Here is a 57,671-nt window from a genome sequence, read left to right on the forward strand (position 1 = left end):
TACCAATGCTAACAGAAAAACACGTCTTGTTACTTTCATGATAATCCTCCTCCTTAAATTTCTAAAGCAACCTATATATAAACTAGATTAGAATCCACGGCTAAAACTAAAATGAAGCTGACCCTCTTTTTGTTCCTCCCCTGCTTCAACTTGAAGAGGATAACCATAATCCAACTTAAACGGCCCAAGAGGCGTCTTAATCCTCAAACCTACCCCGATACCGGTCTTAAACCCACCCTTGGAAAAATCCTCCATCTTCCTCCAGACGTTTCCTGAATCGATAAAGGCAGCTGCCCTAATATGCTTCCATAATGGATAGAGATATTCAATATTACCTACCAACAACGCTTCACCGCCAATAGGATCATCGGTTACAGTATCAATCGGACCAACCTTTCGTTCATTATATCCGCGAATCGTCTCAGAGCCGCCAGCGAAGAAACGCTCATATATCGGTACATCATCGCTATCACCAAAAGGATTGACAATGCCCAATCTTACTTTAAACATAGCTACTGCTTCACGAGGTAAAGGAAAAAACAAACTTGTAGAATGAGAGAACTTGGTGAAATCCTTATCTGCACCTAGTGGTCCGCCAGTAAATTCAAAACTATTCTGTGACCTTAATCCCTTATGAGGCTCGAATATATTGTCACGGCTATCAAAGGTAGCGCTTAGACCCAAGGTGCTCAATTGATTTTTCCCTTCCTCTTTCTTAAAATCGGCTGTAGCGCTATCATCTATATCGGAGATTTCAATCTCCTCTAACTGATAGAATGTATTTATGTACCAATATTCGGATAATTCTTTTCCCAAGCGCAGAACGCCACCTGCCTTATCTTCTTCATAACCAAATCCAACATCAGTTTCACGCTCACGCTTTTCCTTATAAATATCAAAACCAAAAGATACTGGATAATCAAAAAGCCAGGGCTCTGTAAAACTTAAATCAAACATTTCAGTTATGCTACCAACCGAGGCACGCAATTTTAAATCCTGACCCCCGCCGGTAAAGTAAGGAAAATTTTTCCAGTCAAAATTTTTCTGCTCTAGTTCAACAAAGCCAATAAATTGATCAATTGAGCTGTAGCCGCCTCCAAAACTAAAAGCACCCGTGTGCGTTTCCTTTACCTCTACGATCAAATTACTTTTATTATTCTCCTGCGTAGGCTCTATATCAAAATCTATCCCCTCCAGCTCGTCAAAGAATCCGAGATTATAGAGTCGTTCTTTGGAACGGCGTAATTTAGCTCCGTCAAAGCGGTCTCCTGGCCTTAGACGCAATTGGCGACGGATAACAACATCCTTGGTCTTAATATTACCCCTGACTTTAATAAGATTAACATAGTTGATTTCGTGCTCTGTTATCTTAAAATGTATATCAACCTTTTCTGTTTTCTGGTTCAGACTTGATATAGCGCTCACCTTAGCATATATATATCCTCTATCCATATAGAAACTGCGAATATTAAATTCATCAACCTCCAAACCATTTTGACTGAATACAGCATCGGGCCGCATCTCTTTAGAATATTCCTTTATCTCTTCGGAAGAAAAAGACTCGTTACCTTCAATCGTTATCTTACCTACAAAATAACGCTTACCCTCCTGGATTTTTAACACTATTCTGTACCAACCCAGCCGCAAACTTAAAATCTCTTTATCTATCTTAACATCGCTATATCCCTCACTGCGATAAAAGACGCCTAAACGCTGGATATCCTCTTCCAAAGTAGATTCGTCGAGATAGCCCTTTCTGAATAACCACCAAGCCGAAGGCTTTGTCTTAATCAGGCTTATAATCCTTGAATCAGGAAATGCAGAATTACCTTCAACCTCAACTCTCCTGACGCGAGCACTTAGGCCTTCATCGACTTTAATCGTTATAGTGACTTTATTGTTTTTCTCATCCAGAACAGAGTCATAACTTGTCTGGACCAAGGAAAAGCCTTTGCGTGCATAGATTCGCTTTATTTCATCTAAATCCTGTCGTAACCTCTGCTTATCCAAGTAAGTCTCTTCTTTTGTCTTCATGGATTCTTGCAGTATTCGCTTATGAATACGTCGCGTGCCCTTAAAACGGATAGAACCTATAATCGGTTTTTCTAAAACATGGAAGATTACCCTGACCTTGGTATCTACCTCCTCCAGCTCAATACGCACATCATCAAAATAACCCAAGGCGTATAACCTTTTTATATCGTCTCTGGCAACCTTTACTGAATATTCACTGCCAACCTTGGTCTTTATCTTGGAGATAAGCGTAGATAAACTGACTGTCTTATTGCCGATGATGTCGATTTCCTTAATCTGTTTTTTCTCCCATGCCGCGCCATCATCCTGGGCATAGATTGAGAGACCTAAGGAAAACGTAATAACGAATGCGACAACAAGACTTAAAAGTTTAGATGTGGGAAGGGGCAATATCTTCAAATCTAGTATACTCCTTAATAAATGTTAATTTCATTGAACCAACGGGACCATTTCTTTGTTTGGCGATAATAACATCTGCAATACCTTTATTATCCTCTGTAGGATTGTAATACTCTTCCCTTAGAAGCAAGGTAACTAAATCAGCGTCCTGTTCAATAGCGCCTGATTCTCTTAAATCTGACAATTGTGGCCGACGGTCAGTACGCGACTCAACAGCACGCGATAGCTGACTTATGGCTATCAAAGGAATCCTTAATTCACGTGCTAAGGCCTTTAAGGAACGTGAGATCTCAGATATCTCCTGTTGCTTGCTCTCTGCATTAGACGGCCCGCGCATAAGCTGTAAATAATCAACTACAATTAACTGTATATTATGTTGTGATTTTAATCTGCGTGCTTTGGCACGGAGTTCAAAGATAGATAAAGAAGCTGTATCATCAACGAAAATCTTGGCATCAGATAGTTTGCCTGCCGCCTGGGTCAACCTCGGCCAATCGCTTGCAGAAAGAAAACCCGTTCTTACTCTGTGGGCGTCAACGCGGGCATGTGAACAGATCATGCGCTGGGCTAGCTGCTCCTTAGACATTTCAAGGCTAAAAAATGCAACAGGTATCTTTTCTACCAAGCCCAGATGTTCAGTAATGCCCAAGGCAAAAGAGCTTTTACCCATTGAAGGACGTCCCGCAATCACGATAAAATCCGAAGCCTGCAGTCCTGCTGTACGCACATCAAAATCACTGTATCCTGTAGGCAGGCCCGTAACATGCGCCTTGCGCTGATAAAGCCTATCAATCGTTTCAATACTATTCTTAATAACCTCTTTCAGCGGCAGATTTGAAGACTCTATTCGGCTATCGCTTATGTCAAAGATTAACTGCTCGGCATGATCCAAGACTTCATCAACCTTATTTTCTGCCTCATATGCACTACTTATAATGCGTGTGGCATTAGTAATAAGGCTCCGGAGTACGTTCTTTTCTTTTACAATACGCGCATAGTGACTTACGTTAGTTGTGCTAGGGACTGCATTTGTCAATTCTGTAAGATAAGCAGCCCCGCCGATATCTTCAATCACCTTCTGCCTCTTCAGCTCATCCGCAAGTGTGACTAAATCTATTGCATTGCTGTGACTATAAAGATTTACTAAAGAACGAAAAATCTTCCTATGAATCTCTTTGTAAAAATATTCCTCTTTTGTTACTTCCATGCCAGCATGGAGCGCGTCTTCATCAATAATCATTGAACCTAACAGGGCCATCTCTGCCTCTATGTTATTAGGGTTAGTACGTAAGGCTGACACTGTTGGTTCTTTCTGTTTAGTGTTTTGAGCGCGTTTCTTCATTTTTTAACTATCCAAATTTTTATCTTGGCTACAATGTCATATTTTAAACGGACTTCTATTTCATAAATACCCAACTCTTTAATAGCCTGCTCCATTAGTACATTATTCGGCTGGATGTCTATGCCCTCAAGTTTGACTGCCTCTACTATTTCTTCTTTGGAAACGCCTGCATAGAGTTTTTCTTCTTCGTTAGTAGCAACAGGGATAGTAAAGGATTTTCCGCTTAAGCTGCTACAAATCTCTTTATAATGACTCTTATCTTTTTCTCCCGCCAGTTTTTTAGCCTTCTTTTCTTTTTCGATTTTTTCTAAATTAGCCTGCGTTACTCTAAAGGCTAAATTTTTGGGTAAGAGATAATTTCTTGCATAACCAGCTTTAACCTTAACTACATCATAGGCCTTACCTAATTTTGGGATATCATTACGTAATATAATCTCCATTGTCTTAATCCTTTTGCTAAATCTGCTTTTCTAGAATTCTTATAGGGCCCTGCGAAAATCATGAATGTGATTTTATAGGGCCTAGCGTGTATAAGGTAGCAATGCTACAAATCTAGCCCTTTTAATCGCTTGGCTTAAACTTCTTTGGTGTTTTGCGCAATTACCTGTAATGCGGCTTGAGATAATCTTACCGCGCTCATTGATAAACCTCTCGAGAAATTTTATATTTTTATAGTCCATCTCTATGGATTTATCCCGACATAATCTACAGACCTTTTTCCTCAAAAATAAATTTCTCTTCTTGAACTTATTATCAAGCTTCCTTCTCTTAAACAATTATTTCCTCCTTTGATGAGCACATAATTTATTGGCTATTTATGTAGAACTAAAGGTTATATGTGAACCTAAGAAACATCCTCGTCCACTGACCAGGAAGGATCTAGACCATAGTCTGTCTGGACGCTATCTTGCTTAGCTGGTTCTTTTTCTTCAGTCGTCTGGACTGATGCATCTTGTCCCTTGGAAGCTCCTCCTAAAAATTGCACACGTTCAGCCCTAACTTCTAATACATTTCTTTTACTTCCATCCTGCGCCTGCCAAGAACGCGACTGCAATCTTCCTTCCACAAAAATTGGCCTGCCCTTCTGGAGATACTGATTGCATACCTCAGCCTGTTTATTCCAGGTAACAACCGTAACAAAACAGACCTCGTCCTTTTGCTGCCCTTCTTTATCTTTGAATCTGCGATTTGTAGCAATGCGCAAATTGGCTACAGCAGTACCTGAAGGGGTATAGCGCAGTTCAGGATCTCGGGTTAAGTTTCCGATTAAAAACACCTTGTTAAAATTAGCCATGTTATCTCTCCCTCAATGAGGGCACAATTTAGCTTGCGCTTTTGACGCTTACTAAGCCCTGACTCCTTTTGACGATTAATACCCTAATTATTGAATCATTTAATTTAAATTCGCTTCTTAACTGAGTTATCGCCTCTGAAGCTATTTTAAAGTTAACTAAATAAAATAAGGCCTCGCCATATCTTTTTAGGCCACCGCTTGTCAAGGCAGAGCTAATATTAAAGGCAAGCCTCTTCTTTTCAGCCCAAATATCAGAGACCTCTATCTGGCCGCCCTTTTTGTCGATGGCATCCCTTATCTTATCAAACACAACTTTTCTTTCTTCTTCCGATAAATCTGGCCTCATCAAGATCATTGCTTCATAATTATTCATAAATCAATTAACCCCCATTCTTTATCCATTCACAAATTTTTTTTTCTGCATCTTCAATAATTTGAGGAAACTCTCTTTTTTCTCTCGGATTAAATTTAGATAAGACATATTCACTCACATCAGAGCTTGCATCAAGACATCTTCCAATACCAATCTTTAAACGACTAAAATCATTTCTGCCTAAAGCATTTATTATTGAACGCATTCCGCGATGACCCGCATCAGAACCTTTATTTTTAAGTCTAATCTTTCCGAAGGCTAAATCCAAACAATCGCAGATAACAAGTAAATCACCTATTTCGATATCTTTCTCTAGCATAAAAGGAGAAAGGCTTAAGCCGCAAATATTCATAAATCTAAGTGACTTAAAAAGGAGAACTCTCCTACCGCAAATTTGGCCACTTGCGATTCTAGCCCTTGCCTTAACATTGGTCCTAAATCTTATGCTATTATCCTCAGCAAGTGAGTCTATGACTTTAAAACCGATATTATGACGCGTATCCCTGTACTTGGCAGTTGGATTGCCTAAACCAACAATCAATCTCATTCTTTAGTTTTTTCCTTTGGCTTTTCCTTAACTTCCGGCGCTTCTTTTCCCTCCTCTTCGCCTTTCTCCTTCTTCTCCTTTATTACCTCAGGCTCTTGTGCGCCTTCAGCCGCCTCGCCTTCAACCGCCTCCTCAGGTGGCGCTTCCTCTTTAATCGGAGCTGCAACAGATACTACAACCATTTCTGGATCCTGCAAGAAAACAACGCCTGCAGGCAATTTCAAATCCTTAACATGGATATTATCTCCTATGTTAAGCGAGGTCACATCAACCTCTATTTTCTCAGGCATATTCCTGGGTAAACATTTAATCTCCAATTCCCATAATTGATGTTCTAATGCCCCGCTATCCTGTTTAACGCCTATGGGCTCACCTTTAGCTATTATAGGTACTTTTACGGTGATTTCTTCCGTAAGTGAAATCTCATGAAAATCTACATGCAAGATAGTATCCAATACCGGATCATACTGGATATCCTTTATGATAACGTAGTGTTCTTTATGTTTTTTAGCGTCACTTGCCTCATCGCGAATCTTCAAATTCACAATAACGTTTTCAGCAGGATGAGTTCCTATTGCCCTTTGAAAACAAGTTCTGTCAATACTTAAGACATGATTGGCCTTATCTGAATACACCACTGCCGGGATAAGCTTAGCGCGCCTTAAGGCCTTAACCTTAGACTTTCCTTTCTCTTTACGCAAAGATACTTCTAATTGAATCTCCTCCATAAATCCTCCAACGAATGCATTAAATATTTTTAATCATCAAACAAACAACTTACTGACTCTTCTCTGTGGATTCTTTTTATCGCCTCTCCCAGAAGCGGAGCCACAGAAAGAACCTTAATCCGAGAGCCTTCACTTTTATCAAGCAAGGGTATTGTATCAGTAATTACCAATTCCTTTAAAATTGATTTTTCAATGCGGCTTATTGCATCTTCAGATAACACACCGTGCGCCACAGCTGCGTAGATATCGCAAGCCCCTGCCTTTCTTAAGGCAACAGCAGCCTCAATAAGTGAACTTCCGGTAGCAGTCAAATCATCAACGACTATACAATCCTTTCCCTTAACCTCTCCCAATATATTCATAATCTCAATCTGATCAGGAGAAAGGCGCCGTTTATCTACTATAGCCAACTGCGCAGACATCCTCTTGGCGTAGGCACGTGCCATTTTGATACCACCCACATCAGGAGACACAATTACTAAATTCTCTAATTCTAATTTAGAAAAATAATCAACGAAAACATTTATAGCGAACAAATGGTCCAGCGGAATATCAAAAAAGCCTTGAATCTGACCCGCATGTAGATCAATTGTCAGGACTCTATCTGCCCCAGCACTAGTTAGGAGATTAGCTACAAGCTTTGCGGTTATGGGAACACGCGGCTGATCTTTCCTGTCCTGGCGGGCGTAACCATAATAAGGTATAACAGCAGTAATCCTGGCGCTCGATGCTCGTTTGAGTGCATCAATCATAATTAAAAGCTCCATGAGGTTATCATTGGGAGGCGGACAAGTCGGCTGAATAACAAATACGTCTTTACCCCGCACGTTCTCGTTAATCTTAACCCGAATCTCACCTTCACTAAAACTAGTAATCAATGCATCGGCTAATTTCAGCCTTAGATATTTACAGATATCTTCTGCTAATTTACGATTAGCGTTTCCAGTAAATACAGTCAATTTATCCATTTTATCCTCTCTTCTTATTGATAATTCTAGCTGGAACTCCCACTGCTACTTTGCCTTTTGGCACATTTCTCTTTTTTACAAGTACTGAACCCGCACCTGTAACAGCAGTTTTGCCTACCTTTACAGGAGCAATTAAAACTGTATCACAACCAATAAATGCGCCATCTTCGATGTGCGTCTTATGCTTAGTTAAGCCATCAAAATTAGCGGTGACTGAACCTGCGCCAACATTGACTTTTTTTCCAATAGAACAATCACCCAGATAGCCAAAATGCTTTATGATGGTTCCTGAGCCAACACGCGTGCGAGAAAGTTCAACGAAATTTCCCACTGTCACATTGTCATCCAAATGTACATCTTTTCTTAAGCGCGCAAAGGGTCCGATAGAACAATCCTTGCCAATCACTACCTGAGTTTCAATATATGTAAAAGGATAGATAACTGTCTCCGTACCAATCTTCACATTTGCTTCAATATAGGTATTTGCAGGATCCATGATCTTTACGCCCTCTGCCAAAAAGCCACTAACAATTCTCGAGGACATAATTCTCGCAGCCTTGGCAAGATCAGCTGCAGAATTAATACCCAAGATTTCCTCCAGGGTCTGGGCGCTGACTACACCTACTCCTTGAGTAAGTAAGATCCCGATCGCATCCGTCAAATAATATTCATTCTTATTTTTGCGGCGCCTAATCTGACCAAGCGCACGGCCTAGGACGCCTTTCTTAAAACAATATATGCCGCTATTAATTTCTCCTATCTGTTTTTCTTCCTCGCACAAATCTATCTCTTCTGTGATCCTCTCTACCTGACCTGTCTTGTTTCTTATAACCCTGCCGTAACCTGCCGGCGATTCAGAAACAGCGCTTAACAATGTAGCCGCTCTCAGAGAGTGCATATGTGAATCAATTAACCTCTTAATAGTAGCGACTTTAAAAAGCGCAACATCAGCATTAATAACAAATATATCTGAAGCTGCCTTAGCGACTTTAGATAAAGCAGATTTTAAGGCATCTGCTGTACCTAAAGGCTTGAGTTGAATTGCAACCTTTATTCTTTGATTCCTGGCCTCTAATTTGCGCTTTAGGAATAGAAGCTCTTTATTCAAGACAATGACTATTTCTTTAAAATCATTTACCTTCAATAAATTATCAATAACCGTATCCAGTAATGTCCTGCCGCAAAGCGGAATGAGCACCTTGGGTTTTTTGGACTTCATGCGTACGCCTTTACCAGCAGCAAGAACCACGGCACTAATACATCTGTTTTTCTTCATACAAATTTGAGCTTAAATTTTAATGAGCTGACTAACCGCCTCTATTTAACAGGTGGGATTTGTTCAAAGAGACGGGGATAATTTCAGGTCATGCCCAACGAGGTTTCCTAAATTAGGGGCTCTCTCCAATTGCTGGGACGTCTGGACTCGAACCAGAATACCGAGACCCAAATTCTCGTGTCCTACCAATTAGACGACATCCCAATTAATTCGCTATTTTATTAAGCTATCCTTTCGCCAGTATTCCCCTGAACTACTGACGGACCCTTAGACCTTTCAAGTTCGTAGGCATCCAAGACCTTCTTCTGAAGATATTCTCGGAAACTCTGCGTGATAGGATGGGCAATATCCCTGTGTTCTGACTCGGTTCTCGCCTGAGGAGATTGTGCCCTGCTAACGTCAGGTACCTGACCACCGCATTGATTGCAGAATTTAGCGCGAGCCTCATTTCTAAATGAACATTTTGGACACAAATACTTGATCTTCCGGGAAGGCATGGCAATAAACAGGCCGCTGTTACCTTCAATAACTTTGATATTGCGCACAACAAATGCATTATCAAATGTTACAGTAGCATAGGCCTTTAGTTTCTTATCCGGGCTTTCCTTTAAGAATATTCTTGTTTCTGTTATCTCCATAGTTGGTTTCGCCTCCTTCGACTCGCTTCGCTCGCTCAAGGCCTTTTACACAGAAGTATTGAGCGAAATCGAAGCACTCCCTTAATGAATGCCTCACCTCTTACACCAAAGCAAACAGGGCGTAAGAATCGCCTACGTGAACTAGAACGTCCTAACAACAAAAGTGCGCCAATCTCTAAATTTGGCGAGCTTCTTTTTTAGGTCTTCTGCCTCCTTTCTTGAGTGTAGGATACCAAATACACTGGGGCCACTACCAGACATGCCCACATATTTAACACCAAAAGAACGTAACATGCGCTTTATCTTGCTTATCTGGGGCGCAAAAAAGACAGCAGCCTGCTCCAGGCTGTTATGATTAGCCTGCAAATGTATACTCAAATTACTAGATCTAGCCAAGCGGGAAATCAACCTTGCTAGAGAGACCCCTTTATCTCTATTAAGCTTATCCAAAGGGCTTAACATAGTAACATTTTTTGTCTCTTTTGTCAATGTTCGCGTAGGGCTCTTATTTGGAGCTTTTCTACCCTTGGATTCTTCTGATTTTAGCCTATCAAACTGCCTATAGACTTTCTTTGTTGATAAAAAAACATCCGGGACTACTAAAATATGCCAAAGACGCAAATCTGTCTTCAACTGCCGCAGGAGTTGGCCGCGTCCAGTAACTAAACTAAAACTGCTATTTCTCAGGAAAAATCCTACATCTGAACCAATGCAGGCAGCAATACCAGAAAGCTCAATTTTACCTAACTTCAATTTCCACAACTGGTTTAACGCCAAAATTACTGCCGCAGCATCCGAAGAACCACCGCCTAGACCAGCAGCAACAGGTATATTTTTCAAAATAGCAATATTAACACCATCTCTAATTGAAAACCTACACTTTAATAGCTTGGCTGCCTTGTATGCGAGATTACCAGCTCCTCCCGGCACCTTAGGATGAGTGCAGGATACAGTAATCTTGCTATCATCCCTGGGAGTAACTCTTATATTGTCAAAGAGATTAATGCGTTCGAACAAGCTCTGGATATTATGATATCCATCTCGCCGCCTACTTAAGACACGTAAGAGGAGATTCAACTTTGCCGGAGCCTTAATAGATAAAGAACGCATTAGGAATATTTATCTAAAAGCCCTTTGGCAGATTCGACAATTCTTCCAGCAGTCAAGCCGTACTCTTCTAATAATTCTTCTGATTCTCCTGACTGACCAAAACGATTGTCTATGCCAATTCTATTTACATATATTGGTTTGTGCGCTAAAACAACATCATCAATTGCTGAACCCAGGCCTCCATTTATAACGTGTTCTTCACAAACCACTATACCCTTAGTTTCTTTGCAGGCGTTTATAATGACTTCTGAATCCACAGGCCTGATTGTATGCATATTAATAACCCGCGCATCTATGCCTCCTTTGGCAAGCTCCTGACTCGCTAAGAGCGCCTGCTCAACCATAATCCCGCAGGCAATTATTGTTATATCTTTTCCCTGACGCAGGCAATAGGCCTTGCCAATTTTAAATTCAGCCTTAGATTCAATCGTAGGAGTCTTTGCTCTACCCAGGCGTATATACATTGGGCCTGGATTCTTAACAGCAGCAAATATTGCCTGAGTTGTTTCTTGCGCATCAACAGGCACTATTATAGTCATATTATCAGGGATGGCACGCATAAGCGCGATATCTTCAATTGCATGGTGACTGCAGCCATCCGGACCAACGGTTATGCCGCCGTGAGTAGCAACTATCTTAACATCAAAGTTATTAGCACAAATTGAATTGCGCACCTGATCCCAGGCGCGGCCAGAAGCAAAGATCGCAAATGTAGAAGCAAATACAGTTTTGCCGCAACTGGCCAGGCCAGCAGCAGTCGCCATCATATTCTGTTCTGCAACGCCAAAATTAAAAAAGCGCTCCGGGAACTCCTTGGCAAACATTGCTGTTCGCGTCGAGCCAGAAAGATCAGCATCTAAAACAACAATATTAGGATTCTCTTTCCCTAAGGCAACTAAGGCCTTGCCATATGCATCTCTTGCGTAAAGTTTTTCACCCATAACTATTCTAATTCCTTAAGTGCCTTCTTCGTCTCTTCCTCGTTAGGTGCACGACCATGAAAATCTACTACATGCTCCATAAAAGAAACGCCTTTGCCTTTTACTGTCTTGGCAATAATAACTGATGGTTTGCCTTTAATGCTGGCTGCCTCCTCAAATGCCCGCAGGATTTCTCCTATATTGTGGCCATCTATTACTATCGTATGCCAACCAAATGCCTTCCATTTATCTGCCAAAGGCTCAATTTCCATTATCTCTGAAACCTTTCCGTCAATCTGGAATCCATTCTGATCAACAATAGCGCAGAGATTATCGCATTTATAGTGTGCGGCAGCCATTGCTGCTTCCCAGACGTTTCCCTCCTGCATCTCTCCATCGCCTAAAAGCACAAACACACGATAAGACAGTTTATCCAGGCGTGCTGCCAATGACATCCCCAAGCCAACCGACAGACCCTGACCCAAGGAACCACTCGCTACCTCTATTCCCGGCGTTCTCCTGTCAGGATGTCCTTGTAATAACGAACCGAGTTTCCGTAAGCTGCTTAGCTGGGATTTATCAAAATAACCACATTCAGCTAGTGCTGCATAAAGCACTGGACAGGCATGGCCTTTGGATAGATGAAATCTGTCTCTCTCTGGCCAAGCCGGATTAGCAGGATCTATGTTTAAGACATGGAAATACAAGACGCTTAAGATATCAGCACAAGACAAAGAACCTCCGGGATGGCCGCTTTTAGCCAGAGAAAGCATATGGATTATTGATTTGCGCAAATCTTTGGCTTTCTCTTCTAATTTTTTAATTTTATCTTTACTAATCATTATCTATAATTAATTTCTTAAGCTTGTCTTCTATGCCTTTCTTAGTCGCCTCATCAATAGTTTTAAGTTTTATACTTCTCTGCCAAATATCCTGTGCTTTTTCAAACTCTCCCATACCTGAATAAACATCTCCCAGATGGTCGAAGATAACAGGATCCTCGAGAAGCCTGGATGCCTCTTCCAGCAATCCCTGCGCTTTTTCAAATTCTCCCTTCTTAAAATATACCCATCCCAGGCTGTCTATATATGCGGCATTGTCAGGGTGTTGCTCGAGTGCTTTATTGATCAATTCCTCTGCCTCGTTAAGATTCTTACCCATCTGGGCATACACATAACCTAAGGCATTTAAGGCATCGGGATTTTCTGGCTCAAATTCAAGAATGCCTTTAAACTCAGCTATAGCCTTTGTGCGTAAACCTTGCTCATCAAAAATAAGACCAGTAAATAATTTAGCATTAACATCCTTAGGATCAATGTCTAATATAAATTTAAACTGCTCTAAGGCCTTGTCGTATTTTTTCTGTTGAAAGTAAAGCTGCCCAAGATATTGATGTGTTGCTAAATTCTCAGGGTCCTCCTTTGATACCTGTTTTAAGACAATCTCATATTGAATTTCTGCCAGTTGCAATTCACCTAAGGATGAATACACAAAAGCAAGTAAGGTGCGCGCCTGCAGGTTATCCGGGTTAAGCTCCAATGAGCGGTTTAATTCATCGACGGCCTTATTTTCTTGTCCCAGCTTTATGTACTCAACCGCGATTTTTAAATTAGTAGTATCAGAATCTGGATCATAGCGCTTAGACTGTTCAAATTCTGAAAGGGCCTCTTGCGTCTTATTGAGCTGGTCAAAAAGAATGCCCATCATATAATGGGCATATGCTCTAGATTTGTCTTTATCAACATCAAATGGCAGGTTACAAGGAGTAAGCCCTAGAAAAGAAAAAAGAATAACAGCTACAAACAAAAAGCGCAACAGTGACATAAATAAACCCCGTTAGAGACAAATAACACGTAGGTAATTGTCAGGCCCTTTAGAGAACTTTAAAAACGTTAAAGTTTTCCTCTAGCAGGGTAAATCAACCTAAGTAAATTATTGATGCCTATTAACCCCAAGCACGTTTTTTCAAGTGTCTGCGCTTACGCAGCGCCTTTTTTCTCTTGTGAGTACGGATTTTTCTTCTTTTTCTTTTTTTACCGCAAGGCATAAAATCTCCTCAAATTATTATCTGTCTTTAGCCAGAGACAGACATTGATACAAGAATTTATAATATTATCTTATTAAGTGGATATTCGACGATTCCCTCTGCACCAGCGCGCTTCAGCTTAGGGATAATCTTACGAACAATAAATTCTTCAACTATCGTCTCAACAGCCAACCAGCCAGGATTACTGAGATGAGAGACTGTGGGCTTCTTTAAAGCTGGTAAAACAGCCAAGACGCTGTTTAGATTCTTGGCATTAACGTTCATCTTAAGACCAACTTTTCCTTCAGCACTTATTGCCCCTTCAAGAAGCATGGCAAGTTCTAAGATCTTAGCCTTCTTCCATTTATCCTTGAAGCTTTTCGGGTTGGCAATAAGTTTCGTGGTAGATTCACATACTGTAGCAAGTATTTTTAATTTATTTGCCTTTAAGGAAGTTCCGGTTTCAGTAAGTTCCACGATTGCCTCCACCAGTCCTTGCGCTACCTTTGCCTCTGTGGCTCCCCAGCTAAATTCAACATTGGCCTTGACCTTATTTCGCTTTAGGAATTTACGGGTTACATTCACAAGTTCTGTAGCAATCTGTTTACCTTTTAGGTCTTTCACCTTTTTTATAGATGAGCCTTCCGGGACAGCGATGACCCAACGCACAGGACACATCGACTGCTTGGCATAGACTAGTTCCTTAACCCGAATAACCCGCGCATTATTTTCCTGAATCCAATCCTCACCTGTAATACCACAGTCGAGGTCTGTCTCTACATAGCGCGGCATCTCCTGAGCCCGCAGCAAGACTGGTTCGATTTCAACGTCATCGATGCTGGGAGAATAAGAACGCGCACCTACATTAATTTTAAAACCTGCCTTAAGGAACATCCTCAAAGTTGCCTCCTGTAAGCTCCCTTTCGGCAGGCCTAACTTTAGCTTCTTCATCTAATTTTTCCTATTCCATTGTGTTAATAAAACTTATGATTTTATTATACAATCTAAACCTAATTTTGTAAAGAGAAAATGGGCTCATATTCCTAAAGCCCCTCCCTTACATGCCTTAACACATACTCCGCAGATATATTGGCCGACTAAGCCGCTTTTTTGAAAACTTTGAAGTTTCTCAAAACACTTCTGATGAGAAAAATCATCTGTTTTTTCTCCTATTGCATCTACAGGACAGGCCTCTATGCAACTGCGGCATTGGCCGCAATCTTCTTCTATTTTAGGCTTATTAGCCCTCAAGGTCATATCAGTTAATATACTTGTCAATCTAAACTGAGAGCCAAATTCCTTAGTTACCAATAAATTATTCCTGCCAATCCAGCCTAATCCTGCTAGATAGCCGATTTTTTTATGTGATATATGAGCAGTTTGCTTTTGCCAATCAATAATCTGAGAAGCAGCAATGGGCAAGGCCTGAAACCCCTTACTCTGAATAAAATTCGCCAATCTAAAACTTACCTGATCAAGAAAAACATTTGCGCTGCGGTAGTGATGAAAATATATCTTATTAGGGCAATCTCCTATTGTATCCAAAATTGCCTTACTTAAAGATATACCTAAGCATACAGCACGCTTGAATCCATCTGGCAGGTCTTGCGCTAGCTTAATTTCCTGCCTGATACCAGTAATATCTGCAACGCCAAAAAGCCTTACCCCTAACCTTATCGCCTCATCTTTTAGACTATGGTAATTCTTTATCGGGTCTGTAAGCATTTTTTATCAGGTGATTTTGTTTGTTTTTTTAGCCAGATCATCAGAAGTGAAATGCTTGCCGGCGTAACCCCAGAGATACGCAAGGCCTGCGCCATGTTAGAAGGCCTAAAGTAACCTAGCTTCTCTTTTACCTCTCGCGAGAGCCCGGAGATTTTAGAAAAATCCAACCTTGGCGGAATCTTTATTTTTTCTAGATTCCGGAAACGCTTTATCTCTTCTATCTGGCGCTTAACGAATGGTGCATATTTAACTTCGCTGTTTATGCTCTGATAAAGATTATCCTCTATTTTGCCTTCAAAATCAAAATATTTTAGTTTTTGATAGGTAATTTCAGGCCGCCTTAATAATTCTTCTAGGCTTATGGATTTTTTCAAAGGTGTGCTTTTAATATCCTTCAATATAGAATTTATGCGTTTATCAGGCTTGATCTTTGTTTTTCTTAATCTATCCAGTTCTGCTGCGATATTTTTTTTCTTCTCCAGCATAGACTGATAATCGCTTTCATCCACCAGACCTAACTCATAGCCAAACTTGCGCAAGCGTAAATCTGCATTGTCTTCGCGCAAAAGGAGTCGATGTTCCACGCGTGAAGTAAACATCCTGAATGGTTCATCTGTGCCTTTACTTACCAGCTCATCAATTAACACGCCAATATAACTTATAGTCCTGCTTAAAATAAATGGCTGCCTAGCCTTGATCTTTAAACCAGCATTGATTCCAGCTATCAACCCTAAGGCCGCTGCTTCTTCATAACCAGTAGTACCATTAATTTGACCGGCAAGATAAAGATTCTTGAAATTTTTACTCTCCAAGGTTGGGTGTAGTTGAGTCGCGCAAATAACCTCATGCTCTATACCATAACCAGGACGACTGAATTTAGCATCCTCCAATCCTCTAATCGAATGAAACATTTTAATCTGGACCTTTTCTGGCAGGCTGGTAGAAAGCCCGTTAGGATAATACTCCTCCTTATCCAGGCCTTCAGGCTCAAGGAAAATCTGATGTCGTAGGTGGTGCGGAAATTTTACAACCTTATCTTCAATAGAAGGGCAGTAGCGTACTCCGCTGGCCTTAATCTTTCCGGTAAAAAGCGGCGAGAACCTCAAGGCCTTCTTTATAATCTTGTGGGTGTCAGCGTTTGTGTGGGTAATAAAGCAAGGCAGCTGCTTCAAGCTGCTTGGTCTGCCAGCAAAAGAAAAAGGAATAGGATTAGAATCCGGCAGCTGAATCTTACATTTAGAAAAATCAATTGTCTCTTGCCTGATACGTGCACAAGTGCCTGTTTTAAATCTCTTGATCTTAAATTTAAGTTTCTTTAAATTTTCAGATAGTGATACAGAAGCGGTCTCATTCAATCTGCCGCCAGGAAAAGATTTTAATCCGATGTGCATAAGACCATTGAGAAATGTCCCGGGTGTAATAATTACTGCCTTTGCAAATATCGCATCACCTTTTGAGGTTCGCACACCATGAGCCTTTTTATTTTTGATAATGATCTCAGTTACCTCGCAAATATGTAAGGTGATATTTTCTGTCCTGGCTATCAGATTAGTCATGTAGTCTCTATAGAGTCTTCTGTCTATCTGGCATCTGCTAGAACGAACTGCAGGTCCCTTTGACATATTAAGCATTCTGTATCCTATGGAGCAATTATCAGCAGCCTCACCCATTGCTCCGCCTAAGGCATCAACCTCCTTAACCAACTGACCTTTGCCCACACCGCCAATTGCTGGATTGCAACTCATAGCGCCTATCGTATCCTGTCTTAGAGTACAAAGGGCTGTTACACAGCCCATGCGTGCACAAGAAAGACTTGCCTCAATGCCGGCATGACCTGCGCCTACAACTATTACATCGTAATCTCTTCTCATATCAAAATATCTTAAGGTTTGAAACAGGAAAGCGCAAAACGAAAATTAAAAACTTATAATAATGGCGGGTTTATTCCTTTGCCAACTTAACCAAAAGACCCATAAGGTCTTTGCCTAAAAGCGTACCTAAACTCCCCTTGCTGCACGCTTTCTCAGAGAAGCTCAAGGCTCCTTCGGGTTTTATGCCTGAGGCGCTGATTAACAAAGGTACAGGATCAGCAGAATGTGCCTTAATTTTACAAACTGTAGAGTGATCAGCCGTAACGGCAATTAGAACATTAGACAAATCATTTTTCTTTTTCAACAGCTGGCCAAAAAAGAATTTATCAATTGCCTCGATCGATTTCTTTTTCTTCGCATAATCACCGTCATGCGCTGGCTCATCTGGTCCTTTAATGTGAATATACAATCCGTCAAATTCATTGATCCTCTCATATGCAATCTTGGCCCAGATTCCATAGTCAACATCCAAATGCCCAGTCTGGGAAGGCACCTCTACGATATCAATTCCAGTAAGCAGGGCTATACCGCGTTCAACCGGCATTTCCACAAATGAACCAAACTTAACTTTATATTCTTCGCTAACAGGCGGAAATTTAGGAAGTCTATTGCCCGCATCACGGGAAAGAATAACATTTGCTGACAACTTACCGTCTTGGATACGTTTTTTATTAACAAAAGACTTATTCAGAACCTCGTTAGATTTTTTAGTAAATTCATTAATAAGCCTTGCTGCTTCTTGGGCAGAAGATGAATCGCCTGCTTCAGCAACAACCTGCGCCTCTTTTAGGCGCATTTGGAATTTCTCCTTTGCTATACCAAAAAAGCCCTGCTTTTCATAGGCAGGATCTGTATTACTGATGCCAGCGCTTAAATTCCCATTTTTGCTTCTTATTACAAGAACACCCCGATGTCCTATCGTGTTTTTAAATTCAAAAGTGGCGTCGGTTAAATTCACATTAGCGTTAATCTCTTTTGCCAAGGCAGTTGCTTCTTGGGTGGAAAGGTTTCTTCCTACCCTGCGGTCCTTAATAGTTACACCATCATCAGCCACTGTTGCAAAATTCACCCTAAAGGCAATATCCCCATCTTTGACTTCTATGCCTTCGGCAAAGGACTCTAATGGACCCCTGCCTGTATAATACTTATGTGCATCGTAGCCTAATAAACTAATAACTGCAATGTCTGATTCAGGCGCAATGCCTTCACCCACTGTATACATAAGGCCTGTAATTCCAGTTTGGGCCAGTCTATCCATATGCGGAGTAAGTGCTGCCTCAAGCGGAGTCTTATTACCCAGCTCTTTAATCGGCTGATCACCCAAGCCATCTAAAACCACGTAAAGAATCTTTTTCATACAAAAAATTACCTTATATTTTTATCTAGCACTTAGAATATCCGCACGCGTAACATTTAATACAGCCTTCTTCATGCCGCAGGGCGCCGCCACAATCAGGGCATACCCCGACAATATTTGCGCTGCGAAGAACTCTGTTTATGACACGCTCCTCGTTAACTAAGATATCCTCCTTACTTGCTGCCTCATCCTCTACGTCCTCATTTGAGGTATCTAGCAATCTCTTCTCAACCACGCGGGAAATAGCATCAGCGCAAGAGAAAATGCGCACACCTTTCTCCCAAGAAGGAGACGGACATCGTATGCCTCTTAATTGCTCAATAATTGATTTTACGTCTAAATCAGAACGCAAAGACAAAGAAACAAGCCTGCCAATAGCCTCTAATTGACTAGCAGCACAGCCTCCTGCCTTGCCCATCTGAGTAAAGACCTCAAATGGCCTGCCTTTTTCATCGGAATTTATCGTTACATAGAGATTACCGCAACCTGTGGCGACCTTTGTCGTAGTACCGCAGACAACCTCAGGTCTTGCCCTGGGAATAATCTTCTTCTTGAAGGCATCAGTATCTGGTTCGTCTTTGTCTTTAGCTTTATTTATATTTAAGACCTGCTCTTCTCTGCTGCCATCACGATAGATTGTAACACCTTTGCATCCTAGCCTATACGCTAACATATAAACTTCGCTGACATTATCTTCAGTAGCATCATTGGGAAAATTTACTGTTTTGGATACGGCATTATCCGTGTATTTCTGAAATGCAGCCTGCATGCGGATGTGCCAGGTCGGCGAGATATCGTGCGCAGTCACAAAAATCTTGCGCACATCCTGGGGTATCTCCTGAATCTCTGCTATAGAATTTGCCTCAGCGACTTTTTCCATCAACTCCTTAGAATAAAAACCTCTTTCCTTGGCCACCTGCTCGAATATTGAATCAACCTCAACAAGCTTATCCTTATCCATGACATTCCGATAATAAGAAATAGCAAATACAGGTTCTATACCAGAAGAACAAGGCCCGGCAATAATACTAATTGTGCCTGTTGGCGCAATTGTAGTTACTGTTGCATTCCTTAAAAACAAAGGTGGATCAGACTTGGCATAAATACTTTTATTAAATGCAGGAAATGTCCCGCGCTCATTTGCAAGCTCAGCTGATTTTTTTCTTGCTTCATCTAAGATAAACGACATTAATTTCTCAGCCAAGACCACAGCCTCTTCGCTGTTATAAGGAGTCCCTAATAAAAACAGTAAACTTGCCCAACCCATCACGCCTAAACCAATCTTACGAGTTAGTTTTGTCTTGGTCTCGATCTCGGATAAAGGAAACTTATTTAAATCAATAACATTATCCAGAAAATGCACTGCAGTATGGGTGATGCGTTTTAACCTCTGCCAGTCTATATCGGATTTAGCGCCTTCCTTCTTAACCATTAAGGAAAGGTTTATAGAACCTAAATTACAACTCTCATACGGCAAGAGGACCTGTTCTCCACAGGGATTAGTTGACTCATACATTCCCAACTCTGGCGTAGGATTAAATTTATTCATCTTATCAATGAAGATAATCCCTGGTTCACCATTATTGTGTGCCATCTTTACAATCAAATCAAAGACTTCCTTGCTATTAAGCTTGCCTGTCGCTTCCTTTGTATGCGGGTCAATCAAATCATAGTCTTGGCCTGCCTCTAATTTCTTCATAAAATCATCTGTAACAGCCACGGATATGTTGAAATTATTTATCTTTTTATCTTCGTGCTTGCATTTAATAAATTCTAAGATATCTGGATGGTCAACCCGCAGTATTCCCATGTTCGCCCCACGACGAGCTCCACCCTGTTTCACAGCCTCAGTCGCAGCATCAAAGACCTTCATAAAGGAAACCGGCCCAGAGGCAACACCTCCCGTAGATTTAACTACTGAATTCTTAGGGCGCAAACGAGAGAAGGAAAAACCCGTGCCACCGCCACTTTTATGGATCATAGCCGTTGACTTTATTGCTTCAAAAATACTTTCCATGGCATCATCTACGGGGAGAACAAAACAAGCTGATAACTGACCTAGCTCCTTTCCCGCATTCATAAGTGTGGGTGAATTTGGCATAAATTCTAAGTTAGTCATTGCCTCATAAAATCTAGATGCGGTCTTCTCAAGCTTGGCCCTATCTGCAGCGTAGAGTTTATCAGCAGAGGCTATAGCCTTAGCAACCCTCTCAAACATCTCCTGGGGGGTTTCTATAACTTTTGCCTTGCTATCCTTTTTTAGATAACGCCGTTCTAACACTGTTATGGCATTCTGGGAAAGCTTAACGGACATGTTCACACCTCATTGAATATGATTACGGGGATTATTGAAATTAAGATTTTCTTTAGAACGATCTCAAGTGCTAAAAAGTATACATCTGTTTTGTTTTTCTGTCAAGCAGAAAAATACTATATATAGTAGATATCTGAAGAAAGGATACAATAGATGGTGGTCATAACCTCGCTGCAGCCCCTTAAACGAATGGCACAACAGAATCGCGAATAACCAATTCTGTTTTGAGAACAGAACTTTTTATTGTCTTGGGTTTTCCGGAAATAATATAGAGCAATGTCTCTAAGGCCTTCTCGCACATTTCAGTCAATGGTTGCCTGACAGTGGTCAATCTGATCGGACCAAAAAGTCCTACAGGATCATCATCAAAACCAATGATTGAAATATCGCTGGGAACCTTGATACCTTTTTCCGATAAACAAGACACTACCTCCATTGCCATATCATCACTTGCCACAAATATAGCAGTCGGCTTATTATGCATCTTAATAATCTTCTCACTTGCGGCCCGAGCAGAATTACGAGAGTAGTCAGCCTTAAATATATACTTTTCATTTACTTGAATTCTGTTATCAGTTAACGCCTTTTTATATCCCTTAAGCCGCTCCTGGGCTGCCTGCGTATGCAGATCACCGCTGATATGAACGATAGACTTATGCCCTAGACTTATAAGATAATTCACTGCCTCACGTGCACCAGCCCTATTATCAATATAAATGCAATTTACATTTTTAGAATCTATTCTTTTGTTGATGACAACACTAGGAATGCCTTGATCTAAGACTTCATCCACCTGATTTTCATTACCAATAACATCGGCAAAGATTATGCCGTCTACTGAACCTAAATTAGGGAAGGCGCGCTTGCCGCCAAGATGAAGCAATAAATCCAACTTCATCCTTTCGCAAATCGTTCCAATAGAACGAATAATTTCAATCGCATAAAATGAATGAAATAATCCACTGTAGCGAGGAATAGCTAAACTAATAGTATTTGCCCTTCCTCCCGCAAGGCGTTGAGCACTTGTATTGGGCCGATACTTTAATTTACGGATAGTCTCTTCAACCTTAAGGCGATTTCTCGAAGTTACAGAGGGGAATTTATTTATAACGCGGGATACTGTTGTGGTAGAAACTGATGCAGCCTTTGCTACATCCAGAATTGTAATTTTTTTCATACTTATAAGAGAAAAATATGCCCGTAAAAAAATTTACGGGCGGTAAGAATTTTAAAGCTTAGACATGAGAAAATCTATTTCTAGCAACTATTTAAAATTTATCTTACAGTATCGCCAATCCTAATATCGCGTTTGGGATTAACATTAATGACATCTGCTGCACTTATATTCTTTCGTGCCTGAATTACCTCAAGGCGCGCTATTGTGACCTTATTGCGATAAACGTCAAACTTTCTTCCGATTGTCACGCCTTGATTTTCACCTAAATTTATTACGACAAAATTATTCGTTTCATTTATAGCAATAACCTTACCAGAAATAATCCTTAAATCATTGATCGCATCTATCTTCTCACCCTTGACTATTATCGGCGGTAATTCCACTCCTTTAGTTTCGCCCTCTTGACTGGCGGCACTCTTGATCTGCTCATAACCGGACATAGCCTTTATCTCTTCTGTGGCAAGAGTCACCTCTTGAATTTTTTTCTCAATATCAAGATTCATTTCTTCAACCTTTTTATCTAACTGACTTCTCTCTTCATCAATCCTTTTTAATTTATTTTTAAGTGAAAAATTTGTCTTATCTACTTCCTTTATTCTTGCGCGCAGCGATATATTTTCCTGCTTTATATTTTTAACCTGCTCTAAGATTTCCTTTTTATCCTTTTGTTCGCGCATCAGCTCTTTCGAGAGATTTTCAGCCAGACGCTCATTGTAGGTAACTTGGCGCGACATGTCTTGATTATTCTGCTCTAGTTGCGAGACAGCTAAGGTCAGATCATTCTTTTCTTGCTCTGCCTTATCTAATCTCAATTGTAAATCACTCACCACATCTTTTAAATCAGATAATCTCAATTCTAAGTCAGCCTTGCTCTTTAGGATGCTGGCCCAATATTCATCCGGCTCTAGCATCTCAGCTTGAGTAGGCTCAAAGGCTGGCCCTTCCTTCTTTGCCAGGGCTAAGCCTTGTAACTTTCCTACTAACTCTTCCTTTTCTTTCGATAACAGCTCGTATTTTTCTACTGCACTATCACGTTCACCCTTTAAATCATTTATATCTTTTTCAAGCCCTGAGATCTTAACCTGCAGCTGCTCCTTATCTTCTTTCAGACGAGAAACCTGACCTGACCAATTACTTGTCTGGGTGTTAAGTTTTGTTTTTATCTCTTCATAGCCCTGTTGAAATGACTGTCTCTGTTGAAAAAGTTGAAGCAAGAAAAATATACTTACTAATAATAAAATTAATAATCCAATAATAATTAGTTTTGGACCTTTCCCCATTTTACCCCCTATTTAACAAAATTAATCTCAGGCCTCAGCAAACATATTGCGCACTACTAAACTTGCCGCACCTAAGGCTACGGAATTTTCCCCTAAACGAGACGGGATAACCTTTACGGCCTTAGCCATCTCCTTAAAAGACCACTCGTCAATTTCACTTCTTATAACATCAAGCAGAGCAGTGCCTGCCTCTTCTAGGCCACCGCCAATAATTATTAACTGAGGGTTTAGAAAGTTTACAAGAAAGGCAAGCTTTCTGCCCAGTCTCTTTGCTGCAGCACTAACCAATTCTAAGGCTGTTGTATCTGCCTGGCGTGCTGCTTTAAACACAGAAGAAAGCGTAATTTTGGTTATATCATTGCCTGCCAATTTCATGATCGTTGAGGAACTTTGTAATTCCGGATAAGAGACAAATTTATTCTTTGCTGCATCTAAAATACCTAAATCCGCCTCAGTACGTTTCAATAAACAAGGAGAACCGAAGTCACAATTAAAAAATCCATCATCCTTTGAATCTGATATAGAAAACTCCCCTGCTCCTCCACTTGCACCGCGATAAATCTCACCATTTATCATGATACCGCAACCTACTCCTGAAAATAAATAAAGAATGTGCTTTGTCTCTGCGTTCAAAGTCAGCCACTGTTCCCCAAAACAGGCCAATGTGGCATCATTGTCAATAAAGGCATCTAGTCCAAACTCGTGCTCGATAATATCCTTCAACGGCAGATAGACTGTTGCATAATTAGTCGGGTCTTGCGAAATCCTTTGCGGCCAAGAGACTGTTTCGCCCTCTTTATCTACGACGCCAGCTATTCCTATGCCTATTCCTTCAATTATCTTGTTCTGTTTTTTTGCCTCAGCCTGAAGTTCTTTAATAATCTTAATGATTGAGGCAACTATATCCTGAATATTTAACTCTGGCTTTTCATTTTTTATGCAGTGTAGCAACTTGCCGTTGAGGTCGGTCATCACTCCTACCATATGCAATAAATTTAAACCAACGCCAATAGCAACTCCTCGCTGCAGATTAAGATCAAGTAAGAGTGGCCTGCGGCCCCCGCCTGAAACATCAAGCGTCTTCTCCATAACTATATTTTTTTTCAAAAATTCTTCGATGTAATTCGAAACAGTAGCGATATTAAGCCCCACGAGTTTAGATATATCTGTTTTACTTATCGGGCCACTGCGTCTAATAGCTTCTAAGATAGCCAGATTTCTTCGCGATCTTTCAGTCAAAATCTCGCCTTCAAATCTTGAAGTCTTCACCTTTTCGGCATCACTTTCCCGTGGCTTTATGATATTTTAGCTAATATATAAACTATTTTAATAATACTACACAAGCTAAATTAAGTCAATAGGTTATCGTATTATTTTACTACAGACAGACAGGTAATTTCTGGATAAAAAAATAAGGCTGGTTTTTTGAGGTTAGTTTATGAACTACTTATATCTAATCCCTGCTCCAGTATTCCTCCAATGCATAGTATACCTTCTTGGGAATGCGCTCATCAGGACCGTCTTCCGCAACAAGCCTGACAATCCCCCACCATTCTTCATTCATATTTAAATTGCCTTCAGCAGCAATATCAAAATAGTAAGCTCCGTTTGACCAACCCGCTGTCTCATCGTGGATTGACCACTTTTGTGGATTATATTCTTCTGTCTTCCACCATTCGTCAGTCCACTCAAACACAACTCCGCCCAGACAGTTGCCTTCACCGCTTGCGCCAGCCAAATTCCTTTCAATCTCTTTCCATTCAGAAATTATAAATTGAGTCTGCATATCCTCATCAGGCTGCTTGGTATGCGCGTTAAAAGAGTCAGAGCCGAATTCTGAAATAAAAAAGGCCTTGCCCCAAAGATCCTTAACCCGGCTGAATAACCTGCCGAATGATTTTCCGCTGTAAATCGAACAGGCCAAAATATCCACGTGACTGGAGTGCTCTTTTGCCGTCTCAATAAAATCAATACCACCATTACCTAAGGCAACAGGATGGTCCGGATCAATATCCTTTATACAGGCTGCGATCTCATTGATAAACTTATAATAGACTTTTGCCTTCGCCTGCCTCTTTTTATAAGGATCTTTGATTTCGTCTAATCTAAGACTGCTCCAGAGGCGTAGCCTCTGTTTACCAAAAGAAAAATTATTTTCGTTACCTAAAACCCACAACAGGATACCTTCTGTATCCTTAAGCTCATTGACCATGGCCAGACAATCACGTTTAACGCTCTGCCTAAATTCAGAATTGTCATAATCAGGGTATGTCCCTTGCCAAAAACCTATCCAATGCCCCATTATTGTACGTATGCCAAATTCTTCGTAGAAATAATTAATAATCTCCTTAGTCCGCTCAATATCAGGTCCGGGCTGATATATGCGTATTGCATTTACCCCCATATCCTGCATTAATTGCGCATCCTTTTTAAAAACCTCTAAATCCTGCTGCCAAAAATCATAAGAATAGTTTTTGCCGATAGGAACAGGGCTATAACACACGCCTTTAATTACGAATGGGACACTTCTTGTTAAAAGCTGATAATCACCCTCTTTGGTTTTGGCTATCCTTACCTTTGGTTTGGCAGGAAGGCCGGATTTCAAGAAGTCAAAGCCAACTAAGAATAACAAAGAAAAAACCAGAAGCAAAATCAGAGATAGGTTTTTTTCTCTTGCTTCTGGCTTTCTTTTTTTATGCTTTCTTATTTTAAATATCCCCTTAGTCGATCCAACTTGCGCTACAGAATCACTCATATCTTATTTCATCAATATAGAAAACAACTCCCTCAGGATTTACATCCACATTAGTAGACCAGGTAAAACCGCCGCTTATATAACTTAGATCTTTACCCTTTAAGTCTATAACATACTGTTTCCATTTATCAGTTAAAATAACCGGACCAATACCAGCTGAGTCTGAATCAGAGTATTTACCCATTAAACCACCGATCTTAAATTCCTCGATCCTCTCTCCGCCTTTTTCGCCCCTTGCCCAAAAACTAAGTTTGCTGGCCTTGGATAAATCATAGCCGCCATCAACATTTCCCCAGTTGTTGGGAGGGCTCTGCCAATAAACGCCGGCCCAACGAGCACCATTAGACATATTTCCAGAATAAACTATTTTTACACAGCTTTCTCCTGATGTGGGATTATCAGCTGAGGCCTGATCTATAGATATATCACCATAATCTCCCATCCAGCCAGAAGGTGTGAAATGATTCTTCAAAGACATCCTGTCAGTATATACATAAAATGGCATCAGCTCAGCTGCTTTGACTTCAGGTTTCATTGATTCATCTTTCTCGAATTTAATTTCATCGATGTAGAAAACCGCTCCATCAGGGTTTAGATCTGCGCTTGTAACAAACACAAATCCTCCGCTTATATAGCTTAAATCCTTTTCTGCCAAATTAATGGTATATTTCTCCCAGGTGTCGCTCAATTCAACTGGGCCAAAATCTACTTCTGTTGAATCTGGATACGTGCCTTTAATTCCGCCGACTTTTAACTTCTCTATTATTTCACCGCCAGATTTTCCCTTTGCCCAAAAAGTTAGCTTGGTCATTCCAGTCAAATCATAACCACCCTGCCTTGAACCCCAGTTGTTAGGAGGATTCTGCCAATAAATACCAGTCCAACCAAAGCCTCCGGAACGTTTAGAGCTATAGGAAATCTCTATGCAAGTAGAGCCGCTGTAAGGCTCATTCCTTGACTCGTCGTTTAATTTAACATCACCATGATCTCCCATCCAGCCAGAAGGAATATAATGGTTATCAGGAGAATTCTTATCCATATACACGCTAAACACTTCCTGGGCACGAACTGATACTGTTGATAATAGAAAGATTACACTGAGTGCTAAAAAAACCTTTTTCATTATACTGCCTCCTTCATTAGAACCATGACCTATGTTAGTTACCACAAGTCCTGTCTTTATTTAATCTTTTAAAATCTTTTTAATTATCTTAGGAATCTGATTTGGTTTTTGTTGAGAATCTTTAGTATAATCTAAGCGTATAAAAAAGTCAAGCAAAATTGTCTTAGGATATTATGTATCTATCTCCAATATCTCTGCAGCGTGAAATAACTCTTACGAAGCTGTCTTAAAAATGGGCTCATCGAACCATCACCCTGAGAGACGAGACCTAACCACTCCTCATACATAAGACCATCCGGAAACGGACCTGTAAACAACCCCTTTATATCATGAACACCTGGCTCGTAAGCCTTCCACCATTCATCAGCCCATTCGAATACAACGCCGCCTAAGGCATTTCCGTAACCATGTTTACGAAATGCAGCGTTACTCATTATATCGTGCCAACAGCCCTCTAGATAATGAGCCTGCGAGGTCTGCGCGTCTTGCAGATTTCTCGCATAGGCCGGACAACCAAATTCAGTAATAAATGCCGGCTTGTCGGCTTCAAAGAATACTGATTGCCAAAAATCTGCAAATCCAAAACTTCCCCGATAAGCATTTGCCGCAAAGATATCTACGTTAGGGCAACTTTGTGTAAATATATCTAAAAATAGTGTATCTCCGTTGACCAAAGCAATGGGACGCTCGGAATCAATCTTTTTAATCTCACTAGCTACTTTATCGCAGAATTTATAGAAGGCCTCGGGTTTTTTATCCGCATTACAAGCCACCCCATAATTATTCTCATTTCCTAAAAGCCACATTAATATATAAGGCTCGTCTTTAAATTCTTTAACCATCTTAAGTGCTGAATCAAGCATATTCTTTTGATGTTCGCTATTTTCATAATCAGTGCCCTCGAACCAGCTTGCCCCTGAACCTATGGCATATTTTCCAAGAAAATCTCCCATCATCACCATAATCCCAAATTCGTCATAAAGCTTACGTAGCAATTTCTTATCAATAGCAAACGGTTGATGATAGACCCTTATAGTATTAACTCCCATATTTTTCATTAACTGAAAATCCCCTATTGGGAATTCATCTTTATCCTGTATATTATTATTATTTTTGTCAACGAAGGCATCGTAAGGGCCGTCAATTAAGCCATTATTGTTATAGTCATACTCCATCCAGTTAACAAGCGTACCATCATCTGGGCTTTGCCCAACCTTTGTTGGCGTATATGATATACCTTTAATCATGAACGGCTTACCCTCTACATACAAGCGCCAATGCCCATTGTCAAATTGAACTAACTTTATCTTTTCCCCGCCAATTTTTTTAGTGACCTTAACCGTCAACCTCTCTCTCTTATCTTTCAATCCAACTTTCTCAAACAGGCCGATTCGTTTTAATTTGCCTGGGTTAGTTATTACTTTATCATTGCTGATATCTTTATCAAATCCATTGATGACTCTTATCATCGCATCCTCGAGTTTTATGCCAACATTTGGATGGCGAAAACTCAAATATTTGATTTTGGAAATTGCAACTGGCCCAACATACCAAGGTGTCTTCCAATAGGTCCAACCGTAACTGCCAGGGAAATGAACCACTATTGCATAATAAGCCTTAATAGCATTTTCGATTAATCCAGCCCGCTCCAGGGCAAGTGCTGTATAAAAAAGCCTTACTCCCTCTAGCTCTGAGGCAATTGCCCATTTATAGAAATTTGCTTCTAAATCCGGAGTGTATAAAAAATCCCAATGGCTACCTAATAATCTACCCTCTTTTAAGGCCTTTCTGAAATTAGGGTCCCAGCGAACGCTGGTAGTATTAGGATATATCCCTTCGCCTATTGCAGCTGCCAATCCTTCTTGATCAGTAACCTCATATTTATAATCTTCAGTTCCGATACCTGAAAATTTACCATATTTTCCATAGTCAACTATTTTTTCCGCTCCAGCATCATAAAGAGTTAATTGCGTAGCTGCCCTGTCCGTTAGCTCTTCTTCTCTTGATTCCTCCTTAACCTCCGGCTTCCCTTTCTCTATTAATTTTATCTTATCCAGAATTGCCTGTGCCTTCTCTTCAACCGACCAAAACCAGCCGCGGGGATCCCAAGCCTGAGCAAACGAATAATCCTGAATTATCTGCCCTAGATCCTGCTTGGCTTTATTATATTGACCGACTTTAAAATATGCCTCGCCTCGAACAAATAAACAAGTTGCCACATCGTTTAAAGCAACGTATTCTCCGGCCTTGTCTCTTCCGGCTAAACACTTTAAACTAACTTGCTCTGCCTTAGCTGCTTGGGCATAATGCTCAATACATCCTTGAGTGATTTTATCTAACGCCTCTAAATCCTTTTCGCTAGATGCATTCCAGGCTTTTCGCACATACTCTCCAGAGGATAACATCTCCTCTGCAGCTAAAGTAGAGGGCAGAGAGTAGAAAGTCGCAAGAAAAAACAAAAGAAACAAAATTAAATTTTTTATTTTTGATTTTTTATTTTTGATATTTATCATCATCCTACCAGCGCCCCCCCCAGTAATATCCTTGATAATAAGTTTGACATCAACTTATTTTGGACGTTTCATATCTAACCCTGCTCCTGTCTTTCTCCTCTTCGCCTTTCCACCTGCGCACGAATTTCATAGGCCTTATCTTCGGTGATTGAGAAATTCTTAATGACGAAAATAGCCGCTATAGAGGTCACAATTGGAATACCGATATCGCACAAGCGCATATTCAACAACGTCCGCGCTGATTGGCCGAGACCTAATGCAACATTGAAGCCGGTTAGATTCAAGAGGACTCCGGATATAGCCGATGAAAGTGCGACTCCCACCTTTACCATCCACCAGTAAATAGCCCCAAACATACCTTCTCTACGCGTGTTGGTGGTAAGTTCGTCAAGGTCGCAAACATCTGCGACCATAGAGTTGACTAAGGTGAAAAGTGACCCCAGGCCGAATCCCATGAATGGAGCAGCGATCAACAGTAAGTACGGATGCTCGGGGCTATACCCAATCCATTTCAAAGCATAACCAATGATTGAAAGCGGAATAGTGATAAAAAATGTGTTTCTCTTCCCAAACTTCCTTGACAGCCGTGTGGTCACGTAAATGGCACCCATAGTACAAATAGCGCTGAATGTTCCAAAACAACCAAGCAATAAACCACCTTTTGCATAAGCTTGATCAAGAACAGGAGCATTCTTAAAGACATAGAAGAAAACAATATAGAGAGTAAAAGCTGACGCGCACATGAATCCGCCAAAAATCAGCAAGGTGAATATGCACAGCTTGCGAAATGGTTTACATTTAAGAGTGATGAAACCCCCGCCAAAGAATTTTTTCATCACATTCAAAGGACCCTTGATATTAGGCTTTGGTAAGTTGTGGAAGTATTCTTTATTAAAGATAGCTGGAACTATACCACACACAATGATAACGGTACCAATGATAATGGCCAAAACACGTCCGCCATAAACGATATCCGGGAACCAGTTCCGGTTGTGCATAATAGCCCAGCACCAAGGAGCGATGAGCCAAGGCAATTGACCGACAACATTGCTGGCCCCCTGCAGGCGTGTCCTCTCGTGATAATCAGGGGTCATTTCATAGCCAAGGGCGATCCAGGGGATGGAAAAACATGTAAATCCGATAAAATAAAGGGCCTGGATTATTCCGAAATACGAGATATAGAAAAGTTCGCTATGCCCTTTATGGAGTTGAAACATAAAGGCGTAACAAATCCCCCCGGTAATCGCACCAAATAATATAAGCGGCCTACGGCGCCCCCAACGAGTCCGCAGATTATCAGAAATGAAGCCGGTTATAGGATCTGATATGGCATCAACGATACGGGGAATGGCTCCGACCAAGCCCACTAAAGCGGGATTCACGCCTAACCCAAGGTTTAGAACAATTACCATCTGTGTAATAAAAGCAGCTTGAGAAGTATTCGCAAATGCCCCTATACTATATGCGGCTTTTTGAAAAAGAGTGATGCGATCTTTGAGGGCTGTGACATGGTGTTTAGGTTGACCAGCTGATTGTTTCATTAATCGATCTCCGTTTTTTTAATCAAATTAATGCTTGCCTAGGGCTGCCCTAGAGGCGAGCCGGCAGGCAAGGATAAATATGGTAATTATAAAAATTAATCTTGGCGTAAGTAAGCTTAAACACCTTTTTTATGGAAATGCCACCCGAGAAGTTACTCCCTTGACAATATACTTCTGCATCAACAGGTATAAGACAATTATAGGTAGGGCCGCTATAGTAAGCCCTGCCATCAAAAGTGGGTAATTAGTCAGGAACTCTCCCCGAAAAATCATCAACCCCCGTTGAAGAGGCATCAGGTCTTTACTATTAAATATTATCAAAGCCAGTACATATTCGTTCCAAACATTCAGGGCGTTAAAAATCACCACCACCGCAAGCGCCGGCTTGGCAAAGGGCAGAGCCACATGTCTATAAATCCCCAATCTGTTGCAGCCGTCAATTCTGGCGGCATCCTCTAACTCTTTAGGTATCTTATCGAAATACGTCTTAAGCAAAAATATGCTAAAAGACAGCCCCACGTTAATAAGGCATAAAACATACCCTAGCCGCGTATTGACCAAATGAAGTTTCACCATAAGCACATATAAAGGAACGAAACTACCAGGCAGCGGTATCATCATCGCGGCAAGAAACATGATAAAGAATGCGTTTCTTCCGGGAAATTTCAATCGCGAAAACGCAAATGCTGCCAGCGATGATACTAAAACTATGCCGAATACTACAGTAGAGGTATATATTAAGCTATTAAAGAAATACCTACCGAAATTCCCCTCTCTCCAGGCCGTGACATAATTCTCGAAATGCGGCTGGGCAGGAATTATGCTCATGTCAGAAAAAACCGTGCCTTGAGTCTTTAACGAAGAACCAAACATCCATAATAGAGGGAAAAGACAGGTAATCGACACTGAAATCAATAAAAGATGAACTAGGATGTTTGTGGTGGTTTTCTTTACCCTAAAAATCATCATTATGCCTGCCTCATATTTTGCGAGACCCTCTTCTGTATAAAGGAAATTGCCAGGAGGATTGCGCCGAATATTATACTCTGTGAACAAGCATACCCAAATCTAGAAGAGCCTATCATAGAATTTAGTATTCTAGTCACCGGCACCACGGTATGGAATACTGGGCCACCGTCGGTCATGGTAAGTATTAAAACAAACGACTGCATAGAGCCTAAAACCGTCAGTATCGCCACGAGCACGAATACGGGGATCATCAAAGGCACGGTAATACCTTTAAATACCTGCCAACTATTCGCTCCTTCAACACGTGCAGCTTCATAAAACTCGTGTGGTATAGTCTGCAATCCAGCAAGTAGAATAACAAATCCCCAGCCAAAACCTTTCCAGCTATGTACTATCGCCACACAGGTAAGAGCGGTCTTGGGATCGGACAGCCAAGACCTGGCTAGATTAGGAAAGCCTATTGCGTAAAGCCAGTGATTCAGCAATCCATAATCTCCGTCATACAACCACTGCCATACCAGACCCACGACGACCGCGGATAATACCGGAGGTATAAAAAATATTATCCTGTAGAAATTCCCTGCCTTCATTTGTCTATCGCAGGCTAATGCCAGAATCAAAGCCAGGGCATTCTGGAAAGTTAATGCGATAAAGGTAATATAACCGGCATTAAACATCGACTGCCACCAGACTTTATCTTTCATGACCTCTATAAAATTATATAAACCTACAAATTTCATTGTGGGTAATATTCCATCCCAGTTATAATGACCCAGTTGTAAAACTTTTATAAAAGGATAAATATAAAATATCGAAAAAATTGCTAAGGCAGGAACTATAAAAAGAAAACTCCTGAATTGACGTACTAGAATAATTTTAGTAATCAGGCCAATTAGAGCCGAGACTACCAATAATATTATGATAGGAGATATGAATCTAAGGTTGTGGGATTTTTGATAAATTAATTCTGCTAAAGAGACAGACAAGATAACTATGATTGATGTTGCTAAACCTTTTCTAAACCCCTTAAGCGCCCTATACCAATCATAGATATTTTTAAATAATATCATCAATCGTTTAATTAGAAGCTCTCCTGGGACTCTTTCTCTTTTATAGCCTGCAATTCTTGCGCTAAGCTTTCAGGAGTTTTTTCTTTAATCAATATTGACTGAATGCCTTTTCCCAGTGCCTCGATGACAGCTGGAGACTCAGTCACTGGCCAAATGCCAGGATTAGTGGTGCTATCCATATCATCTGCAAACTGAGCCAAAATCTTGGGGATTTTGGCAAGCGCAAATTTGTTGGAAGGTAAGTTTTTAGTCTCACTCGATAAATATACCTGTTGGTCTTTATCTGTTAACCATTTTAAAAACTTTATTGTCTCTAGTTTCTTACTAGATCTATCATTTACAAGAAATGAGAATGAAGAACCTCCGCCCCAAATATACATAGGATTTTTTCCATTTACTTTTGGTGGCAAGAATGCAGCATACTCTAGGCGGGGATTCATGCCATCATAAACATTAACACACCATGAACCATTAAATGCAAATGCCGCTCTTTCATTAGCAAATGTCTGCTCAGCGACTTTATTTTTCATTATGACGATTCCGGATGCTAAGGCATCTTTATCTACTAGTTCTTTAAATAATGAAAAGACTTTAATCCATTCAGGATCAGTATAAGGTAGGTCTCCTTTTAAAGTAGCGATAACCTTATCTTCTCCCATAATATTAAATGCATAATTGGACGCAAAGCAATCAATCATCCAAATCTCTCCCCACCCCGAGACCAAGCCTGGCACACCAACTTTTTTTAGCTTTTGGATATCGTCAATAAATTCCTCCCAGTTTGAGGGTGGTCTCTCTGGATCAAGCCTTGCCTTCTTAAATAATTTTTTATTGTAAAGCATCTGGATATTCATTATATCAATAGGGGCACCATAGATGCCTGGCAATATGGCATAGGTATTATTCTCCTTGAATTCCACCACCTCTAGAGCTTTAGAAAAGAAACATTCTTTCCAAAGGCCATTTTCCTCATTCATAGCCTCACTTAAATCTGCTACCTGGCCACTTTTTATAAATGCCGCAAAATCTCTCTTTTCACCCAGAAGTCCGTATATATCTGGCAAGGTTCTTCCTTGGGCAGCAGCGCGCACCTTTTGGCTATAGACATCAGAAGGGGCATAGAGTTCAAAATTAATCCTTATGCCGGTTTCATCTTCGTATCGTTTGGCTAATTCTTGAAAAGCAGACTCCCTATCAGTCATCCAATGCCAAACAGTTATCGTCTTTTTAGCTAGGGCATCGTCTCTCTGAGCACAGCCACTTGAATTGAAAATCCAAAGTCCAAATATCAAAATCCAAAATGACAAACTAAAATTAAAAAATTTAAAAACTTTTTTAAATTTTGGTATGTGGTTTTGATTTTTGATTTTTGATTTTTGATTTTTCACTTTTTCCCCTTATCCCATCACCACTTTAACCTTATATGTCTTTCCAGCTCTCCTTGGTTTAATCACATTATCTTCCTGCAGGATGCCATCTACATATACTGCATCTACACCTTTAGATTTTCGCTTGGGATTTTGAATCTCAATATCGTATATAGCACCTCTAAAGGGTCTGCGAATAAAAGCTCGCTTCCAGTGACTTGGGATGCAAGGGTCAAGTCGTAAACCGTCAAAATCACTATGGGCGCCCAATAACCACTGCGTTCCTGCCATGAAATTCCATCCAGCAGTTCCGGTAATCCAAGTAAATGCCCCTTCTCCATACAGGTAAGCATGGCCGGGGCCTACGAGATATTCTGCCCAAACATAGGGCTCTGTCTTGTATAATTCGTAATCCGGTTGCAGGTTAGGCATAATCTTACGCATAGACTCATAGGCGTAATTTCCGTAGCCCTCTGATAAGAGAGCCACTACCATAAAGGTAGCTGCGTGACAAAATACAGCGGCGTTTTCTTTCGTCCCTTCGGAAAACATGCTAATCCTGCCTAACTTAGGATTAAATTTACTATAGGACGGTAAAAATAAGGCAAACCCGTGTTTTCCGTCCAGATATTTTTTTACTGATTTTACAACCTCGTCAACCCTGCCTGCATCATGGGCTACACCCGAAAGTATTGCCCAGGATTGACTATTAAGAAAGACTCTCCCTTCTCTATTAACTTTAGAACCATATACTGAACCATCGTCCGTAAACCCGCGCTTATACCAGGCGCCATCCCAGCCAATATCATTTATGCGCTCAGACATAGTCTTGGCTTTGTCTAAGAATTCTTTTTTCTTTTGCTTATCGCCTACTAATTCGCAAAGCTGGACGAAAATTCGCAAACTTCTTACCAAGGCCTGGGCTAACCAGACGCTCTCTCCTTTATGCTCTTTACCGGCAGCGTCAATAGCATCGTTCCAATCAGCATGCCCGATTAAAGGAAAGCCTCTTTCCCCGACGTCGTTAAAACAGAAGTTTAAATTCTTCTCCAAATGTTCTAAGAGCGTTCCCTCGCCGTCAGTGGTAGGACCGCCTTTGAAATTTAAATCTATCTCCCAACCGCCGAGCCACCTATCCTTTAAATAAGGAATGTACTCAAAAAGGATGGATTTGTCTCCTGTCTCGCAAATATAGGCATGGACTGTTGCGGTAAGCCAAATCTGATGATCTTTATTCGGCCTATGGTCGCCCGGACCTGAGGTATCCGCCCATCCCGGAGCGCTGGTGCCGTCTTTCCTGATAAGAGAGCCGATATGCAGTATACGCCGACGCGTAAATTCAGGATTGATTGAAACAATACTTTCTGAATCCTGGCAGGAATCCCGGTAACCCCTGCCTCCGCTTCCCTCATGATAGTAACTTGGTGAACGGCTCCAGAGATTGCAGATGTAGAGCTGGTACTTAACCCAGATGTTCATCATAATATCAAAATTCTTATCCGGGGTAGTTATCCAGATATTATCAAGAATACGCTTGCGCCAGAGTGCCTTAACCTCCTCCAGTTCCTTCTTAACTGTCTTTAGGCTGCGATATTTGCTAAGCAAGTGCGAAACATTAGCTATGCCCTTAGTCTGGCCTAGTATGATTACAAATTCCTTAGTCTTACCAGGGGCAAGCTCTAGCTTATGACGAAGGCATGCTATGGCATCTTCTCCGGAACAACTGCTGACATTTTTAAAACTATCCTCAAATACCATTTCTGGCTTCTCATCAGTGTTGTATCTTCCCAAAAAGTCATATTTTCTCGTCACGTGGCCGCTAGGCTTCAAGGAAGAGGCAAAGAAATTCAGATACGCATAAGACTTAATATCCATATCGCCCCAGGCCGCAGTCTTTTTAGCCAGAATACAGTTATGCCGTTTGTCAAACCAGACGCGATTGTATAAATTCATAATATTGCGATAGCGAAGCTCTAAATGATAATCGCCGAGCAGCCATTCGCAATAAGGAAATAGCTCTAAGCTCCTTTTTTTCTTGCTTTCGTTTTTTATATTTACCAGCCAGATCTCGCAGGTGTCTTTGGTGGGCACAAAATAAGTCACCTTAGAGGAAATACCATTAAATTTAGAATAAATCTGGGTATATCCTAAGCCGTGACGGCACTCGTAGTTATCAAGTTTTTGTTTTACCGGCTGATAAGTCAAGCTCCAGATTTTCGTCGTGTGTCGTGTGTCGTGTGTCGTGTGTTTATTATCCTGGGATTTGACATATATATAACGGCCGGGCCTGTCAACCTGCCAGTTTTCCGGAAGCCAGCGCAATAGGCGGTCAGTACGGCAATCCTTATAAAAACTATAGCCACCACCAGTATGAGAAGAAATCGCGCAATAATCTTCATTAGTCAGATAATTAATCCAAGGCCGGGGGGTATTAGGGTTGGTAATTATGAATTCTGTTGCGTCCTTGCTGAAATGGCCATATTTCATATTTGATATCCTTTCTAAATTTTAGTGAGTTAAGGTAATAAGGGAAATTTCTCAAGCAATCATAAGAATTTAAAATAACACAAATAGATAGGCGGGTCAAGCCTTTTATCTTAATTGATCTGAGTTTGTAAGAACTGATTTTGCAAGAAGATCTCAAAAATCGGTCATCCTTTACTCCAGTTAAGTTCGGCCCTCTCTAACATTGTAATTGTCTACACTGACTAATATTGATAACCGCTATAAAAAGGAAACTAAAGTACCTTACCTTGCCATAATTCACTCAAAAAGTTACCCCACGGTAATATCTCTATTTTACCATGAAGCCTCTTTTCCTTCTCATTACAAATAATAATGCTTCTTTTTGGAGAATGTTCTTCCATAAAAGCTGTTAGCCCGTTTAAATCCCTTTTGTCCAGGCGACCTGACCCTTTGATCTCTATGGCAATCTTTCCCCCTCCCAGCACTAAATCTACTTCCATACCTGACTTTGTTCTCCAGAAATTTATTTCAAATTCCCGCGAACAATATGCACGGTAAGCAACTATTTCCATAAGTAAAAAATGTTCAAGCGCTTTCCCAAATTCCACGCCTCTCTCATTCTCCAGATGCCGCTTTGTCAAACAGCCGGCAACACCTACATCAAACAGGTAATATTTCGAGGCCTTAGTAATAACCTGTCGTGATTGCCTCTTTTTGAAAGGCTCAATCCTAATAGCCAACAACGTATCAATAAGAATCTGATAGTATTCTTTTACAGTCTTTGAATCTACCCCGCAATCACGAGCGATATTGTAATAGTTTGTAAGCTCACCATGTGAATAACCAAAGGCATCAATAAATCTTGAAAATGCAGGAATGTTTCGCGTTAACCCTTCGGCAAAAATTTCCTCTCTCAAATAATCCTGTACATATGCTTTCAAAGATTTCCTGCATTCGTTATCGTCTTGTAAATAGTGCACTGGTATCATTCCGTGATTTAAGATATGTAAGAGATTTGGGGCTTTAAGTTCAGCCGTAACCAGCGGAAACATTTCAAAACGCCATGCTCTTCCCCCTAAAAGATTAACGTGTCCTCTCCTTAATTTTCTAGCACTTGATCCACAAAGAATAAAACGTAATCCTTTGTTCTCGATCAACCAATGCACTTCATCAAGAATCTGTGGAATCTTCTGCACTTCATCAAGTACTATTGGATGCTTTATGTCACTCTTATCCTTTGCAAGTAGTCTTTCTCGTAATAGTGCTGGATTCTTAGATACTTCAATAAAAAAGTCTGTCTTTAAAAAATCATATATCAGACTATTTGGAAAATGTTTTCTCAAATAGGTAGTCTTGCCTACTTTTCTAGGCCCCCATAAAAACGCGGATTGTCGCTTAGGAAGCCTTATATTCAGGATTCTCTCTATATTTCTCATTTTGTATTATACTCCATATTAGCCTTACTAATTTGGAGTATATTCCATTTTTGGAAAATAGTCAAGTCTTTTCTTTTGCTCCTTTTGTAGAATTACGATGATCAAAACCTCTAGTCTCTACTTGTAATTTTGCATTCCAATTGCAAATATGCCATATAATTTATCGCCTGGCAAGCCCTTGCTCTCCGGCTCCCGCAATCCACTTTCCTTTTAGCTCATCCATCTGGGCAATCTTTGACCAGATCTCAGAAGAGATATTTTGCAGCCTTTCTCTAAATTTACTCCTATTCCCAGGAAAATGGTTATCTTATATTTTAACTATATAAGATTACAATTGTATGTCGAGTATTTTCTTGTTGACAAACGATAGAAATATGTTACACTTGTAACAGATATGTTACATAAGGAGTAGGTATGAAATTCCACATCCCATTATTAGATGTGCTAAACTCAAGGACAAAAGTAAAGATTATGAAGTTCTTATTAACCCATGAGGCCTCTATGAGTGAAAGGGAAATAGCCTCGATTTTAAAAGTCTCACATATGAGTATAAACAGGACTATGAGAGAACTTGCGGATTTTAATTTCGTAAACTTTATCAACGTTGGAAAAGCACATCTATGGAAGATAAATCGTAAAAGTTATGCTTTTAAAATCCTATCGGAATTAATTCAGGGGGTTTCAATTATCAAAGAACCTTTAGGACAACTAAAAATCACTCTCTTGCGAAATTTACCTAAAACCCTAGTTAAAAAAGTTGTTCTTTTTGGTTCGGTGGCAAAGGGATTAGAAAAACCAAATAGTGACATAGATCTATTTATTTTGGTTAAAGATAAACAAACTAAGATAAAACTTGAACCTGCAATTGAAAAGCTATCAAATTTATGTTTCGAAATATTCGGAAATAGATTATTCCCTTACATCCTTACAGACCAAGAACTAAAACAGAAGGAAAAATTAAAACTTATCTCTGAAATTGAAAAGGGTATTCAATTATTCCCGAAAAGGAAATAATAAATAATGGTCTCTAAAGTAAAAACTAAAGACGTTTCAAAATCGCTATATGTTAATTTTCTTAAACGTGCCGAAGAATGTTTTCATGCAGCACAAAGTTCTTCCTCTGTCCAAGAGTGGAATGCTGCAACAATTAATGCTATTCACTGTTGCATTGCGGCTTGCGATGCTATGTGTGTATATTATTTAGGCAAGCGCTTTACCGGTGAAAAGCATCAGAATGCAGTTGATCTTTTTAAGGTAGTCAAAAGTGGCGATGAAAACTTAAACACAAATGCAAATAGAATCCTAAGAATTCTTCGCATTAAAAATATGGCAGAATATGAAGAAAGGCTGGTTTATAGATCTGAAGCAGAGAAAGTGTTAAAAGACTCTCAAAGGTTGCTTGAATATGTTAAAAAAGAACTACCATAAGTTGTATTTTTAACTCTCCTTCTTTAAATCTTCTAGACGCTTAAAAACATTATCTATGTTGTATCCCCTTCGACTTTCCTATGCACCATTTTTTAGCGATTAAGCATATCCTGCAATACTGAAAATGCTACTAAATTCACAGACTGTTCTCTTAAGGCAATGCCAGCGCGCCAGCCCTCAGGAAAATACTCCCTTGACCAGATAACGTTCCCGGCAAGAGTGAGAAAATCTCCTTTCTTTGGAACCTTAACCTTTAAGTCAACATCGCCTTCTAATGGCAGTCTATCCTTGCTGAATATACCCAATCCCTTTGCGCCCAAATCTCTTACCTCTGCCTCTAGCTCTGTATTAACCTTTTTTGAGCTAAGAAACAAAGGGAGTTTCAGCCCAGTCCTGTCAAAGTAACGACGTTCTTCCTGCATGTTCCCTACACCTCCTTTTATATACAGACGATCTCGAAATGCTAAGTTGTGACTTAATTCAAACCTTCCCACCACTTCTTCGTAAGTTCATGCTTACAAAAATTATATGAATAGTTGAAAATTCTCTCTTTATCAATATCCCTTAAGCTATCAAACCTTACGCCTGTCTTAACATATAACTCTCTGGCCTCTGAAAATATATCTTTCTGCCAGAGAATCTTAGCTTTCGCACATATGTAGCGGTCTTCATCAGAGACATCAATAACTAATTCCAATTCTGCGTCTGGTGGATGTCTCTTCTCAGAAAGAAAACTCAAGCCACCAATGCTGATGTCACTTGCCTTGGCCTGATTTTCAGCTTCTTCTATTCCGGCCTGCTTAACACCTACACCTGTCTCTAGATTCCAGCGAGCATTCTGCCTTCTTTCCTGCATAGTCTACACCCCCTCAGCTATATTTTACACCCAAATAATGTTTTTTTGGGAATTTTTATCAACAAATTCCCACGAATACCTCCTTCATAACCACACTTATTGCACCAAGTGCAACTGCTTTTTTCTCGTCAATATCGCTAATTAACACCTTGATTGTCTCTGTCTCTTTAATATCAGCCAGCTTCAGTTTCTCTTGAAGCATATGTTTTAATTGCGGTAGTTCTTTCTGGACTCTTTTTGCGATATAGATAACATCCGGACCTAACAGCTCTATCAATGCCAAGGCCCTATCTTGTAACTCTAATGTAACTAATTCTACCTTGCCTTCAATTTCCTTCTCAGGCTTATAGATATCCCCTGCTAATATCAGACTTAACAGATGCCTTGAGTGTATATAGAGAATATTCTTATTAGACAATTCGCGCAGCATCCACATCTGGGCATAAGACTCTAAATGGAAATTCTCTTCAATAACTACCGGTAAGCTAAATTCTCGAAAGATGTAATCTTCAAAACCTGTATGTTGCTGCATATCAGCTAAGCCAATGCCAATACCTAAAACCTGGCTTGCCTTTGAGCCTAACTTACCTATAATACTGCTGATAAGGCTCCTAAGCTCTGTCTCTATATCGTTTTTATCTCTAATCGGCTTTTTATCTTCTAAAATTATATCAAATGCCATATTTGCTACTAATGCCAGCATGTATCCAGCCTCAGCATTTACTTCTATACCCAAAATCAAACCAAAGTCCTTATTAAGCTCTAATAACTGGGCACGTCTGCCGCCGCTGGATAAATCCAGGCCACAATCAAAAACCAAACCTGCTCTCAAAAAGTCTTCAATAAACTTACCCACGCTTACGACGTTCAGGTCTACTTGTTTAGATATATCTGCCTTGGTTACCGGGCCAAATCTTCTGATATAATCAAGTATCGCAAAACTCCTGCGTTCTTTATCCGCTAACTCAACAAGAGGCTGCTTTAGGAATTTTATCTTGCGAGTCTCTTTCTTCTCTGGAGTTACCTTTTGATAGATATATGTCAGATAAGTTTGTTTCTGTTTTTCATCAATCTGTATTATCTCCAAACCCACACCGCTTATTGAGTCCTGCTTTCTCTTAACCCAGGCAACCTGACAGATAAGGCGCATAGGCTTGCCTTCTCTATGAAGCTGTAAATCAAGATGCACTATATTGCCGATTGACTCTAAAGAAAGATTGTGGGAAACAAACAGACCGCCCTCAGAGATATTTAAGCTCTTAGCCTCGCTCCAGGCAGACTCGGTCCTATCCGAGAACCTGAATCTTACTGGCAGGGTCTCAGGCAAGCGCTGGAATCTTCTCTTTTCGTTGTGGGCTAACGTATTATTAAACATCTCTATTCATTATTAGAGCAATCGTCCTAGGTAAAAATCTTCGATTATCGCAACAGCCTCCTGGTATGTGTCAACTATTCTATAACGATTTAAATCCTCCTCAACTATAACTCCGGCAGGCAAAAGAGTCTTTTTAAACCAAGTATGCCAGGGCTGCCAGAAATCTCTTCCAAGTAAAACTACGGGAACCTGTTCTATCTTTTCCAGTTGCATCAAACATAATACTTCAAATAAAATATCCAATGTGCCTGTTCCACCCTGCAAGAAAACAAAACCCAAGCTACTATGTCTGATAAGGGCCATCTTCTGTTCAAACGTATAGCTAAAGCCCAAGTTCATGCTCGCATGATTAGAATGATCTCTATTGCCTTTAAGCAATAAAGATATGCATTGTGAATTAGTCCCTTTTACATCCTTATAACCCTGAGCGGCTGCAGCAGAAATACCCCTATGGCCTTTATAGATTACAGATATGTCACTATTGGCTAAACCTTTAGTTACCTGCCTTGCCTGTTCATACTCCGGACTAGTCTCGGAAACAAGTTCTGAACCTACAATACCAAAGGCAGGAACAACCTTCTCAATTCTCTTCAAAGTCCGATATAGATCTCTAATTACCTGCTCAATGTCAACATTATTATTAGCATTTAACTTCTCTAAACAAGCCTCATCTTCTAAATATCTAAGTATTCTCTGACTAGAATCTAAAACAACGAATAAATCTTTCGGCCTCTTTCTCAATAAACCCCGTTCAGACAAATCTCTCATTCGCTCTTCTAATCCTTGATAGAATTTTCTACTAACATTATCAAACAAGACCAAGGGAAAATCATTGATATGGCCTTGATCCTTTAAGCTAGCTATTTCAAAAAATTCATCTAAGGTTCCAAAACCACCCGGCATACATAACGCGCCAACGCTTAAATCAATGAACGCTCTTTTGCGGGCGAATAAATACTTAAACATTAAACCTATATCAACAAATTCATTGCCTTCCTCCTTCGGGCATTGTATTTGCAAACCAACAGATGGCCGAGAAGTCGCAACACTGTTAGCCGCCCGCATCACTCCCGGGCCTCCGCCAGTAACTATAGAGTAGCCATTACCATCTAACTTCCTTACTAAATCTTGAGTATCATTATAAATCGAATCAGCCTCACCAACACTAGCTGAACCAAAAATAGATAATGCTGGATGTATTCTTCTAATTTGATTTTCATACTGCCTTAATTCTCTAACAATATCCTGGATAAGTCTTGAAAGTTTAGCATCATTTAACTGCCCTAAAAACTGAACTAAACTTCCAGGCATATCTACACTTGGCCTGATAAATATCCACAATGTATCATATTTATCTTTGACAGTGAGTCTTATAACTCTCCAGCCGCGCTGGGCCATAAGTTTATATACCCGGCTAATCTCCTCATATCTTTTATCATCCAGAACCGCAGGAAAGAGATGAAAATGTACATCAATGCCGGGATAACTATCAAAAACTTCAGCCAGTAACTCTGCGCGCTGCCTCTCTGACTCTGAATTTCCTAACTTAAAGCCCATATCCTCAGGATAAAGGTATCTAATAGCTGCATCCGAGACTATGATTGTTGGAGATTTGCTGCCTTCAATAACTTTATGCATAAAATCGATATCATAAATATCACCAGGTCCATCAGGTGGGAAATAATTAAAACCCTCATCAGAATAATCAGCGATGTTCCCCGCTAAATCTATTGCTATATATTCTCCAGCATAATCCTCTTTTCTTAGCGCCTCATATAACCTAAATCTAGTTTCCGGACCGAGTTCAATTATAGTAGCTGCGTAAGCCATAGCCTTAATTAAATCTTTAGACAAAATCTCCCAAGTCAACGGGTCTGCCACATCAGTTATGCTGTTAAGTGTATATGTCTCAATATCAGCGGGTTTTTCTGATACCCCGCCGTTGCGGGGGTCGGAAGGCTGAAATACCCTAATTATTCTGCGGATCTCTTCAGGTGTAATAAGTCTGTCTCTTCCTTTTCTTAATTTTTCTGACATCTCTGAAACTACAGGATCGAGCTCCTCGCTTGGACCCGCAATTTCCTGGCCGTATTGCCTTAACAACTCTAAGACAAAAATGCTGAATCTCATCCAAGGCCCCTTTTTAACAATCATTAGTGCCAATCGAAAAAGCCTAGTGTAGTCAACCGACTCTAATTGCTCTATAATCCACTGTAATTGAGTTCGTGCGCAATAGTGGTGCTCTCTTGTGCGTAAAACTAGAGCAAAATCCTTTTTGAAACGACCATATTCTAGTATGACTTGAGACTCTTCGATATCTTCGCTCCAACCTATTTGTTCAAGAATAGAAAAGCCTCCCAAATCGCTTATAATTTCACTAATGAAGCAGTCACCAGAAAAAATATTATGGTCAAGTTCATGGGCGCATGTACTTACAAAATAACTAGTAGCAAAACTTGTACCCTTAATATAGGGAATGCCAAATATAAAATAAGAAGACGCGTTATCATACTTCTCACTAAAACAAGCTTGAATTAGAATTTTATATACTAAAAGCCTATATTCTTCTTTACTAATTAAAGAGATTAGAAGGTTCTGACGAAATAGTAATATTGATAGCAGAACTTTCGTAAGTATCTTATCTCTGTCTTTACTAGCTAAAATAGCATCCATCTTGCCTAAGCCTACTAATGTTTGTCTTGCTCTTTCTAAGTATCCATCTATATTAGTTCCTTCCATATTGATAAGATAAGAGCATTCTTCCTCTAAATCCTTAAGCCAAACTAAATCTCTTTCATTAGCTATCAAGATATTTAAAGAATTAATGAACCATTCTTCATTATTTTCAAAACCTTTCCCTACTATCTCTAGGTCAATATGCCTGGCTAATCTTTCAAATTCATCTATGCCGAACTTATAAATACGCACTAAATTATGAGAAAAAGCGGCATTATTTCTACTAAATGCGTAACGCATCCTATCTCTTCCAAAAAAGTTAATCAATCTAGCACATGTCTCTTTAAACTCTTCTTCAGTCATCTCTGAATAAACCCATCTGAATGTATAAGCACTCATAAAGTAATCCAAAGAGCCTTGCTGTGGTAAATATATTTCTGTATCATTCCCACTCCTATACAACCCCAACCCTGCATCATGCAGCATCATCCTTATTCTCTTACCCACCGGTGACTCTCCCACCGGCTCTTGGTAGTAGAATACGTGGCCGTCGGTGGAGCCGGGAATATCGCCGTCACGAGAATCAAGAAGTGAGTCTTCATAAGTCTTAATTATCTCTAACTGTCGCGAGAGGAGCCAATGCTCGCAGATATCGTATTTATCAGTATCCATTAGCCTTAGATCTCTGATTTCTGTCTCAATCCTTGCCTTTAGCTGACTTAAGGCATTTGGCGTCTTTCGTCTTCTTCCTCTTGGGGTGAAAACTTCCTTTTCAAGCAACTCTCCTACAATCTTGCGTTCATCGCTATTAAGTTTCCTGCACGCTAATGCTCTATGATTAAGCTTCCTGCGAGAAATTTTACCATCGCTATTTGTTAAAAATAAAAAACCGGTTACATTATTGTCTCCTTGAGTATACACTCCCAATAAACCCCAATTCAATCCAGCAGCCCTTGCTTGAATCTTTATCATTTGACCGTCAAGTTTATATGATATAGACAAATAGGACGTTATTGTAGATTTGCTGAATAATCTTACAAGGCAAGCCCCAATTCTTTGGTGGGAAGTAGCCTTTCTTTCGATATAACCTTCGGGAAGCTTACTTGTAAATCTGGAATTAAACCAATCATTCAATTGTTCCTCGGTACTTAATCGCTTCTTCAGCTCAAGTATTGTCTCACCAGGTTGCATTTTCTCTATACTTTTAACTTTTCCATTTTCTAATTCCACAAATTCTCTTCCTATTGGTACTTCACTTTCGTTAAAAACAACAATAACGCAATAATTATCTCCTCTCTCATCAATCCCAGTGTAGCCTTTTCTATTAGCATATTTTTTGTAACCACTTAGAGCGTTCATCGTTGGAATAATATAGATAGCTCCATTCTTATCAATCCAGATAGGCAGCCATTGCGGAACCCTGCCTTTGACATTTGAAGCAACAAAAGCCTGCCAGTCTTTTCTTGCCTTTTTAACATTCTTATTATCTTCTTTTTCTATTTCAAGAATTTTCTTTGCTTCTCCTACGTCGAATTCTCTCTTCAGTAAATACTCTCTTGCCTTCTTAATCCAATTTCCGATAGTTAGATCTGAGTATTTTTCTCCATCCTGATTTCTTATACCCATATCATAAAGTATGTATGTGATCTCCTCTTTTGTGTGAGGATTTCCATCTTCTAAACCACAAAAGAAACTAAAGGCCAAAGCCTTATTCGGCTCTATAAGAGCATAATCACCTAAATATTCTATTAATCTAGCTCCTCTTTCAGTCACATCCTGATCCCCATCTTCCTTAGCTTCCTTTAATTTATATGCCTCTAGAGAAATTTCGCTTAAGAACATCTCTCCAGCTAGTAGCTCTCCTCCCTCAACTCGTCTCTCATCATCAAGACTTACTTTATCCCGCTCTATACTCTTACCAATAAACGCAGTATATATGCCGTCTTTAATCATAGGGGCTAGAAATGTGCTTAATTTTGTATCCTGGGTGAAGTCATACCTTTTCTTGCCCTTTAAAATTTCTGTCAGGCAACAAATTCCTGCAACAAGTAATTCCTCTTCATCATAGAGGCCTAAAAGAAACCCAATTCTGGGGGTTGAATGAATTATATTCTGAATAAGCCCTTTATTTTCCTCCACAAATTGCACTAAAGCCTCCTGGTTGCCGATTTCGATTTCTCTATACAAACGTCTCCTTCTCTGTTCTCCTGGCTCTATATATCTCAGAAGTAGCTCTCCTGCATCTCTGACTCTTAAAGGAGATTGGTTAAGTAACCAAACAAAAGCATTCTCTGCTTTCTCTACTTTATACTTGCCTGCCAACTCTCTAAAAACATCTTTCAGCGTGCTTACATAATGGCGTCTCTTCTTGCTAGGCAACTTGCTTTGCCTGATAATCTTCTCTAAAGTCCTAAATAGATAAGAGTATTTTGCTCCTCGGCTCATCTCTGGAGTTTGATCCTGCTCTCCTTCAACATCAATCTCATAGTTCAAAACCCAGTCAATATATCTATCTATAGCTCTTACCAGCGCCTCCAGATCGCCCCTTCTAAGCCACTCTTGCAGCATCCCTCCTGATACCCCGCCGTTTTTGGAGGCAATCGCTGCCTTTCCTTCTTTCATATTTTTCCTATACTCTTCAATAATCTCCTCCTGTGAATCAGGAATACCTAAATCGCTCAAGAAACTTTCGTCTAATTCCTCAGATCTTTTTTCGTAATACAACTGAATAAATCTCTCAGTCAAATATAGTCTGCGCGCTGGACTCTTTAATATTTCATACATAATGTCATCAGGATGAGGGCATTGTTTGGCGATAGCAATAAAATCTGGCTCTATCTCTAATGTTAGCTGATAGAGTAAATAAGGCTCGAATGCCAGAAAATAAATCAAAGGATCATTTTTTGAAATATCAATGATAGTGGTAATATCTTCATCGTAAACATTTCCAAAACAAGGAATTGCCGTGCAGTAATAATATACATTTCCGTCACAATTTACAGTCACTGTCTGTGGTAAATAACAATAATCTACGTCTTGTCCATAATAATCTGTTCTTTTTCCATTAATAAAATTTTCTGTTGTGCCATAATCCCCGAGATAACATTCCTCATTTAAAAGTTCAGCGAATCCTAACCTGCTAACAAAATCTACACCTACAATAAATCTATACTCTCTACGATTTTTAATTAGGGTCCAGTAGATAGTTCTAACTACTTTCTGTTTTTTTCCATTTCGGCCTCTTATAGATATCTTCTCTTCTACTTTAGTTTTAACAGCAAAACCTCTCCTTTTTAATTCAGACTTCAAAACACCTAGGCGTTTATGAACATCAGGTTCATGAAGAGAACGTATTACTAAAGAAATTTCTGGAAAATCTTCTGCAATTACTTGAACTAAATTGGCAATATTAGAAATAGGTATTGTTCTCTGATGAAAGCTATCTAAGGAGGTATTTAAAATAAAGTAATAATCTGAAGTGGCATCTGTTTTAGCTTTTATAATTTTATATACTTCGGATAAACTATCCCTTGCAGACCCTGGTGTACTCGCAAACTTAGCATTTGTTTGTAAGATATTGGGTTTTCTGCTATTTTCTAACAAAAATAAAACATCCTCTTTAGCGAATGATAAAGGCTCTCCACCGCCAATACATATCTCTTTGAACCTGGGATCATTTTCTGCAAATTCCAATAAGTCTCTATACATCTTCTCTTTTTGCTTCCAATTTAATTTTCTCTGTGGTTTGCAATAAACAAACAGGCAATGAGGACACCAGGTATTACATTCTCTAGTAACCTGAAATGTAAACATGTGCTTTAGAAATGCCAAAGGGCCTACTAAATCAACTTTGGCGGAAAACCTTTTTACAACTTCTCTTCTTTCTAAATCTACGCCTTTGCCAGTGAGGCAGTAAAAATACTTTTCTCTCCTCATTAATGCCTTTAATCTTCTTGGGTAATCATTACTACCATCCTCAGTATTCTCATTATCTGCACTATACCCCGGCCAGTGCGCCTTACGAATTGGACCAAAGAAGATATCGGTTGTAGTGGGTGTTTCTTGAGAGTGGTGATGTCTTTTATTTTGTGGGTCTTCTGCATCTTCTTCGTCATTATCTTTTTCGGAATAAACTAATTTCGCATCTGTAGCCATTAAGATATGTCCATTAAATATATTGCAATCGTAATGGCCTTTTTCATCAAAGATATATTTAATACTTTCGGGAATTTCAATTGACTTCTCAAACGTCCTGGTACTGATGAAGGTACCATTAACATAAACAAAGCTATCATCTTCTGCAAAAACAACACACATAAGCTCTCTGTCCTCCATATTTCTTTCATTCATGTAATAAAGAAGTGTCCAGAGAAGCAGTGCCTTATCTCTGTGACTTCCAGTTACAAAGGCCAAGACCTCATCCGGCAACATAATCCTATCAAGGCTGCCAAATACAGACTTAAATCCTTGGATATTTCTGACAAATCTTATCGCATCATCTAAGCTGTACATAAATCTCGCATTATCTTTTGTGTGTGTTTCTTCTAAGGCCTTGGCTGCGTAAACTTCAGGGTATTTAACCTTAAGGCTTCTAAATGCATACAATGCAGCTTCATACTCAAAATATTCTTCGGCAAGATTAAATGCGTATTTTTGCAAAGTTTCTGCTGAATCAAAATCTTGAATATTGATTGGTGCGCCTCTTCTATCAATAAATCTTATCCCAGACAAATCTGGTATATTAAATTCTGCTCCAAAGAATTCGCTTAATCTTTTATAAAACTTAACTACTGTATCTTTGGACATAGTTGAAATGCCTAATACAGAATTAAAAATGCCGCTAAAGGAAACGAAACTGTCAGTACATGGAGCTGCAAATTCTCTATACCAATCTATATTCTCGCTTAATTCTTTAAACTTCTTCTTAGAATACCAATATAAATTAGAAAATACGTATCCTTCATCTATATCTATGAAGACCGCAAAATGTATTTGTGTGCCAAATATAAATATTTTTTCAAATGGAACCTGAGTAAATATCGATATTAATGATAAAAATGCTGCATCTAATGTGGCAAATGATGCACATTTACCTTCTGCCTTATTATCATGCCGTATCCTTCTATAAGCATGCATTAATTCAATAATTTCATTCTTCATGCGTGCCCTATAGCCCTGCCTATAGGCTGTTGTTGTACTGAATCCTCCGTAGCCTCCTTCATCAACAGAGAAAAACTGGTCTAATCTATCTATGATTTGCCCCACTACTTCATCACCTAAAGCGGCCTTTTTAAAATCAATAGTAGTCCAACCCCACCTACATCCTTCAGGCCGGTCAGATGTTGAGAAAGTATTTACATAATAATGTTTTAAATGTCCTTCTAGACTTCTTAATGATTGCGCTGTACTCCTGCCTTTAGTCTTTCTTTTTATTATCTTCCAGGCCAGAGGCGACATCATATTAGCTAGCCAAGCTGAAAGCAATAGCTCAGGATGTGCAGCAATCTCAAAATAATCCCATGTAACTGCCCAAGATAATCTTTGCTTATAGATATCTGACATTAATACTTCTCCTAAACGCAGAATCTCATGTGATTCATATTCAAAAAACAACTCAAATATCAAATGTCTATCCTGAACATTGTAATCCTCCAAAAGAATCTCAAAGGCCTTTTTTAGTATAGGCAATAATACTGGTTTGCTATCAATTATTGATACTAAACTTGAAACTAAACATGGAAAATCCAACTCAATGATTCCAAACTTGCATTCCCTAATCTGCTGTAAATGGTATTCAAGATACGCCTTCATAATCCTTGCCAACTCATTAGCATTTCCCTGCTTCGCCAACCTGTATAGCATCCCTCCTGACACCCCACCGTTTTGAGGAGAATTACCGCAGACTTGCTCAGAAAGTAATCTTTTCTTCAATTCTAAAGCTAGTTTATCTTTAATAGCTCCTCTAGTGGCATTCTCTTTTTTTATTTTCTTAATTGCTAACTGCAGCTCTTTTCTAAAAATAGCGACTTTTTTATTGTCTCCTCTAATCTTATCCGCTAGGGCACCTAAAGTATTTCCTTCTTTAAGAATATTAAACAATTCCTCATTTGAAAGAGTTAACCCTTTTTCTAAAATTATATCTTCTTCCCAAGACCACTGACCTCTCTTTTTAATCTCTCGTATCAAGATTTCATCTACTTCTAAAATAATTATCCACTTTAAAAGAGTATCATAGTAAGGATGTAATTCTGAATCTCTCTTTCTTATCATCCCCTTGTTTACCTTTGTAATCTCAGAATCCTCAAGGTCTTTGCTAGATAGCTTGCCTTTATAAACATGCCCGGTATTCCCATCTAGAATTAACCAACTTCCTATCTTTACCTCTGCATTTGTTCTAGAAAATTTAACTGTGTTACTATGTATTTGTAAATTGATCCGTGTAAGATGAGGAATAATTTTTTGTGCACCACGCATTCGCACAACAATGTAGTCTGCAAATCCGCCTCCATATGAAATTGCTCCTGAGATACGTCTTTCTATTGCCTCAGGAGTAATAGTTTGTAATCTCTCAAATTCCATAACATTAAATATTACAGCTATGCCTTTACGGCCTTTTGGATTAGTACAATCAGTAATAATCGGTCCGCTAACAATACCAGGCAAGACTATAATTCCGCTGGCTATTGGTTTTCTTTCAAGGTCTTTTCGCAGAACAGGAGATTCTAGATATGTTTTTGTCCACCATAGGTGTTCAAGACGCACTGAGGAGGGTACATCAAAATTAGAACAATCTTCATACTCTTCCTCTCTAAACCTACCTAAAGCATCCTCTTCGGATATAAGGCCTTCTTTCACAAAGTCCAATAAAATCCTTACCCTTGCAAGCGGGGTAGAAAATTTCTCGTTTCCTCTTGTTTGCAATATAAACAGTTTTCCATTTTGAATAGTAAATTCTATATCCTGAATCTCATAAAAATGCTTTTCAAGCAACAAGGCAAATTCCTCTAATTCAAGATATTGTTGAGGTAAATACTTTTGCAAAGCATCAAGTCCCTCTGGTCTATCCCATTTACATAATATGTTATCTACTATTTTTAACCTGCCTACGACCTCTGAACCTTCTGCATTAAACTTAAAACTTCCGTAAATTCCTTTTTCTCCGTTTAGAGGATTCCTTGTAAAAATTACCCCACTGCCCGACTTTTCATCTCCTATATTACCAAAAACATAGGCCTGGATATTACATGCAGCGCCACAAACAAAATAAGAGGATTGTATAACCGACTTTACCGCTAGCATAAGCTGTCTTTTGGGGGTAGGGAATTTCTTACCTGTCTTTTGCTCAAAAAGTCTCTCTGCTTTTAAAACCATCTCTTTAAGCTTATCTAGAGAAATAAGTTTGGGTAGTATGTCATACCTATCCATATAATAATTTTCCCGTAGCGAAGGTATCTCATCCACAATCTTATTTACCCCCTCATCAAACCCAGCATCATCTTGGCTGACACATTCTGCAATATAAGACATAAAATATAACAAAAAGTCTAAATACGCCCTATGCATATCACCTATTTCTCTTCCGTAAGCATCCAATGTTATTCTGTGTAACCCTATCTTTGTATACGTTTTATATCTACCTGGCTCGCTTTCTTCGGCACCACTTCTAACAGAAAGGAAAAGCGGATTCTTCAAATCCCCAAATTTCTTTACATGCCCAAAAACCTTTTTCGTTCGCCTTTCTATTTCTGAAACACCTTGAAATATCAATTCACTCACTCCTTTTGGTAAGCTATTTCTATTTTCATCGTATCTTCTGACAATCTTATTTGGTATGGTAAATCCCGGTGGCACTGGCAAATCTAATCTTGCCATTTCTGCCAAGTTTGCACCCTTTCCTCCCAAGGCTGATCTCATGCTTGCCCTACCACATGCTTTACCCCCGCCAAAATAATATAGGGCTCCTGAAGTCTTTTTTCTACTGGATTCTCGCCGCAAATGCGCCACACGGACTGGACCAAAGAACATATCAGCTGCAGTAGGTGCTTCTGGGAAGTGATGATGTCTTTTAATTTGAGGACTTTCTACATCTTCATGTGTTGATCTAGCAAGATGGGAGTTATTGGAAATAAGTCCAAGCTTACGTGTAATACTCTTATAATTACGGCTAATATTACTAGGAGAACAGTTAAACTGCCTGGCTATCTCTTCTTGATTCATATTGATTATCCCTGACCTGTGTAAGGCAGCTAGGATAAACATCTGTTTATTCCTTTCAGAGGCATTTATAGGCTTTAATAGTTCTTTTAGCCTTGTTTCTGCTTCTTGTTGGGTTAATTCAGGTAGTTGTTCTTCTGGGATTAGTTTATCTAATAAAGTCTGTGGCCTTCTTCCACGTTCATCTTTCTCGTTTAGGGATCTATCTAAAGAACTAGTATTTTCTCGCTTTTCCCTCCTTAGCTCAGATCTTGCCTTATCATCTATAGAGCCCATGAATCTTTTATAGGCATAGGCACCAATTGTCTTATCCCATTTCTCTGGATCAAAGCGTGCCACAATACCCGGGATAGCCTTAAGGCAGGCAGAGAGACGCTGATCAGAATCTAGGTTGAAGTATTTTAATCTATACTCTTTGGATATTTTCTTTGCAAGCCATTCCAGAGAATACATAAGTGCCTGGTAAGCTGCTAGGTTTCCTTTCTGAACCTCTTTGGCTAATTTAACCTGTTGTTCTAGACTCATATCTTCGCTTTTTACCTTTGTCTTTCCATTTAAAATATCCTTGACTACCTTAGGATTATCATAATGCTGTGTGAATTTCTGATATACACAGCTTTCACAACACGGCTTCATGCCTTGGCTCTTAACGAAATCAAGCCAGCTGCCGTAGATTCTACGGACTGCCTCTACCATGCCGCCATAACCAGCCTCTTGCCATTGACTGCTGCTTCTTACGTCTTTGATCTCTGTAGGGGGATTCCTAAAGGCCTCAGAGAGGGTTTGTTCGGTCCATTTGGGAATACGGCCTTTTTTCTCAATCGGCTGTATGTCTTGGCTCTTAACGAAATCAAGCCAGCTGCCGTAGATTCTAAAGGTCACCTTTACCATGCCCCTATAACCAGCCTCTTGCCATTGACTGCTGCTTCTTACGTCTTTGATCTCTGTAGGGGGATTCCTAAAGGCCTCAGAGAGGGTTTGTTCGGTCCATTCCTTTCGCTCAATTGGCTTTATACCTTGACTTTCAAGGAACTTATGCCAGCTGCCGTAGATTCTAATAGCTACCTTTATTATGCCCCTATAACCAGCATCTTCCCATTGACTGCTGCTTCTTACGTCTTTGATCTCTGTAGGGGGATTCCTAAAGGCTTCAGAGAGGATTTGTCTGGTCCATTTGACAGGAGGGCCTTTTCTTTTATTTTCTGAAGATCTTTCTTCTTTCCGATAATGCGCCTTACGAATTGAACCAAAGAACATATCAGCTGTACTAGGATCTTCTGGAAAGTACTGGCGACTATTTCCTTTTACTTTGCCGGATGTTTTCTTCGGGCCGACTGATAAAGAATTATTATTTTTAGAATTCTGTATAAAGTAATTTAATAAGGCACGCCACCGCTCTATATCTAATCTACCTACCAAAGATCTAGGTAATGGTTTTTTCGCGTAATGACTGATCACGCACTTGCTAACTTGGGAATATTGAATACAAACTGAGGACTTCTCTAGGTTAAAATGTACACCGATTTCCCTGTAGCTCACTTCTTTTCCACAGAGTCGTCCCATAATACGAATTTTGAAGATTAATCTGTCTCTACCAGGATTCCCGCCACGTATTTTTACGGGTCTTAATAATTCATCTAAAATATATTCAAGTTCTTCCTCACACATAGCAAGAGAAGGTTGTTCTAGGCTTTCGTCTAAAGGACTCTCTCTTCTTCTGGAAGCCTTCCTCCATAAATCAATTCTTATCTGTCCAAATTTTTTATAAGCAAGGCTCTTAAGATTTGAGCCGTTAGGTCTATCAGGATTGTAATTCGTAATTATTTTTGGAATTGCTTTATCAAAAGCTCCAAGAATATCCTTACAGCTAAATGTCCATTGCCACTTATATGCTAATGTTTCTGCGTAGAAGTAAAGCAATTGCCTTAAGGCATCTTGCGCTTGTCCATCGCCCTCATGAGCTGCTCTAGCCAGGGCATTCTGCTCTTCTAGTTTTAATTTATGAATCGTTATCTTACTGCCTGGTTTAAGGATAGCCTCTGCCAGACGGGCTGCTTGTTTTCTAGAACGTCTTCTTTCCCTTTCCTCTTCTTTCCAAACTGACAAGACTTGTTCTGCCAGCCTTTCTGACCGATGCTTATTTTCTTTCTTGCCTTTTAAGTTATCTAATTCATGCTTTAGTATTTCCTTTAAAAGCCCTACTCTCTTAAATTTAACAAGAAGCAATATCAAGGTAAGGGGTATATAAATACCACTTTTGACCTTGCCCTTTGACTTTTTAATTGTTACTGCTGCTAAAAATATCTTTAATGACTTATACCATACAGATGGCATCTCTCTAGGGTCTTTTTTAGGATCAGGGAGCACGATAAATACTCCTCTTTTCTCCAACGCCTTTAGAATCTCTTGATAAGGCTCTATTTGAACGAAAAAGTTGCTGTAGAGATTGCGCACGCCAACTACACGCCCATCATCCCAGGCTGTTTCTAGCTCCTCATAAGTCCTGTCTTCATACTCCTTATACATCTGGCCGTCTGCTTTAAGCACACCCATGCCGCAGGGTCGGGGGACTGAATGGCCATTGGAAGCTTTATAAATTTTGATTATTTCTAATTGTCTCAATAAGAGCCAATGTTGGCAGATATCATATCCATTGCCTATGCTTTGTCTTAAATCGCCAACTTCCCCTTCAATCGTTGATTGCAATTTTTCTAAGGCCTTTATACCTTTGCTTCTCCTTCCCCTTACAGCTAAAACTTCATCCTCAAATAAAGCAAGTATATTATTCCGTTCTTCCTTATTAAGCCTACTAAGAATTAACAAGTTATTATTAAGTTTATTATGAATAAGTCCTCCTTTATTATTGTCTTTCCGGATTATGCCCCCCACGACTACCACATCTCTTAGAGTAGCCACTCTCCATAAGTGCCAATTAAAACCACTTCCCTTTACCTCTACCTTGAGTTCTTGGCCTATTAATTCAGGGGGTAGCGAAATATGTACCGAACTATTATTTGGAACTGGCACTGCTATGCCGGCACCTCTTCGGCGGCCACCACTATAAACAATCCTTACCAGTGCCTCTTCCGGAGGTTTCCTTTCAAAAGGCAATTGCATCCAATTAGCCCACTTATCCCTCACTCTCAACCTTTCTTTAAAATCAGCTATTCTCTGGCTGATTTGCATATCTAAACATTTAATAACCTTACCTTTTTTGACTTCAACATAATGCCTACCTATGGACGTGCCTCTACCATTAAAAACATTAACAGCACAACATCCTTCGCTAATATCATTTTTATCAATATCCACAAACACCTCTGCACCAGCATGTTCTTTATAATCAGTTATTTGCAGGTTTTTAGATATCCAAATGTATCCTGCTACGCCAACTAAGATATATAGCCCCAACGGCGGATCTCCCTTCATGTTAGACTTAAAATAGCTATCCCATTCCCGCGCTATTTCTTTCTTGTTATCTCGCCGCTTTTTATCTTTTTCGATAGTCTTCTTTGCTTGTGCATTGCCGCATAATTTGATAAGCAGCTTTTCTTTCACAAAGTTAAACCACAACCTGATAGTCTCTCCTGTAAATTGATCTCCATTTTCTCCTTTTACGCCTAATCCAAAAAGGTAAGCAGCGATTTCCCCGTATGAATAAACTACATCGTCTTCTAAGCCAAGTTTCATGTTAAAGGCCATAACACGATAAGGAAATTCAATAGATAAATCTGCTAAACATTCTCTTGCCTTGGCTACAATTGAATCATTTCCTCTATCTAGCATACTTTCTAATTGGTTATGTCGGGCTAGCGAAGCTCTTTCTACTTCAAACTTAGACAACGAACAAAAAGCTCTTGATTGCCACCGGTCTGTTTTCTTAAAGCTCGCCTCAGCATTAAAGTCTAGAGAATATTGCTCCTTTAATCCGTTCAAAATCAAACCTCGTAAAGCTGGAACAGCATATGAGCTAAAATTAAAACCGGCATCAAAAGCATATCTTTCATCTGTTATTATGTATTGCAAAAAATATCTCCCCATCTGAAGTATATCTTCCATAGTAGTAAACTTTAGAAACGCTTTAATGGCAGGAGACCTTTTGACTATCCAACGAATAAGTGGATCATTTTCTTCGCAAAACTGTGCTGAGGCCGCTTTATCACCTCTTCTTACCTTTCTAATTAACATCCTCCTTCTCAGCTCATTAGTATCAATATTTGCTATTATGGTTGCCAAGTTAGGGTATTTCTTAAAAACCTCTTTAATTGAATAGCTCGAAAGTCTCAATAATATCCTTTCGTTTCGCTCAAAGGCTAACCTAATAGTTATTGCCAAAAGAATATCTTCCTTTAGAAAAGTCCTGAGCCTTTGCGCTTCTACTAACCCCTTGCTATCCTTGACGCTTAATTTGTATACTGTCGTATTAAAATTTGCGCTTCTTAAGTCCTTTAGCTTGACTGCTAATACAGGCAGGCCTGATAATTTATCAAACCAAAGCGCCAA

39 protein-coding genes and 1 tRNA gene (2 of these 40 only partly in view) are annotated in these 57,671 nt (G+C 39.8%); 2 read left to right on the forward strand and 38 right to left on the reverse strand.

The window, feature by feature from the left end:
- From KJ593_07830 to KJ593_07995, 34 genes are all read right to left on the reverse strand, one after another.
- Positions 1 to 39 carry the start of an OmpH family outer membrane protein gene (locus KJ593_07830; protein MBU2541792.1) on the reverse strand. It extends 468 nt beyond the left edge of the window, so 39 of the gene's 507 nt are visible here — the first part of the coding sequence; it begins with the start codon at positions 37 to 39; its stop codon lies off the left edge, out of view.
- A 48-nt stretch (positions 40 to 87) separates the two neighbouring features.
- Positions 88 to 2,433, reverse strand: coding sequence for an outer membrane protein assembly factor BamA (gene bamA, locus KJ593_07835; protein ID MBU2541793.1), 2,346 nt, complete (start codon positions 2,431 to 2,433; stop codon positions 88 to 90).
- Positions 2,405 to 3,775: a replicative DNA helicase gene (gene dnaB / locus KJ593_07840; GenBank protein MBU2541794.1), complete on the reverse strand. Its 1,371-nt coding sequence runs from the start codon at positions 3,773 to 3,775 to the stop codon at positions 2,405 to 2,407. Before dnaB ends, bamA begins: the two co-directional genes overlap by 29 nt.
- The gene (rplI, locus tag KJ593_07845) at positions 3,772 to 4,215 is read right to left on the reverse strand and encodes a 50S ribosomal protein L9 (GenBank protein MBU2541795.1); all 444 of its coding nucleotides are present in this window, start codon (positions 4,213 to 4,215) and stop codon (positions 3,772 to 3,774) included. Before rplI ends, dnaB begins: the two co-directional genes overlap by 4 nt.
- An 81-nt stretch (positions 4,216 to 4,296) precedes the next feature.
- A complete protein-coding gene (gene rpsR / locus KJ593_07850) occupies positions 4,297 to 4,551 on the reverse strand; it encodes a 30S ribosomal protein S18 (GenBank protein ID MBU2541796.1) in 255 nt (84 codons plus the stop codon).
- Between the two features lie 68 nt (positions 4,552 to 4,619).
- Positions 4,620 to 5,069 carry a single-stranded DNA-binding protein gene (gene ssb, locus KJ593_07855; GenBank protein MBU2541797.1) on the reverse strand — a complete coding sequence of 150 codons (450 nt, stop codon included), beginning with the start codon at positions 5,067 to 5,069 and terminating at the stop codon, positions 4,620 to 4,622.
- 28 nt (positions 5,070 to 5,097) lie between these two features.
- Complete coding sequence (gene rpsF / locus KJ593_07860) at positions 5,098 to 5,442, reverse strand: 30S ribosomal protein S6 (protein MBU2541798.1); 345 nt, start codon at positions 5,440 to 5,442, stop codon at positions 5,098 to 5,100.
- Positions 5,443 to 5,449: 7 nt separating this feature from the next.
- Positions 5,450 to 5,989 carry an aminoacyl-tRNA hydrolase gene (pth, locus tag KJ593_07865; GenBank protein MBU2541799.1) on the reverse strand — a complete coding sequence of 180 codons (540 nt, stop codon included), beginning with the start codon at positions 5,987 to 5,989 and terminating at the stop codon, positions 5,450 to 5,452.
- Positions 5,986 to 6,717 carry a 50S ribosomal protein L25 gene (locus tag KJ593_07870; protein ID MBU2541800.1) on the reverse strand — a complete coding sequence of 244 codons (732 nt, stop codon included), beginning with the start codon at positions 6,715 to 6,717 and terminating at the stop codon, positions 5,986 to 5,988. Before KJ593_07870 ends, pth begins: the two co-directional genes overlap by 4 nt.
- Before the next feature lie 29 nt (positions 6,718 to 6,746).
- Positions 6,747 to 7,685, reverse strand: a complete 939-nt coding sequence (locus KJ593_07875; protein ID MBU2541801.1) for a ribose-phosphate pyrophosphokinase — start codon at positions 7,683 to 7,685, stop codon at positions 6,747 to 6,749.
- Between the two features lies 1 nt (position 7,686).
- Positions 7,687 to 8,961 (reverse strand): NTP transferase domain-containing protein, encoded by a 1,275-nt coding sequence (locus KJ593_07880; protein MBU2541802.1) that lies wholly within the window; start codon positions 8,959 to 8,961, stop codon positions 7,687 to 7,689.
- A gap of 132 nt (positions 8,962 to 9,093) precedes the next feature.
- Positions 9,094 to 9,165, reverse strand: a tRNA-Gln gene (locus tag KJ593_07885).
- A 17-nt stretch (positions 9,166 to 9,182) separates the two neighbouring features.
- A complete protein-coding gene (locus tag KJ593_07890) occupies positions 9,183 to 9,599 on the reverse strand; it encodes a septation protein SpoVG family protein (protein ID MBU2541803.1) in 417 nt (138 codons plus the stop codon).
- A gap of 141 nt (positions 9,600 to 9,740) precedes the next feature.
- Entirely contained in the window at positions 9,741 to 10,709 is a 969-nt protein-coding gene (gene ispE / locus KJ593_07895) for a 4-(cytidine 5'-diphospho)-2-C-methyl-D-erythritol kinase (GenBank protein ID MBU2541804.1), read from the reverse strand.
- Positions 10,709 to 11,650 (reverse strand): transketolase family protein, encoded by a 942-nt coding sequence (locus KJ593_07900; GenBank protein MBU2541805.1) that lies wholly within the window; start codon positions 11,648 to 11,650, stop codon positions 10,709 to 10,711. The genes ispE and KJ593_07900 overlap by 1 nt, the downstream gene beginning before the upstream one ends.
- Positions 11,651 to 11,652: 2 nt before the next feature.
- Positions 11,653 to 12,471 (reverse strand): transketolase, encoded by an 819-nt coding sequence (locus tag KJ593_07905; protein ID MBU2541806.1) that lies wholly within the window; start codon positions 12,469 to 12,471, stop codon positions 11,653 to 11,655.
- Positions 12,464 to 13,453 (reverse strand): tetratricopeptide repeat protein, encoded by a 990-nt coding sequence (locus KJ593_07910; GenBank protein MBU2541807.1) that lies wholly within the window; start codon positions 13,451 to 13,453, stop codon positions 12,464 to 12,466. Before KJ593_07910 ends, KJ593_07905 begins: the two co-directional genes overlap by 8 nt.
- Positions 13,454 to 13,733: 280 nt before the next feature.
- Entirely contained in the window at positions 13,734 to 14,606 is an 873-nt protein-coding gene (locus KJ593_07915) for an ATP phosphoribosyltransferase (GenBank protein MBU2541808.1), read from the reverse strand.
- An 84-nt stretch (positions 14,607 to 14,690) separates the two neighbouring features.
- Positions 14,691 to 15,380, reverse strand: a complete 690-nt coding sequence (locus KJ593_07920) for a 4Fe-4S binding protein (protein ID MBU2541809.1) — start codon at positions 15,378 to 15,380, stop codon at positions 14,691 to 14,693.
- Positions 15,362 to 17,251: a tRNA uridine-5-carboxymethylaminomethyl(34) synthesis enzyme MnmG gene (mnmG, locus tag KJ593_07925; GenBank protein MBU2541810.1), complete on the reverse strand. Its 1,890-nt coding sequence runs from the start codon at positions 17,249 to 17,251 to the stop codon at positions 15,362 to 15,364. Before mnmG ends, KJ593_07920 begins: the two co-directional genes overlap by 19 nt.
- Before the next feature lie 70 nt (positions 17,252 to 17,321).
- A complete protein-coding gene (gene apgM / locus KJ593_07930; GenBank protein MBU2541811.1) occupies positions 17,322 to 18,608 on the reverse strand; it encodes a 2,3-bisphosphoglycerate-independent phosphoglycerate mutase in 1,287 nt (428 codons plus the stop codon).
- A 25-nt stretch (positions 18,609 to 18,633) separates the two neighbouring features.
- A complete protein-coding gene (locus KJ593_07935; protein MBU2541812.1) occupies positions 18,634 to 20,922 on the reverse strand; it encodes a vitamin B12-dependent ribonucleotide reductase in 2,289 nt (762 codons plus the stop codon).
- Between the two features lie 181 nt (positions 20,923 to 21,103).
- Positions 21,104 to 22,099, reverse strand: coding sequence for a LacI family transcriptional regulator (locus KJ593_07940; protein ID MBU2541813.1), 996 nt, complete (start codon positions 22,097 to 22,099; stop codon positions 21,104 to 21,106).
- 98 nt (positions 22,100 to 22,197) lie between these two features.
- Positions 22,198 to 23,379, reverse strand: coding sequence for a hypothetical protein (locus KJ593_07945; GenBank protein ID MBU2541814.1), 1,182 nt, complete (start codon positions 23,377 to 23,379; stop codon positions 22,198 to 22,200).
- 27 nt (positions 23,380 to 23,406) lie between these two features.
- Positions 23,407 to 24,648 carry an ROK family transcriptional regulator gene (locus KJ593_07950; GenBank protein MBU2541815.1) on the reverse strand — a complete coding sequence of 414 codons (1,242 nt, stop codon included), beginning with the start codon at positions 24,646 to 24,648 and terminating at the stop codon, positions 23,407 to 23,409.
- Positions 24,649 to 24,832: 184 nt separating this feature from the next.
- Positions 24,833 to 26,134 (reverse strand): hypothetical protein, encoded by a 1,302-nt coding sequence (locus KJ593_07955; protein ID MBU2541816.1) that lies wholly within the window; start codon positions 26,132 to 26,134, stop codon positions 24,833 to 24,835.
- Entirely contained in the window at positions 26,127 to 27,257 is a 1,131-nt protein-coding gene (locus KJ593_07960) for a hypothetical protein (protein ID MBU2541817.1), read from the reverse strand. Before KJ593_07960 ends, KJ593_07955 begins: the two co-directional genes overlap by 8 nt.
- A 179-nt stretch (positions 27,258 to 27,436) precedes the next feature.
- Positions 27,437 to 29,773, reverse strand: a complete 2,337-nt coding sequence (locus KJ593_07965) for a hypothetical protein (protein ID MBU2541818.1) — start codon at positions 29,771 to 29,773, stop codon at positions 27,437 to 27,439.
- A gap of 71 nt (positions 29,774 to 29,844) precedes the next feature.
- Positions 29,845 to 31,311 carry an MFS transporter gene (locus KJ593_07970; protein ID MBU2541819.1) on the reverse strand — a complete coding sequence of 489 codons (1,467 nt, stop codon included), beginning with the start codon at positions 31,309 to 31,311 and terminating at the stop codon, positions 29,845 to 29,847.
- A gap of 129 nt (positions 31,312 to 31,440) precedes the next feature.
- The gene (locus KJ593_07975) at positions 31,441 to 32,277 is read right to left on the reverse strand and encodes a carbohydrate ABC transporter permease (GenBank protein MBU2541820.1); all 837 of its coding nucleotides are present in this window, start codon (positions 32,275 to 32,277) and stop codon (positions 31,441 to 31,443) included.
- Positions 32,278 to 32,279: 2 nt separating this feature from the next.
- Positions 32,280 to 33,350, reverse strand: coding sequence for a sugar ABC transporter permease (locus tag KJ593_07980; protein MBU2541821.1), 1,071 nt, complete (start codon positions 33,348 to 33,350; stop codon positions 32,280 to 32,282).
- Positions 33,351 to 33,361: 11 nt separating this feature from the next.
- Positions 33,362 to 34,738, reverse strand: a complete 1,377-nt coding sequence (locus tag KJ593_07985) for an extracellular solute-binding protein (protein ID MBU2541822.1) — start codon at positions 34,736 to 34,738, stop codon at positions 33,362 to 33,364.
- Between the two features lie 9 nt (positions 34,739 to 34,747).
- Positions 34,748 to 37,204, reverse strand: a complete 2,457-nt coding sequence (locus tag KJ593_07990; protein MBU2541823.1) for a hypothetical protein — start codon at positions 37,202 to 37,204, stop codon at positions 34,748 to 34,750.
- Between the two features lie 251 nt (positions 37,205 to 37,455).
- Positions 37,456 to 38,619 (reverse strand): AAA family ATPase, encoded by a 1,164-nt coding sequence (locus tag KJ593_07995; protein ID MBU2541824.1) that lies wholly within the window; start codon positions 38,617 to 38,619, stop codon positions 37,456 to 37,458.
- Between the two features lie 414 nt (positions 38,620 to 39,033).
- On the opposite strand from KJ593_07995, the gene KJ593_08000 reads away from it, so the two are divergent.
- Both KJ593_08000 and KJ593_08005 read left to right on the forward strand, forming a co-directional pair.
- The gene (locus KJ593_08000) at positions 39,034 to 39,633 is read left to right on the forward strand and encodes a nucleotidyltransferase domain-containing protein (GenBank protein ID MBU2541825.1); all 600 of its coding nucleotides are present in this window, start codon (positions 39,034 to 39,036) and stop codon (positions 39,631 to 39,633) included.
- A gap of 6 nt (positions 39,634 to 39,639) precedes the next feature.
- Positions 39,640 to 40,047: a HEPN domain-containing protein gene (locus KJ593_08005; protein MBU2541826.1), complete on the forward strand. Its 408-nt coding sequence runs from the start codon at positions 39,640 to 39,642 to the stop codon at positions 40,045 to 40,047.
- A gap of 92 nt (positions 40,048 to 40,139) precedes the next feature.
- Here KJ593_08005 and KJ593_08010 read toward each other — a convergent pair whose 3' ends face one another.
- The 4 genes in view from KJ593_08010 to KJ593_08025 are tightly spaced (at most 58 nt apart) and all read right to left on the reverse strand, a layout consistent with a single transcriptional unit that may run on beyond the window.
- The gene (locus KJ593_08010) at positions 40,140 to 40,469 is read right to left on the reverse strand and encodes a PilZ domain-containing protein (GenBank protein MBU2541827.1); all 330 of its coding nucleotides are present in this window, start codon (positions 40,467 to 40,469) and stop codon (positions 40,140 to 40,142) included.
- A 53-nt stretch (positions 40,470 to 40,522) separates the two neighbouring features.
- Positions 40,523 to 40,903: a PilZ domain-containing protein gene (locus KJ593_08015; GenBank protein ID MBU2541828.1), complete on the reverse strand. Its 381-nt coding sequence runs from the start codon at positions 40,901 to 40,903 to the stop codon at positions 40,523 to 40,525.
- 58 nt (positions 40,904 to 40,961) lie between these two features.
- Entirely contained in the window at positions 40,962 to 42,278 is a 1,317-nt protein-coding gene (locus KJ593_08020; GenBank protein ID MBU2541829.1) for a PilZ domain-containing protein, read from the reverse strand.
- A gap of 12 nt (positions 42,279 to 42,290) precedes the next feature.
- Positions 42,291 to 57,671, reverse strand: partial view of an LOG family protein gene (locus KJ593_08025; GenBank protein MBU2541830.1) — the 3' end only. The gene runs 15,639 nt beyond the window's last position; the window shows 15,381 of its 31,020 coding nt (coding positions 15,640-31,020); its start codon lies off the right edge, out of view — the gene reads right to left on this strand; the stop codon is at positions 42,291 to 42,293.

This window comes from Candidatus Omnitrophota bacterium (assembly GCA_018830005.1).
Lineage (GTDB): Bacteria > Omnitrophota > Gorgyraeia > JAHJTE01 > JAHJTE01 > JAHJTE01.

Excerpts from the sequence above, each read along its gene's own strand:
- dnaB (MBU2541794.1), bottom strand. The coding sequence starts at position 3,775 with ATGAAGAAACGCGCTCAAAACACTAAACAGAAAGAACCAACAGTGTCA.
- rplI (MBU2541795.1), bottom strand. The coding sequence starts at position 4,215 with ATGGAGATTATATTACGTAATGATATCCCAAAATTAGGTAAGGCCTAT.
- ssb (MBU2541797.1), bottom strand. The coding sequence starts at position 5,069 with ATGGCTAATTTTAACAAGGTGTTTTTAATCGGAAACTTAACCCGAGAT.
- rpsF (MBU2541798.1), bottom strand. The coding sequence starts at position 5,442 with ATGAATAATTATGAAGCAATGATCTTGATGAGGCCAGATTTATCGGAA.
- pth (MBU2541799.1), bottom strand. The coding sequence starts at position 5,989 with ATGAGATTGATTGTTGGTTTAGGCAATCCAACTGCCAAGTACAGGGAT.
- KJ593_07870 (MBU2541800.1), bottom strand. The coding sequence starts at position 6,717 with ATGGAGGAGATTCAATTAGAAGTATCTTTGCGTAAAGAGAAAGGAAAG.
- KJ593_07875 (MBU2541801.1), bottom strand. The coding sequence starts at position 7,685 with ATGGATAAATTGACTGTATTTACTGGAAACGCTAATCGTAAATTAGCA.
- KJ593_07880 (MBU2541802.1), bottom strand. The coding sequence starts at position 8,961 with ATGAAGAAAAACAGATGTATTAGTGCCGTGGTTCTTGCTGCTGGTAAA.
- KJ593_07890 (MBU2541803.1), bottom strand. The coding sequence starts at position 9,599 with ATGGAGATAACAGAAACAAGAATATTCTTAAAGGAAAGCCCGGATAAG.
- ispE (MBU2541804.1), bottom strand. The coding sequence starts at position 10,709 with ATGCGTTCTTTATCTATTAAGGCTCCGGCAAAGTTGAATCTCCTCTTA.
- KJ593_07900 (MBU2541805.1), bottom strand. The coding sequence starts at position 11,650 with ATGGGTGAAAAACTTTACGCAAGAGATGCATATGGCAAGGCCTTAGTT.
- KJ593_07905 (MBU2541806.1), bottom strand. The coding sequence starts at position 12,471 with ATGATTAGTAAAGATAAAATTAAAAAATTAGAAGAGAAAGCCAAAGAT.
- KJ593_07910 (MBU2541807.1), bottom strand. The coding sequence starts at position 13,453 with ATGTCACTGTTGCGCTTTTTGTTTGTAGCTGTTATTCTTTTTTCTTTT.
- KJ593_07915 (MBU2541808.1), bottom strand. The coding sequence starts at position 14,606 with ATGAAGAAGCTAAAGTTAGGCCTGCCGAAAGGGAGCTTACAGGAGGCA.
- KJ593_07920 (MBU2541809.1), bottom strand. The coding sequence starts at position 15,380 with ATGCTTACAGACCCGATAAAGAATTACCATAGTCTAAAAGATGAGGCG.
- mnmG (MBU2541810.1), bottom strand. The coding sequence starts at position 17,251 with ATGAGAAGAGATTACGATGTAATAGTTGTAGGCGCAGGTCATGCCGGC.
- apgM (MBU2541811.1), bottom strand. The coding sequence starts at position 18,608 with ATGAAAAAGATTCTTTACGTGGTTTTAGATGGCTTGGGTGATCAGCCG.
- KJ593_07935 (MBU2541812.1), bottom strand. The coding sequence starts at position 20,922 with ATGTCCGTTAAGCTTTCCCAGAATGCCATAACAGTGTTAGAACGGCGT.
- KJ593_07940 (MBU2541813.1), bottom strand. The coding sequence starts at position 22,099 with ATGAAAAAAATTACAATTCTGGATGTAGCAAAGGCTGCATCAGTTTCT.
- KJ593_07945 (MBU2541814.1), bottom strand. The coding sequence starts at position 23,379 with ATGGGGAAAGGTCCAAAACTAATTATTATTGGATTATTAATTTTATTA.
- KJ593_07955 (MBU2541816.1), bottom strand. The coding sequence starts at position 26,134 with ATGAGTGATTCTGTAGCGCAAGTTGGATCGACTAAGGGGATATTTAAA.
- KJ593_07960 (MBU2541817.1), bottom strand. The coding sequence starts at position 27,257 with ATGAAAAAGGTTTTTTTAGCACTCAGTGTAATCTTTCTATTATCAACA.
- KJ593_07965 (MBU2541818.1), bottom strand. The coding sequence starts at position 29,773 with ATGATGATAAATATCAAAAATAAAAAATCAAAAATAAAAAATTTAATT.
- KJ593_07970 (MBU2541819.1), bottom strand. The coding sequence starts at position 31,311 with ATGAAACAATCAGCTGGTCAACCTAAACACCATGTCACAGCCCTCAAA.
- KJ593_07975 (MBU2541820.1), bottom strand. The coding sequence starts at position 32,277 with ATGATTTTTAGGGTAAAGAAAACCACCACAAACATCCTAGTTCATCTT.
- KJ593_07980 (MBU2541821.1), bottom strand. The coding sequence starts at position 33,350 with ATGATATTATTTAAAAATATCTATGATTGGTATAGGGCGCTTAAGGGG.
- KJ593_07990 (MBU2541823.1), bottom strand. The coding sequence starts at position 37,204 with ATGAAATATGGCCATTTCAGCAAGGACGCAACAGAATTCATAATTACC.
- KJ593_07995 (MBU2541824.1), bottom strand. The coding sequence starts at position 38,619 with ATGAGAAATATAGAGAGAATCCTGAATATAAGGCTTCCTAAGCGACAA.
- KJ593_08000 (MBU2541825.1), top strand. The coding sequence starts at position 39,034 with ATGAAATTCCACATCCCATTATTAGATGTGCTAAACTCAAGGACAAAA.
- KJ593_08005 (MBU2541826.1), top strand. The coding sequence starts at position 39,640 with ATGGTCTCTAAAGTAAAAACTAAAGACGTTTCAAAATCGCTATATGTT.
- KJ593_08010 (MBU2541827.1), bottom strand. The coding sequence starts at position 40,469 with ATGCAGGAAGAACGTCGTTACTTTGACAGGACTGGGCTGAAACTCCCT.
- KJ593_08015 (MBU2541828.1), bottom strand. The coding sequence starts at position 40,903 with ATGCAGGAAAGAAGGCAGAATGCTCGCTGGAATCTAGAGACAGGTGTA.
- KJ593_08020 (MBU2541829.1), bottom strand. The coding sequence starts at position 42,278 with ATGTTTAATAATACGTTAGCCCACAACGAAAAGAGAAGATTCCAGCGC.